Consider the following 57064-nt stretch of genomic DNA (forward strand, 5'->3'; position numbering starts at 1 on the left):
AATTGTAAAAAGTAAATCCCGTACTGGCCTTGGCCCAACCCCCTGCAATTCCGATTTTCAGGATGCGGTCAGAATTTCCTTTTGAAAAATCAAAACATGTCATGGGAATATTGCCCTGTTCAGTATCCAAAATTTTATAATCGCCAGCATTTAAATTTTTCAAATACGTTTTGATGGCCGTTTCATACTCCTCTTTTGCCAATACAGTTTCAGAGAACAGAGTGTATTCGACTAGGGCTTCGGTTTCAGAAAAGGGCAACACATACATGAACCGGGTATTTCTTTTTTGGGGAATGGAAAAATCCATAAACGTAGCGGTTTTTGTATCAAAAACAGGCTGTTCCGTTTTGACGAACCACCCCAGAAAATGTTGTTGCAAAACGGGAAATTTTGATTGTTTCTTGAGCTCACGATAATCAAAACGACTGTCAAAAACCTGTCTTCCTGAGTAGACATTATTTTTTCCTTGGACAGTAGCTGAACCATCATTTTCTTGAATGGCGAGGATTTCATCTTGCAAATGGGTAATATTTTGGTGTGAAGCTATCCTCTCAAAATAGTGTGTGTAAAAATCTATCCCCCGGAGCATTTTGTAAATGTAGGGAGCGATGGTCTGGTTGAGGCTTATTTCTTGACTCACAAAATGGATGTAGGGCCATGTTTGGTGGAGTATATCCTCAAACTGTCCTTCCCCTTTTTCCCAAAAGCACCAGGTACGGTCGTTTTGATTCTTTAGATTTTTGTCGATAAGCAGAATGGATTTATCCCCAAAGAAACCATCGTTGCCCATGGCATCTGCCAATAGCAATCCGGAAGCCCCGGCACCGATGATGATATAGTCGTAGGTGGGCATTGTGTAAAAATAAGTAAAGCCCACCAAAGGCTGGGTTTCGGATGCCGATTCTTGGCACAAGCCTGACAGGTCTTCTCACTGTAAAACTCCTTCCCTTGGCCAAGGGAAGGTGGATTTTGACAAAGTCAAAAGACGGAAGGGATTGTTTTCAAACCTTTCCGCCCTCATTTCATTCGGACACCTTTTCTTGACCAGGGAAAGCAGCCTTTCGTTTGTTAAAACACCGTATACCGCAACCCAAAGAACCCACGAATGCCCTGATTGGGTCCATAGACGTAGCTTGGATCAAAAGTCAATGCAAAGGGATTATCATCCGTAGCTACTACATTGCCCTGATTGTCAAACTGCACGTTTTGGTCAAAGGGGTCATTGGCACGGGCAATGATAAAAGGGTTGCCGCGATTGGGTGTCCAGTTCAACAGATTTTTGATTCCTGTATAAAATTCAAAGTTCTCAATGCCCTTGTAGGTAAACTGAATGTTTTGAATGCTCCACGTAGGTGAAAACTCGCTTCTTGGATCAAGCTCACCCAATAGTGGCAATCGCATGGGACCGTAAAGATTTCCTGTATAATCAACGGTCAAATCTAAGTTTCTAAAAGTGTAGGAAACATTCCAAGTACCGGTAAAGCTTTCGGTGAGGATTTGACGTTGGCTGATGCCATTTTCTGTTTGGCGCACATCTTGAAAGGTAGCTCCCACTAGAAATTTCAAGCCGTTGGGGAAAACCAAATCGAGATTGGCAGAAATACCCTGTGAAACCGATTTTCCATCCAGATTATCATAAATAATTTGGTTGGCGTTGGTATCGTAATCGGGCAAAATCTGGTTTGAAAATTGGGTGTAAAAGGCTGAAGCATCAATACCGACAAAGGTGCCGTCATCAGCATAGATTTTCTTGAGATAGTTGAGATTGACATTTACAGAACGTTCCGGATTCAGCTCCTCGGCGATTACCACTTCTCGAGAACCCGTGAGCGCGGCATGGTCTTCGGTAAAAAGGTTGACCACGCGAAAGCCCGTACCAAAATTCACCCGAAAAATGTCGTTATCTGAAATTCTCCATCGGTAGGCCGCACGTGGGGTAAAAATATTTCCATGACGGCTATCGTAATCGTATCGTAATCCCCCCAGCAGGGAATGCTTGTCGGAAAACTTGTATTCATCCTGAACAAATAGACTGGGAATCAAGACTTCATCAGCTTCATTTCCACGAAGATTTGCCGTAGCGGGCGTATCATCATCATAATAGTTATAACGGAGGGCACTCCCAAAGAGCAAATCATGCTTCCCGATGGTTTTGTCCCAAGTCAATTGACCAAAACCGATGCGTTGGTCGGCCAAGTAGGGCACATCGCCATACACAGAATTTTGGTGGTGGTCATTGTAGGAAACCGAAAGCATCATTTTTTCTTTGAAAGGCAGTTGGTATTTGCCGATGACCTCCCAGCGGCGGGTGTAGATGCTTTCGCCATAAATTTCATCACCACCCCGAAACGCTGGTGTCCACTGCATTTCACCACCCCAACGGTCTTCATAAAAGAACCGCCCGGCAACGGAGAAGATACGGGAAGCATCCCGCTTAAAATTCCATTTTTGAAAAACCGAAATACGGTCTTGTAGTGTCAAATCGGTAAAATTATCACCATTGTTGTCGATGGGGTTATCATACTTAAAATAATTCACACCGGTCAGCACATCTGCTTTTTCCCCCAGGCTGAATTTGGCACCAATATCCAAATTGAATTCCCCCCAACCCGTACCAAAAGATTCCGCAAAGAAATTCGGTGCTTCGGGGGCGTGTTTGGTGATGATATTGATGAGCCCACCAACCGCTTCGCTGCCATAAAGGGTGGAAGCCGGGCCTTTGACAATTTCGATTTGGTCGATCAGGGAATTGGGAATTCCGGAGAGCCCATATACGGTACCCAATCCACTTACGATGGGCATGCCGTCAATCAATACCAAGGTGTACGGGCCTTCGAGGCCGTTGATGTGAATATCGCCCGTGTTGCAGACGTTGCAGTTGATTTGGGGGCGAACCCCGTTGACATTTTGCAATGCCTCAAAAACACTTGGGGTCGGATTTTGCTTTAAAAAAGTGGGGGAGTACACCTCAACGGGAACCGGGCTTTCCATACGGTTGACCGCTTTTAACGTTCCGGTGACCACTGTTTCATCCAAGGCTTCCGCAGAAGGCAATAATTCAATATTCAAGGTCAAATCATCGGCTTTCCCAATCAAAAATGACTGTCGATACGGCTCAAAACCGATGACCGAAGCTAGAAGCACATATTTTCCAGGGGCTAAGTCATCGATTTTGTAGAAACCGTTTTCATCGGATGCCGTACCCATTGCAGTGCCTTTTAGTATGATATTGGCAAAGGGAACGGGTGCTCCATTTTCAGTTACAGTTCCTAAAACGGAAGCTGATTGCCCAATGACAATTTGGGCAAAAAACAAGGAAAATAAAACCAAAAGGTTTTTAATCATCAAAATTAAAATTTAGACAAATCTAAAAATTTGTTTTTACAAATAAAAATGTATTTTTGGGAAAATCTTTTTTAGTGACCCGTTCGGAGGAAAATTATTTGAAGGCCATATTTCATCTGGGGGGCAGTGAAGCCTCATCCATTGCCACCAATGCCATTGCCGAAGAGATGCAGACCAAGCCCTCATCGGTCACCGATATGGCCAAAAAGTTGGCAGAAAAAGGGCTGGTTGATTATGTGCGGTACCAAGGGGTTTCACTGACCGAAAAGGGCATAAAAACAGCATTGGCCATCATTCGAAAACATCGTCTGTGGGAGGTTTTTCTCGTCAAAAAATTGGATTTTACATGGGATGAAGTGCATGAGGTGGCCGAACAGTTGGAGCATATCAAGAGTGAAAAATTGATTGACAAGATTGATGAGCTGTTGGATTTTCCGAAGTATGATCCCCATGGTGACCCCATTCCCACAAAGAATGGCGAGTTTCAAGAGCGGGACAAACAATTGTTAAGTGAGCTTCCGCTCCACTCCAAAGGAATTTGTGTGGGCGTCAAGGATACCTCTACAGCCTTTTTGCGTTTTTTGGATAAAAACGAAATCGCTTTGGGCGATTCCATCAAGGTGTTGGAGAGGGAAGATTTTGATGACTCCATGCACATTCAGATTGCTGAAAGGCAACTGCACATATCAAATCAGATTGCAACGAACCTTTACGTAAAAAAGGAATAGACCATGCAACAAATCATCAACTATTTTGAGAGTATCGACCCCATTTTGGCAGCACTGTACGCCACCTTGTTCACTTGGGGGCTGACCGCCGCAGGGGCGGGACTCGTCTTTTTGTTCAAAAACCCGAAACGGGCCTTGATGGATGGCATGTTGGGATTCACGGGCGGGGTGATGGTCGCGGCCAGTTTTTGGAGTTTGCTTGCACCCGGCATCGAGATGAGTGAGGGCGAGGGTTTTGTCAAGGTGATTCCAGCTGCGGTCGGATTTTTATTGGGAGCGGCCTTTATTTTTGGATTGGACAAAATTCTGCCCCACGTACACATCAATTTCAAGACGGAAGATGCCGAAGGGGTCAAGACGCCTTGGCACCGTACCACCCTTTTGGTTCTCGCGATTACACTGCACAACATTCCGGAAGGCCTGGCCGTGGGCGTGCTCTTTGGTGGCGTGGCCTCAGGTTTTGAAGGCGCCACTATTGGGGGAGCGGTCGCTTTGGCCTTGGGTATAGGCCTACAAAATTTTCCCGAAGGTTTTGCCGTGGCCGTGCCCATGCGGCGACAGGGCCTAAGCCGCAGAAAAAGCTGGATGTACGGTCAGGCCTCAGCGATTGTGGAACCCATTGCAGGGGTACTGGGCGCATGGGCGGTGTTGACCTTTGAGCCCATTCTGCCCTATGCCTTGGCCTTTGCCGCTGGTGCGATGATTTTTGTGGTGGTTGAAGAGGTAATCCCCGAAACGCAACAAGACAAATACACCGACATCGCCACCATGGGCTTTATCGGCGGATTTATCATCATGATGATTTTGGATGTTGGGTTGGGGTAGTTGTCGAGTTAATACCGCAAGCCTGAGGTATCATCCCAGCGGGCTACCAGTCCCCAACCAAAAAAATAACTGGTCAATCCTATCAATATTTCGTTTTCACCTTCCACCAAGGGTATTCTTAAAGAAGTGTTGTCTGTGGTGCACCTGCCCCTGGGTTCTTTCATGCCGGGAGAACCGTAATAGTTTTTGTCTTGATACAAGGGTTGTCCGTTGATAAAAACCCAGACCTCATCACTGAAGCCCAACTTCAACAATTTTTCTAGCTCTTTATCAGAAGTGATACTGGTCTTGAGCCAGGTCAATCTTCTTGAGTTCCTTTCGGTGCCTCCAAACGCTTTCGTTAGGTTGACCATGGCCCTATGTTCCGCTGTGATGGGTTTCCATTCTTTGGAATCATCAAAATAGGCTTCATTGATGACCACTCCTGAGCTAGTGTTTATTTGCTGCATGATATCTTTGCCCGTGGGGAAATCTATTGGTTCTAAGACTTTCCAGTTTCTGAGGTAATTGGGGTCGTTATAGGTAGGGTCATAGCCCGCGACATCAGGTAACTCACCAATGGTATCAGGGGTGATTTTCATATTGGCGTAAATGACATTACCGCTTAGGCTAATTTTACCTGATTTTGTGAGTCCCTCCAGAACAGGAACGTGTAAAGCTGCTCTCTGCATATCATTGACATACACCTTCATTTGATTTTTTGAGATGACCATTTTGATATGGTTCCATTGGTTTTCAAATACGGTTGCCGCTGCCTGATAATCATCGGTTAGGTCCCAAAGATTCACTCCGTCGATTACCGCGGCATATTGGGTGGTATTTCTCGAAATGGGATTCAATGTGCCGAAATACCTGAGATAAAACGTTTCAGAATTGCCCGTGGTTTCATCTACATGAAATTTGATGCCAGGAAAGCCACGACCTTTCAATTCGACATCAAACTCGATGGTGCCCACGGAGAAATCGAAATCCTTCAATAAAATCTCAAACCCTTCATCATTGGAGCTTTTTACCGCCATTGTCGATTTATGGTCAACGAATGCGACATTATCGGTTTTGGCCGACCAGTGTTTTTCAGTGAATGGAAATGAAATGGGCACCGCTTTCTTGCCCTTATTTTGACCAAAAAGGGCGGTAGCGATGAATAAGGCCAGATGGATGGATACCAGTGTTTTTAATGAACCGTTCATTTTTTATTGATTTTGAATTTTACGAGTAAATTTGATTGTACCAAAAATAGGCGGCACAAATGCTTTGATGCTTGCCAAGGCCTGTTCAATCTCGATTAATTCTATTCAAAGTAGATAACCCATTGCGCTATTTTTAGTTTTATGGAAAAACAGAAACTTCGAATGATTCAAACGTTGGTCGACCAAATCGAGGCCCAACTGGGTTGGGGCAATGGCAAGCATTGGAGCAACAGGGATTTTGAGATGCTAAGTGAGGAAATTTTCAAGACGACCAAAAAACGATTGAGCGTCACCACGCTGAAAAGAATATGGGGGCGCGCAGAGATGGTCGCCAAACCAAGCTTGGCCACGTTGGATATTCTTTCAGAGTTCGGTGGTCATCACAATTGGAGGACATTTGTCAATCAGGCCGAACCGAAAGCAAGGGCCACGACGATAAATGGAAAAAAGCGGTACGCGAGGGCATTGGTGCTTATCGGACTTATTGTACTGACAATAGGTATTTTGGCCTTCTTTTTTTGGCCCAAAACCATTGAGGAAAGAAGATCTATAACCTCAATTGACAAATCAGACTTTGCCTTTGCAAGCAGGGTGGTAAGTACTGGTATGCCCAACTCTGTAGTTTTTGAATACGATGCCTCAAAAGCGGATGGTATTTCTAAAATAGAAATACAGCAAGACTGGGATAAGCAAAAACGAATCATGGTCAACAAAAATGATAGTGTTGCAACATGTATTTATTACAAGCCAGGGTTCTTTAAATCAAAATTGGTGGTAAACGGATTGATTGTCAAAGAAAATGACGTGTTCATCGAGACAGAAGATTGGTTGGGCATCATTGAGCGAGATACAATACCCATATATCTTACAACCAGCAAAATAACTCGAGATGGAGGTTTGTCAGTTGATTTAGAAACCCTTTCCCAATACCATATCGACCCGAAAATTTCTGAAGTTACTACAAGCCTGTTTTATGTCAAGGATTTTGGTGAGCTATATACCAATGGTTTTGAAATGACATTGCAGTTAAAAAATAATTTAAAGGAAGGGTATGGGGGTTGTCAAGAGGTTGAGGTCTATATTCTTTATGACGGCGGTGCAATTGGCATCCCCTTGGCCAAGAGCGGATGTATTTCAAATTTGAACTTGATGGCATTTGGTCACTACATTGATGGTAAAAAGAATGATTTGTCAGCTTTTGGAGTCAATTTTGAGGATTTTGTGGAGTTGGCCTGTTCTGCCGATGGGGAGAAACTCAAAATCCACATTAATGGTGCTTTGGCCTATGAGTTGCCAATAGGTGATGAGGCATATTCCATTAAAGGAGTTTCTATTCATTTTAAAGGCACGGGAATCGTAAAGAATGTTGTGTTCAAGAATTCCAGAAATCTTGTCTATTCATTTAAGTAAGCCTAAGAAACAATGTTGGCATGCCTGCACTAACATAATGGGCTTCATTGGTAGATTTGCCATCAAGGCGACTCTTGCCTTACGTTGGTTAAAAATTAGCATCACAAAGCTCAAATTGACTAAAAAATTCCCAAATCACGGTACTGGCATCAATATCCTCATTGGTTTCGCCAGCAATTTCTTCATACGATATGTTTTCTACCCCTGCCCACGTATGGCCCGCACCGTTCAAGCGCAAGTGTTTGACATTCGCATCACAGTCACAGTCGGTGAATTCAAATTGGGTGACCGTAGAATTGTCCGAAGTGTTGGAGTCTGGTAAATCAATACTATTCAATTCGGTTTCACAGCCATTATTGATTGCCCAAAACTGAAAAAGTTCGGGCGATGACAAGATTTCCACGTTTACGGCGGTGTTCATTTCTCCCCCATCGTAGGGAATAAATGGGTCTTCGGTACCGGTAATCAATAAGGTTGGGATGGGTCTACCTGGATTGCATTCCGCAGATTGTGCCACATCGTACGTGCTTCCCAAACTGGCGACGGCAGCGATTTTTGAATTGGAGGTACATGCGATTTTCTGGGTCAGAAAAGAACCGTTCGAAAATCCCGTCAGGTAAATACGGTTTTCATCAACAGCATATTCGGAAACAAGTATATCAATAAGCGTATTGATAAAGCCCACATCATCAATGGCTGCATCATCGGCAGTGGTGCCACGGCCATCGGCCCAGCTGAATCCACCGTCGCCAGCCGGCCCTGCCCCTTGCGGATAAACAGCTAAAAAACCATTCGCTTCTGCAACTGGGGTCATTTGGGTAAAGCCCTGTACACTTTCAGCGTTGCCGCTACCCCCATGCAACACAATCACCAAGGGTAATGGAGTGTCGCCGTCATAATTTGATGGAAAATAGAGGTTATAGATTCGGTCGAGTCCATCATGTTCCAACGTGGCATTTATAGTGGTGGCTCGGGGCACCACGGTTTCTTCTGTTTGGTCGGTCATTTCCCCACTATCATCAGTGCATGATGATAGTATAAGAAAAAAGAGAATGAGGAGATATCCAAAAAATTGTTTTGTCATGACTTTTTATAATGGGACTTTTTTGATAACCAAAGGTTTAATCAATAAAGGAAGTCATGGCCCAAACGTTGATTACTATAAGGTTATTTTGTAAAGACAATGAATTTTGTGCTGTGAAACATTGTCATTCTTCCCCAAAAAAATCACTCGGATCAAACGGAATGTCATCATCGGGATCATGGTCATCATAGTTCACCCCTGGCGGATTGAACAACCCCCAACGGTCGATGATGTAGTTCCACGGGTCAAAGGTTTTGACCTATTCGGCAAACAGTACCCGAAACTCTTCCACTTCGTTGCGCAACAGTTCTAAATATTCGGTTTGCTTGAAACCCCACATTTTGAGGCCCGTGCAGCCTGTCATGACCTCACGGGCGGCCTTTCTGATGATAGCGGCATTCTCCATACGAATGCCGTAAAGGTCGCCACCTTCGGCCCCGGCAATCTTTGGGCAGATCAGCATGGCATCTGCGCATAAGAATTCGGTTTGGCTTTTGAGCATGCCCAATTCACTTTCGCCCAGGTCACTGTATTCCTCATCGGTGACCAATTCGGCTATTTTGTCAGCCAGTTCCATAATGTGCCAGCCTTTTTTGTACAGGGGCATTTTTTCAATTTCTTCATGGGATTTTCCCAATTGATCATCGTCATCTTCAAACATGGGTGTGTTTTTTAAGTTCCTCCAACGGTAATCCATAATCGTACTGCAGATCTTCATGAAGAGCATCGATTTTCTTCTCAATGGCGGCCAATTGCCGTTCATAAAGATTGGACAAGGTTCTGTTTTTATGGATGGAAGGATGGAAATTGTTCAGTTTTTGGCAGAAATGCAGCAACAGTTCTACCTCGGTCTCTTTTTTGCCCGAATAGCGAATATACTTTCGCAGCCCCCGCAGGATCTTGCGGATGCTTTTTTTTACATAGTAATAGTTGGAAGCATTGATGGCCTCAAATTGTTCATCAACTTGTGCCTTGACCGTCTTAATGTAGCCCGTTTCATCATCCGCCTCAAAAAGTAGGTAGGTCAGCAGTTCTTTGTTTTCCAATTTAAAGCGGGCCAACCGAAGGCAGAGCTGCAGCAACTCATCGGCATTGCGGTGTTGCAGTTCTTTTTTGAGTTGGGAAACAGTGGCGGCTTTCATATTTCAAAAATAGCAATTAGCTCCCCCTCTTGAGACGAAGAGGGGAAAATTCAATTCGCGGAATTGAATTGGGGAGTTTTGACATTATCAAGACAAAACCCTCTGTCCATCTTTGATGGACAGCTCCCTTTGACTAAAGGGAAGAGCTTATTTGGATCAGCCTCTTAAATAACTCGCCCCGTTCACATCAATGATGGTCCCGGACGAATATTCCGCGCCCTCTGAGGCCAAAAACAAAATGGCATGGGCTACCTCTTCAGGTCGGGCCATACGTTTAAAAGGGGATTCACGCAATAGATTTTCACGCTCTACCGGGGTCAGCGTTTTAGCGGCCATTTCGGTCTCCGTAAACCCGGGTGCAACCACGCCCACATAGATATTATGGGGGGCCAATTTTTTGGCCAATGATTGACTCATGGCATTCAAAGCTGCCTTGCTGGCCCCATAGGCCGGTTTGGTGGGTTCACCCCTAAAAGCACCACGAGAGGACACATTTACAATTCTACCACCACCGGTTTTCATCATCATCTGGGCCGCGCAGTAGGCCATATTGGCAGTGGCAAAGAGGTTGGTTTTAAAGGTCTCCTCCCAAGCATGGGTCCAATGGTCAAAATCAACCTGATCGATTTCATGAAAGATGGAGATGCCCGCATTGTTGATTAAAATATCCAATCGGCCATAATGGGAAACAAATTCATCGACCAACGTTTTACAGTTTTCTTTTTTTGAAATGTCTTTTTGAAAAAGTTGGTGGCCATCTCTTGACAGCTCTGCCAATGTCTTTTGGGCTTCTTCAAGATTGCTGCGAAAATTAACTCCCACCTTGGCTCCCTTTTCAGCAAAGGCCAAGGCCGTGGCTTTTCCAATACCGCGGGAGGCACCAGTTATTAAAACTTTTTTGTCTTCGAAGCCCAAGATTACTGTTTTGTTTTATCAGGATAGGGAGGTGTTTTCATCGTTTTCGTTGGATTTTCCTCCAATTGCTTCAATACAATTTCAATGGCCTTTTCCAATTGCGGGTCTTGGCCTTCGATGACCAGTTCTGGCCATTGTTCTACCTCTACATCTGGTGGAACGCCCTCGTTTTCGATTCGAAATCCGTTTTCATTATAAAAAGCAACATTGGGTGCAGTTACCACGCCGCCATCGATAAATTCTGGATAGCCCAATACACCTACAAGTCCGCCCCAGGTGCGTTTGCCGACCAAGGTGCCCATGTTGAATTTGCGGAACATCCATGGCAGATAATCTCCGCCTGAACCTGCCGTTTCATCGATGAGCATGACTTTTGGACCCTGAATGGAGGCGCTTGGCGATTTCAAATCTTTTCCATACCTGAAATTCCAATACGCCTGAACGGGCCGCTTTAAAATATCAATGTAGTAGTCTGCTAAATAGCCCCCACCATTGTAGCGTTCATCGATGATGATGGCTTTTTTATTGGCCTGTGGAAAAAAATACCGTTTGAAATATTCAAATCCCGCATTGGCCGTATTGGGCACATAGACATAGGCGACCTGACCGTCAGTGGCCTCATGCACTTTTTTCATGTTGCCCTCTACCCAATCCCTATTTCTGATGGCCCATTCGGTTTCTAAAGGGGTCACTTGATAGGTTCTTGAATTGCTTCCGTCAGGGTTTGAGCTGACCTTGAGATTGACCAATGTATTGGCGGTATTCTCAAAAAACTGGTACAGGTTGTCCGCACCCGAGACATTTTTGCCATTGACCGAAATAATGTAATCGCCAACAGCAACGGCTACTCCTGGTTCTGTCAACGGTGATTTTAAATCGGGTGTCCAGTTCAGTCCGCCATATATTTTAGTGATTTGATAGCGGTCGTTGCTCACTTTGTAATCAGCGCCCAATAGCCCCCCTGGTATGCTCTTTGGATCGTTGAGCTCATCGCCATCACTGCCAAAACGATGGTGGCCCACGGCCAATTCACTGAACATCCATCGCATCACTCGATACACGTCGGCTTTACTTGAAGCGTGTGCGATTAAGGGCTCATACTTGGCTTTCATGGCATTCCAGTCTACCCCGTGCATGCCCGGGTCATAAAAATAATCGCGGTTCACGCGCCAAGCTTCATTGAAAATATTGCTCCATTCCGCTCTGGGGTCAATTTTGATGGAAATACTTCCCAATTTAAGTGGACCGTCCTCAGACTTTTTTCCTAAATCTGAGACAAACCAAGAGCCATCACTGTTATAGAACATTTTCTTGCCGCCGCTTGCCACTTCGTAATAGTTTAGTGGCAGCAACTCTTCAGCTTTCCTGTCCTCAAAAGTAAACTTGTAGAGGGTTGACTCAGACCCATCTTGCGAAGAGGAAAGATAATGGAGCTCGCCCTCGTTGACCGCATTCAGATTACTGTATAGACCAGCTTCGATGGGCAGGGCCTGCATTCTGTTCTGTAGGCCTGACCAGTCGATTTTTAACGTTTTTGTCGCTGGTTTGTCATTTTTAGTGGATGCATCATTATCGCTATCCTCCTTTTTTTCTTCGCCTTTCTCTTCGTCATTTTCTCTTTTGAGTGGCGAAACCACATCTTTCTGCAAGGTGATAACGTAGACGGAGTTTGATAAAGGTTTATCGATGGATGATTGGTCAAACCAGTTGACCAACGGGCCTGCATCGGTAGAGGCCGTCAAATAAAGATGTTTGCCACTCGGGTCAAAAACAGGGTTGGTAACATTGGATAGGCCATCGGTAAGCTCATACGATTTGTTTTCTGAAAGTGAATACAAAAATGCTTTTTCAAAGTTGGTATCGATGATCTTGGTGTAAGCAACCCAATTGGAATCAAACGACCAATCGCTGAACAAGTCCCTCAAATCACCAGGAACAAACCGTTCATCTTGGTCAATTTTTGTGGTTTTTGAAGTCGTTACATTCGTGACATACAGATTACGGCCATTATCAACATAACCCACTTTTTTACTGTCAGGCGACCAGTGGATGTTGCCATAAAAACCGGTACCATCCAACGTGATTTTTTCGGTATCGCCATTTTTGGTGTTTTGAACATGCAGCGCATATTCACCAGAAGCATCAGAAAAGTAAGCGATTGATTTACCGTCGGGCGACCATGCCGGAAACTTTTCATGGGTGCCCGGTGTTTGGGTGAGGTTATTGACATCTCCCTTTTTAGACGGAATCGTTACAATATCCCCTCTAAAATCCAGAACCACACGTGCTCCCGAAGGAGAGATGTTACCTGAACGCACATATTGTTGGCCCGAGACATAGCGTTCACGCAATTCCAACAAATCAGTGGCGATGTTCAGCGTCAGCTTTTTATCACTACCCGATGCACTATCAAAGATGTGCAATGTGCCTGCCTGCTCATAGATGATGGAGTTGTTGTGTGCTTTCGGATTGATGACTGGAAAGTCGTTGTAATCCGTATGTTTTTCAACTTCTTTACTCTGTATGTCATAACTGAAAAGGTTAAACTCACCATCGCGGTCGCTTCGAAAAAAGACACGGTCGCCTACCCATTGAGGCTGTGTATCGTTACTTCCACCCGAAGGTTTGGAGATTTCTACCACACTGTGGTCATTGGTATTGTACACCCAGATTCGTGAGGCGCGACCGCCGCGATAATGCTTCCACTGGGTAAAAGCGTCGAAAATAGGGGTATAAGCGATGTGTTGCCCATCATCGGAGTAGGAGGCCCAAAAAGCATTCGGAATTTCCAGTTGGGTGGTTGCCCCTCCATCCACAGAAACGGCGTACAATTGAAAATACCGATTGGTATGTGAATTGCGTCTTGAAGCGAAAAGCACATGTTTTCCATCAGGTGAAAAATCGCGAACCAAGTCAGCATACGGATGCCATGTCAGCCTTTTTGGTATGCCACCGGTTGCGGGTACGATAAAAACATCAGAATTTCCATCATACTCGGCATTAAAGGCAATCATACTGCCATCGGGTGAGAACACAGGGCTAGATTCGATACCTTCATCAACCGTCAACCGTTTCGGATTGGATCCGTCTCTGTCGGCAATCCATAAATCCTCTGCGTAAACAAAAGCAATATGGGTATCGCTCAATGCGGGTTGCTGCATGAGTTTGGTTTCCGTTTGTGAAATACATGTAGCAGCGAAAAAAAGTGAAAATACCAGTAAAATAATTTTGTTATCTAGACTAATTGATTTCATGATTTTTGTGTTGGTGATTGTTATCGATTGGGTATGGAAGATACGAGTTTGACATCAATTATTCTAGGCGAAATTTGTGAAGTTGAGACCTGATTTGGTCCTTTTTTTGGCAAAGGGCAACACAATAGGAAATGCTAATTATAAAAATGTTTTTATTATTGAAATACATTGAATTGATTTTTTAAGTTTCATAGCAATCTTGTCACAGCTGGTATTACATTTCAGTAAGTACCGCTATAATTTGGTTGTTGGCCGTTTTTGCCCTTTTCAAGGCCTCTAGTTGGTTGCGCACGAGCCACTGCATACTTTCAAAAGTTGAATAAACTTCTTTTTCTTTAAACAAGTTCATAAAATCTTCCTCTGAAAGCTCAAATTCTTTCGGGTAGTCTTCCTCATTTTTCATAATTATTTTGGCTGAACCAAGCTTTTTTCTGAGGTTTGATACGCTGCCCAAATAAACCATGTTTCCTGAAATGGTCTGATGTAGTTTGAACCAGTCGTAGCTGTCTTTGAATTGTACGTAATGTGCCATTAGGGTGTTGTTGTCCAATAAAGCGATATTCCCAGTTGAAACTGCAGTTTCGTAAGATGACATTGCAGGTCTAAAATTGGCGACTTGAAAAATGAAACTACTGTAGCTTTTTAGTGTATCCTTGGCAATTAAATCACCCTCATTATCAAGCATTGTTAGGAAATGCGTCAGTTTTTGATTGATGCCATTTGCCATTTGTAATCCAAAGTCAAGTCTTTCATCTGTGGTCAAGGCATCGGCATGTAAGGCTTGGATAAGCTTCTTTCTTTGGTTTGAGGTTTTGCGCTGTTCATTCCAGTTGTTTATCTGTAATGCTATTAAAATACCAATGACAACCAAAACGATTTCACCGATGGCGTAGAGCAGGTACTTCGAGAACTTGCTCTCAGAAAGTAGTTTTTGACGAATTCGACGGAAGAATTTAATCATAAATTCAATTTTCTATACTTTCATTGATTTGTTCCAATATAAGATTCATGTGCGTTTTTAATGGAATCGACTGGCCGTTGGCGATATTGACATATAGTGTGATAAAGCCCAATTGATCTTCAAAATCTTCTTCACCGAGAACATTGCTGACATCATTATAAAGTTTTTTGATGCCAACAATAGTGTCTAAATATTGGGTGCCCTCTGGGTAGATCAAATTCCGCATTCCCATATCTTGCTCCACTTGACTATATAGGTTGCGCATTTGAATATGCTTGGATAAGAACGGAATGTAGTTATTGTCTCTGTAATTTACCAATATCAACTCTTCTTCATTGGTTTCATCAACCTTGGTGGGCCAGGAAGTGAGTAGATTTTTTAGAGAGTCGTTTTGTAGTAAGTGAATGTCTCTTGAATTGAAAAAACTTTTAGAGTTTACGTTAAAAGTTGGAATATATAAGGTCCTGTGCAAATGAAATACCAATGAATCATTATTCTTTGTAGGTTGCCCATCAATTGCATTGAACAGATATTTGGCAGAATTAATAATATACTCCCTTACCTGAATTTTATTGTTCAACTGTTTAATGTTGTCTTGAAATTCATTTTTTAGCTGGTTTAAAAGAACCTGTTCCTGTTTTTGTGTTTTGCGGTTTTCATTCCAATTGTTCACTTGTAAGGCCAGTAGAATTCCGATCATTACGAGTAATATTTCGCCAATGGCATAGAGAAGATATTTGCTGAACTTATTTTCAGAAAGCAGTTTTTGACGGATTTTACGGAAGAACTTAATCATTCAAAATAGGCTTTAAATGATTCTTTTCCCCAGTCATTTGCCAGTGTCCCAAGGTGATAGGAATATTGCCCATACTGTTCAGCGTATCGAAGAATTCCTTCGTTTGAAAAGGTTTGCCTTCCAATTCTTGAATTCGGGCATAATCGGCCATGGCTGCTTCCAACAAATATTTTCCTGTGATGTAGCTTGTGCCATAACCGGGTTGGCGCAGATACAGATGCTGTTCAAAAATGAGCAGTTCTTTTTCGGTTTTCATCCATCCCCTTGGAGTATATTCTGAATGGATGCTCCCAGCTTCTTCCATGGTCATTTCATTGGCATGGGCATAAAGGGAGCCTAATCCCCTTGCCGCGCGTTGTGCAATCATGATGTAAACAATTTCCCGGGTTCTTGGGGAGTCATCATACAATCCTGCATCCATAAACATTTCCTCAACTGCAGTCGCTGTTCCTTCATTTCGTGAATCAAAAATATTATAGAGCAGAGGCCCTTTTCGTATTTCACTTGGGTGCGGTTCGTTTTCCATTCGCGCCAGTTCGAACCAATGGTAAAAATGCGAGTATAATGGTCTAGGGTCGTAGTGCTCCCCAATCAAAAAGAAATTGCGTTTCTCCTCAGGAACATAGGTTCCTAAATGTTCTCGAAGAGCCGGTTCAAAATAAGGCTTTACCGTAACGATTTCTTGCTGGTCAAGAAAATCTATAAGGCTACGGGCGGCAGCATTGGCCATGGTGTCATAAGCTTCTGGAGAATCTGCAGCAACCAGTTCTGGAAGGTCTCGATTTCGGTGCTCCTCTAGTTTTAAGGAGGTCCACGCCCGTGCCAATTCGCGTTTTAAGAGCATGACCTCATCTTCCCATGTCAATGGGACCAAATGTACATTTTGCAGATACCACGTATAATTTTCCTTGCCAATACCCGATGGCCCGGTTTTGGTTTTGGCTTCCTCTTCCAACCAAATAACAAATTTATCAGTGGATGCGATGGCTTCCTCAAGGGCCTTGACAAGCCCAGCGTTTTCTTTCACTCCTGATTTTTCAAGAACTCCTTGCAAAACGACACTTTGGTTTTTGATATCTCGAATTCCCGTAATCCAAAGATCTTTGGCATTGCCTGTAAGGTTACGTTGGGCTTGTTCATTTAGTGAAGGAATCACTTGTAAATCGTTGATAAGACGATTGCCTTCACTTTCTGAAAGTGGAAATTTATAGGTCCACAATTCTGTAGTGGCATGGTTTGTTGGCCCTTCATGGGCGGGCACATCGCTTTTGTACGTCCAAACCGTTTTATAAAAAGCGGGATCACGCTCCCATGGTTTCAAAATACGTTGGTTAAAATCATACCCGTTCATTTCTGCCCAGACAACCATCCAATCCACTTGGTGCTCAATCGGCCAAGTTGTGGTGTCGATTTGATGTAACTTGTTTTGCAATGCTTTGAATGAAGGCTGACGACTTTCAAAAGCATTTTTAGTGTAATCTGGAGCGCCATCAACTTTTGGGGGAGCTTCAAAAGAGCGCCATTCATGAAAAAGTTGCACCAAATCGTCATAGCTATGGCTGGTAAAAGTACTGTTGCTTCCTTCTCTTTTTTTACTTCCTTCTGTTTTACAATTGGTAAAAAAGGCAATACAAAGAAGAAGTAGAAAACTGGTTTTTTTCATGTGCTTGTCTGATTAAGAAGTTTGATCTAGATAAATGCATCAGTTTTTCAACACCGATTTAGGCATGTGCATGGTCACCAACATATTCGGTAGGTCAACTACTTCGGCAATCTGCAAATCGCCTTGTAATGAACAGAGAGCATAGGCTTCCTCGGTGGATAACCCTTGTTCTTCTTTCAAATAATTGACCATATAAAGCGTAGCTTTTTTGGCGGCTTCATCGATTGTCGGTGCAAAACCGGTGGTGGCATAGTAATCTTCAGTTTCGTACTGAGGTTCTGAAATTGACCTATTCTTTAAAACCTCAATCTGGTATACAATGCGTAGTGGGCATTCAATGGCAGTACCGCAGACCTCGCCCAAACCTTGCACTGCATGTCCATCACCGATAGAGAACAGTCCTCCTTCAACAAACACAGGAAAGTAGAGGGTAGTGCCCTCGGTCATGTTGGGATCGTCCATATTGCCACCATTGGCACGCGGCGGTATGGTGTTCAGCAATGCTGTGGTATCAGGTGCTACGCCCATCACCCCGGGAAAGGGATTCAGTTCAATGGCAATATCGTCATTGAACATCACCTTTTCGCAGTCTGCCCCTAATTTATAGAGCTTGAGATATTTGGCATTTAATGTATCGGCCAAAAATCCAAAGCTCGGTACAATGGCATTCCAGCCCCAATCACCGAGTTCAATTTTGTGCAGGGTTACCATTAGCACATCGCCTGGCTGTGCGTTTTCTACAAAAACAGGGCCAGTCAAGGGATGAATGGGTTCAAAATCCAGTGAATCCAATGCCCCCATTGTTGAATTCATGCTGAATTGCCCATCGCTGGCCTCTTCGGTAAAAGCTTCGATGATTGCGCCAGAGCTTACAGAAAGAATCGGTTCAATGGTGCTACTGAACTTGTTGTGCGTGTTTTCGGTTGTCAGTGTGTGATCAATTTGAAACGTATCTTTCTTAACAAGGGTTTCCTCTTTTGGGGAAGCGGTTTTTTCATTGCACGATGTAATTGAAACAAGAAGGCATACTGAACAAACAAGGTATAAATTTTTCATTTTCAGAAGGTTTTGGTTGATTTGTTCAAATTACAAATTCTTTCTCTTTTGGTTTATCTTTAGAACCTTACAAATATTTCAACCATGCAAAAAATATTGATAGCATTCTTTCTTTGTTTCTGTTTTTCCTATACCGCAGCCCAAAAGCCCAATTTCTCGTATCTCGATGTTTTCGATTTACAATACACATCTGACCCCCAAATTGCTCCAAATGGAGATTGGGTAGTGTATCGACGAATGGGCTTTGATGTCATGAAAGACAATTCGTGGGGCAACCTCTGGATGGTAAAAACCGATGGCAGCCAACACCAAAAACTCACCTCTAGAGAAGTCTCTGAAAGCAACCCAAGGTGGTCGCCATCAGGCGATAGAATTGCCTTTACCAGCACTACGGATGAAGGCTCCGAGATTTATGTATACTGGACAGGCTCTGGAAAAATGGCCAGACTTTCGCAACTGCCCTTCTCACCCAGTTCATTGACTTGGTCACCTGACGGTAGTCAAATCGCTTTTTCAATGAATGTGGAAGCCAAGGCCCCGGTCATTGCCAAAATGCCCCCAAAACCCAAAGGGGCCAAATGGGCCGAAGCACCAAGAATTACGGATAGGGTATATCACGAGGCCGATGGTCGAGGTTATATCAAACCAGGGTTTAACCATATTTTTGTGATGCCTGCCGATGGGGGTGCACCCCGTCAGATTACCTCAGGCGATTGGCACCATCGTGGCAACTTATCATGGTCACCTAACGGTAACAAGATTTATTTCTCGGCCAATCGGGTTGACGATTGGGAATACCGCTTCCGCAACAGTGAAATCTATTCGGTGGATGTGGATTCGGGTGAAATCGTTGCCTTGACCGACCGTGATGGCCCAGATTATAGTCCGCAAGTATCCCCTGATGGAAAATACATTGCCTACATCGGTAATGAAGATAAAAGACAGGCTTTTCAAACCCGAAAACTGCATCTCATGAACATCGACGGCAGTAATAAGCATAGTATTTCAGACGAACTCGATAGAAGCGTTTCCGATATTTCATGGGATGCAAAAAGCGACGGATTGTATTTCAACTATGACGACAAGGGAAACGGTAAGATTGGCCATATTACCCTTTCGGGAAAGGTGACCAAGCTCGCCGATAACCGTGGCGGCACCACTTTGGGCAGGCCCTACGGAAGCGGCTCGTTCAGTGTTTCAAACAACGGTACGATAGCCTATACTTTATCGACACCTGAATTTCCTGCAGAGTTGGCCATTTTAAGCACAAAAGCCAAGAATCCAAGAAAAATCACGGATTTGAACGCAGCACTCCTCGACTATCGTGAATTGGGCAAGGTGGAGGAAGTTTGGTATAAGTCCTCATTTGATGGCCGTGATTTGCAAGGATGGATTGTCTATCCGCCCAACTACGATGCCAATAAAAAATATCCTTTTATGGTTGAAAACCACGGCGGGCCAATCTTGAATTACGGCGATCGCTTTTCCATTGAGATGCAGTTGTATGCCTCAGAGGGCTATATCGTCTTTTACCCGAATGCACGTGGTAGCACCAGTTATGGTGAGGAGTTCGCCAATCTATTGTACCGCAACTATCCAGGACAAGATTATGACGATACTATGGATGGGGTGGATTTTTGCATTGAAAAAGGCATCGCCCACGAAGACCAACTGTTCGTCACCGGCGGAAGCGCCGGAGGCATCATGACGGCCTGGATGATTGGCAAGAACAACCGTTTTGAAGCCGCTGTGGTAGCCAAACCCGTGATGAACTGGATCAGTAAGACCTTGGTAGCGGATAATTATTTTGGTTATGCCAATACCCGCTATGACGGACAGCCTTGGGAAAATTTTGAGCAGTATTGGAAATTTTCGCCCATTTCGCTCGTTGGCAATATAGAGACCCCTACCATGGTGATGGTGGGCATGAACGATTTACGTACCCCGCCCAGCGAAGCCAAACAGCTGTACCATGCGTTAAAACTTAGAAAAAAGGAAACCGTGTTGGTGGAAATTCCGGGGGCTAGCCATGGCATTGCCAGCCGCCCCAGCAACCTGATTACAAAGATTGCAAATACGGTGGCCTGGTTTGATAAATACCGTACCGACAAAAAAGAGAATGGCGAGGACTAAACGCAACTGGTTTTGGAACATCTTGATCATCATTACGTTGATTGCGTGCCTTCTCGCATTTGTGGTACACTACAAAAATTGGAGCAAAATAGAGGAAAGCCAGTTTAAGATTACCTCTGGAATCTATAGACAGACCATTCCCCTTTCAGAATTCGACAGCATATCGTTCGTGCAAAAGCTTCCTGAAATGGAGCGGAGACACGGATTTTCATGGCTCGCCAAAGAAAAAGGGATTTTCAATGACTCGCTTACCAACACAAAAGTATATGTGTTTGTAGATGATCTGCGACAACCTAAAATTCGCCTGGTGCACCATGATTCATTAAAATTGTTTTTGAATTATTCCGACAGTCTGAAGACGCAAGAAATGCATGAATTTTTAGAAGGAATAATAATTGCTGAAAAGGAAAATCCAAATTGATTACGGCCTACGTATACTATTTGTAGCAAAAATTAGTTTAGCATAATTGTTGCAGACAACCTAGACATGAGAAAACTGGTCCTATTTTTTTTGTTGATTTCTTCGTACACTTTTTCACAAAACGAAATTGCCGTTGATATACATGGCGTACCCGAATCTGAAGGAAAAATTAGTGTTGCGGTCTACAACACCGAAGAAGACTTTTTAAAGTTTGACAAGGTCTTCAAGTGTGATAGTATTGCTGCTCAAAAGGGGGTGACACGTCTTTCAATCAAAAACCTCCCTGAAGGCGAATATGCGCTTGCGGTTTTCTACGATAAAAATGGCAATGATAAATTGGATACCAATTGGTTGGGCATTCCGAAAGAAAAAGTGGCCTTTTCAAAAGGAAAAATGAAAGCCTTTGGTCCGCCTGCTTTTAAGGAGTGCGCTTTTCTATTATCATCAGATACTAAAATTGCCATTTCACTCTGAACTTTCTTCTTTTCACAACTTTGTAGCGTTAAATCAAGATATTATTACCAATAAATAGGGGTTAGATTGCGTTGTAAGATTTAGGACACACCCAAATTGACCAAATCTTAACCGATGAAAACCTACATCTTTTGGCTGTTTCTATTGTCTTGCCCATTGGTTTCTTTCTCTCAACAAACTGTCGATATTGACGGAAGACTTCAACCGCTGCTCACTGAATTTTTTGCCGAATGTGACAAATATGGTATTGAATACCATGAAAAGCTCTTTCAACTGAAGAACATTGATATCACAAACAGCCTGCCATTGGAAGAGGGCAATGTCGTCATGGGCATGGTGACCCGTGATGCCAATGGTGAAATTGAAAATATTCTAATCAACTGGGTCACCCTTATTGATCCCGAAATATTAAAAATTGTGGCCTTTCATGAGTTTGCCCACCATTTTCTGGATTACAAGCATACTTGCCAAGATTGTAACGAAATCATGGCCGTGAACAATGCCAGCTATTTTAACGTTGCTAAAGATTGGGAAAACCAAGTCGAATACCTGTTTACCACATCACCGGTATATCTTGCCAAAGATGCAAAGGTTTCAGTTGCTGATGTTACGGCATCTGACAAGTAATTTCCACTGAACTTACATTCTCAGATACATATTGCCATTAATGGTATTGAGTTCCAGCCTATTTTTCGAATTGGCAATATTGCTCGTAACCTTTTGCCCCACGTGTTTATCATGCGATTTTAGATTTAGCTTTTCATCGGCATAGATATTACCGTGTATGGTCTCTGCCACAAAACTGGCATTGCTGACCTTCAAATCGATTTCGCCATTAATGGTGCGCAGGTCAAGGTTGCCGCGATATTGCTTGATATCAATATCGCCATTGATGAGGTCTGCTTCAAAATCACCTTCGATGATTTCAGATTTCATGCTTCCATTGATGCTCGTGAGCTTGAATGTTGCATTTTTTGGCACATACAGCACATAGTTAAAATCGTACATGTCAATTGTATAGCCATACATTTTCTTGTTTAGTTTCTGTTTTTTCCAATCCTCCTCAAAAGCCTTAAAAACTGCTTTTGTATCTGATGCGATATCAATGGACGTATCACTTTGACTTACCTCAAGTTTATACAGGTCAAGGTATTTGGCTTCAATGGCTTGGATGTTAGCCTTGAAATATACTGTGGATTTATCCCAAGTTTTCACTTCAATGGAAGACGCAAAGGGAAGTTCAACATCAATATACTGGCCATTGAACTCAATGTTTTTTTCAATGACTTTTTGGGCAGATACACCGAAGCTGATGAAACTTACCAATAGTAGTGTAGTTGCTTTTTTCATGACTGTTCGTTTTTGATTATTGTTTTCTTAGATAGATGTTTCCATTGGTGGTTTTCAGCTTGATATCAACTCCACCATTGTTGATTGAACCCCTGATGTTCTTGCTTGAAATGGATTTCATACCATCTTTATCGGGCCGTTTTAAATCAAAATTGCTGTAGATATCCCCGTTCCATGAACTCATATAGATGTCTGCGGAAGTGCTTTCGGGAATCGTCACATCAATTGCCCCGTTTGTCGTATTGATATAGATAGGGGCATCTTTATTGATGCTTTGGAATTCAACTTCAACATTTTCATTCAGGGAGTACGCGGTCAATGGCCCAGAAATGTTGACCAAGGTCAGCCCACCATTGAGGTTGGCATTGGCTTCGATCTCACCGGAGAAACCGTCAATGTAGATGTCTCCGTTCCAACTGCTGGTCACGGATACGTTTTGTGATTTTGGAAGAAACACTTCGGCCCCATCATTCTTTCTGAGGCTTTTTACGATGAGGGTGTTGCCATCTTGCACGACGTTAAATCCAACATCGGTGTTGTCTGGCCCACCGGCACCCATCAGTTTGAGTCCCTTCGCTTTCTCTGGTATAGAGTACCCTCTCGCCACTTTGATCAACAGCTCGTTTTTGTCGTGGGTTTTAAGGGTAAGGTCTGCTTTTGATTCAATTTTGACCCATTCAACACCATTTAGTGATTTGGTAAAATCTTTTTGCGCCATTGCTATGGTGGCACAGGTAATTGATAGTAGTGTAAGTACTGCTTTTTTCATGATTTTCGTTTTTTGATATTTATATTATTTTAGGCAATGCCTGATTGATTTCATCTTTTATAAATGGTTGTGTGTCTTCTTGTTCCAACAATTTTTTCATGGGTGCGACCGCTTTCTTTTCACCCATTTTCACCAAGTTTTGTATCAAGGCGATCTGGACACTCGGATTTTTTTCCACCTCAAGGGTCTCAAGAAAAACCGTTTTTACGAGCTCTGAGCTAGAAAATCTGGCCAGGGCATCCAAGGCTGCCATGCGAACGTTGGTATTCTCATCATTTCGTAATCGTTCAGCCAAAGCTGCAACGATATCTTGGTCGGGTTCATCGATTTCCTCAATAAATTGAACTCCTTGTATACGTTTGTTTGCCGATTGGTTTTCCATCATCGCCAAAACGGTCATCTGTTTGGCTTCAAGGCTTTCTTTTTGCGCCATTTGTATGCGCTCTTGTGATTCTTGTTGTTTAGAGTATCTGCCCAAATAGAAGATTGCTATCAAAATGGCTATACCGGCTGCTATTTTCATCAGAGCGAACATCCAATTTTTCTGTTCAGGAGCGATGGATACCATTTTGGCTTGATTGTTCTTTTCTTCTTCAAGCATAGCAAGAAAACCAGCCTCTAAGTTCTTTGAAGGCAGTTGCCTCTCTTCTTTTTCAAAAGCTTGTAGCAATATTCGGTGTTCTTCAACCTCTTTTGCAAAAGTGGCCGAGCTTTTCAAATGCGCTTCAAATGCTCTTTTTTGGGCATCGGTCAACGCGCCATCAAAATAATCTACTATCATACCGATCATTTCATCCCTTTTCATATCAAATACTTTCTAAATAGATTTTTTTTAATTTTTTGAGCGCCCTGCTTGCCTTGGTTTTAACTGCTCCTTCGGTACTTCCTGTGATTTTTGCAATCTCACTGTACCGAATATCTTGAAAACGGTTCATGATGATGATTTCGCGATCAGACATCTCGAGCTTGTTCAGCGCACATTGTAAGTGTGAATAATCTTCGTCATTTTGCTTTTCACCAGTTTTATAGGCTACTTTTTGTAAGTCAACATGATGCGCTGTATTTTTTGTAAAATGGGTTTTTAGATTGTTTCTCGCAATGGTAAAGACCCATGATAAAAATTTGCCATTGTTGTATGAAGAGCGGTATTTGATGACTTTATAAAAGACATCTTGGGTCAAATCTTCACTCAACATTCGATTGCCACTCATTTTGTACAGAAAATTGAAAATGTGCACATGGTGCCTGTCAAAAAGAATCCGTAGCACATCAAGATTTCCCTGGGCGACCTCAGCCATCAACAATTCATCTGACTTATTATTCTTCAATGGTTGTATTTAGTGATTCTTTGTTACTATATAGTCAGAAAAGTAAAAAAGGTTACAGGAAAGAGGAAAAATTTCTTTTTGGAAGGAAGAACTACCGTATTGACGACCTAAAGATGTCAATGACAACCACAATCATCACTGCCACAACCTTTATCAATATCGTGCTTGGTGCTGGAAAAAATGGATTTTGGCAAGACATATCTCTTTGCCAAATAGCCTATCGCCATTGCTAGAATCGAATATGCCAAAATGGTCTGTATCATGGTTATTTTAAACTTTGATAGGCTACGAAAGCGATAATGTACGCAATCGTACTCATAAAAACCAATTGAAGTATGGGCCATTTCCAAGAATTGGTCTCTTTTTTTACTATGGCCAAGGTGCTCATGCACTGCATCGCAAAAGCATAGAAGAGCATTAACGAGATACCCGAGGCGAAATCAAAGAGGGGCTCTCCTTGATCATCAAGTTCTGCTGCCATCCTATTTTTGATAGTTTCCTCTTCATCGCTTCCAACACTGTAAATGGTGGCCAAAGTACCCACAAACACTTCGCGTGCTGCGAATGAAGTCAAAACGGCAATGCCGATTTTCCAGTCGTAGCCGAGCGGTTTGACCAAGGGCTCGATGGCTTTTCCGGCGTAGCCGATATACGAATGTTCCAACTTATGGCTGGCGATTTCTTGTTTTCGTGCCCGTTCTCGCAATACATCGCGCACTGTAAGCAATGAGTCTTTGGTCATCTGCAATAACTCTGGGTCAGGAGACTTTCTGTAGGCAACAAGGTTGTTGTTGATATAGTTTTGGCTGTAAGCATTAAGACCGTTTTCTTCAATTCTTTGGTTGACGATGGTTTCTGCGTTTCTGAAATCCTCAGAAAATCCATTGGAACCCAAAAACCATAAGATGATCGAGATTGCCAAAATGATTTTTCCGGCCCCGAACACAAAGCTCTTTGTTTTCTCAACCACAGTGTAGGCTACATTTTTTAGGAGCGGCAGTCGGTAGGTTGGCATTTCAACCATAAAGAGCGACCTGCTTTTTATCTTGAGGATTTTGTTGAGCACCATGGCAGACAGTATGGCCATGCCAAAACCGATAAGATATAACAGCATCAAGGTCAGTGCCTGATAGCTCAACCCAAGAAATCTTCCTTTGGGTATGACCAAAGCAATCAATATCAAGTAGACTGGAAGCCTGGCAGAACAGGTTGTAAAGGGTACCACAAGAATGGTGATCAAGCGTTCTTTCCAGTTTTCGATGGTTCTGGTGGCCATGACAGCGGGAATGGCACAAGCGGTACCCGAAATCAAGGGCACCACACTTTTTCCGCTTAATCCAAAGGGGCGCATGAGACGGTCCATCAAGAAAACGACCCGACTCATATAGCCCGATTCTTCCAACAAGGCGATGAACAAAAACAGAAAGGCAATCTGGGGGATAAAAATCACAATACCCCCAATACCTGCCAAGATACCCTCGGCCAACAAATCCGTGAGCAATCCGGGGGGCAATGTGGTCTTTAACCAATCGCTTGCCGATGCAAATTGGGCATCGATAAAATCCATGGGGTAGGTGCTCCAATCAAAGATGGCCTGAAAAATGGTAAGCAGGATGATGAAGAAAATGAGATAGCCGAATATTTTGTGGGTCAAGATTTTATCCAAAGTGGCCCTGAATCCCTTGGCCGATTTAAAGTCGACCTTGTAGGTCTCTTTAAGCACACCGTTGATGTATTGATAGCGAAGCACGGTCTCGCGATGTTGCAATCTTTTTAGCTCGGCCTTTGATTTGGTGTCAAAAGAAGACTGGTCTTCAATACGCTTTTTTTCAATGGGCATGAAATTGACATCTTGGGTAATGACCAGCCAGAGTTTGTAGAGATCTTCTTTGGGAAAAGCCTTTTTAAGCCGTTCGAAGTACTGGGGTGAGATGATAGTGGTATCGGTACAAGGTCTGGAAGAGATTTGCCTGTGGTCAGCTATCAATTCTTTGAGCCTTTCAATTCCGAGCTTTTTTCTGGTGCTGACCAAGGCGATTTTGGTATCCAATCGCTCTTCCATGAGGTCAATATCAATGGCAATGCCTTTTCTATCCATCCTATCGGCCATGTTGATGACCAAAATGGTGGGTATTTTAAGGTCTTTGATCTGTGTGAACAATAACAGATTGCGCTTCAGATTCTCAACATCGCTGATGACCACCGCCACATCAGGATAATCCTTGTTGTTTTTGTTCAGCAACAGTTCGACCACCACGCTTTCATCCAAAGAAGTGGTGTTAAGGCTATAGGTGCCGGGCAGGTCGAGTATATGGGCCTTGACCCCGCGGGGCAGTTTGCAGATGCCCTCTTTTTTTTCGACAGTGATGCCAGGGTAATTGCCCACTTTTTGGTTCAGCCCCGTGAGCTGGTTGAAAACAGAAGTCTTGCCCGTGTTGGGATTGCCGATGAGGGCAACGTTGATACTTTTGCTCATAGTACAAAAGTGTCTTCAATAATGTCGAGCTCTATTTCTTTGGCCAAAGAACGCCTGATGGCAATATGGCTGCCATTGACATTGATGTAAATAGGATCGTTTAAGGGCGCTATCTGAACGAGTTCAACGCTATTGCCGGGCAGACAGCCCAGCTCCATCAACTTTATGGGTAAAAGCCGTTCAGAAAATTCTTTGATGATGCCCTTTTGTCCATACTTTAAATCCGCAACCGTGGCCACAATTTTTATTTAGATTGATTTTAAGTAAGGCAAAAATAGTTGAAAAAATGCACTTAAATAAATTTTGAGGATGCGAACCTTGGTAATCAGTTCAATTAAAAGGTTTTATTCAGTGTACGATGCTCTTAAAACCTCAAGGTCTGTCAGTAATTTTTCAATGTCTTCGGCATCGGTGCCGTCATAAAATCCGCGAATACGGCGTTCTTTATCGACTAGAATGAAGTTTTCAGTGTGAATCATATCAAAGGGGCCGCCATCACCATCGTTTTTCACCGCCAAATATGACTTTCGAGCCAGTTCATAGATTTGGCGCTTATCGCCAGTGACCAAATTCCATTTGCTATCTACCACGCCCTTTTCTTCTGCATATTTTTTTAATCGGGCCACGGAGTCAATTTGCGGTGTGACCGAATGTGACAAAAGCAAGACATCTTCATCTGCCAAAATATTGTGCTGAATTTCGGCCATGTTTTTGGTCATGATGGGGCAAATGGTGGGGCAGGTCGTGAAAAAGAAATCGGCAACGTAAATTTTATTCTTGTAATTGTTTTCGGTAATGGTATCGCCGTTTTGGTTAATGAGGCTGAAATCGGCAATGGTGTGGTATTTTTTTGTGTCGTGCAATGTACTATCGACCAATTCTGGGTTCACCATTGAAGGTTGGTAAACAGGCAGTCTTTTTTTTGGGGTCAGGGCCTGGTACATCAGATAGATGATAATGGCCGAAAGCACAACCATCACAAGCCCGAAAAACTTATATTTCGAAAAAAATTGTAGCATTACTATTGCAAAAGTACTTTCACATTCTTGCTTTTTCAAATGAAGCGTCAGCTTTTGTCACTAAAAGTTTCTTAAAATGATAGCGTGCTTTGGCCATTGTTTTTTTAAGACAGCCCAATATCTTACTTTTGTGGGCTTGATGATAATGTGAGTTAGATGAGCCCCATTGCTGTAAAAGTGATTCAGTTTTTTCTGAGTCTTTCCCTATTGATAATTCTTCACGAACTTGGTCATTTTATTCCTGCCAAATTGTTTAAGACCCGGGTCGAGAAATTCTATTTGTTTTTTGATGTCAAGTTCTCTCTTTTCAAGAAGAAAATTGGCGAGACCGTATATGGTATTGGCTGGCTACCCTTGGGAGGCTATGTGAAAATTGCGGGCATGATCGATGAGAGTATGGATACCGAGGCCATGAAAGAAGAACCCAAACCATGGGAGTTTCGCAGCAAACCGGCTTGGCAGCGATTGATCATCATGTTGGGTGGTGTCACCGTCAACTTTGTTCTGGCCGTGATCATCTATATCGGTATGGCCTACTCGTACGGAGATCAATATATTCCTATGGACAGTCTCAAGGACGGTGTCTGGGTGATGGATGATAGAATCGGTGAAAAAGCGGGCATTCAAACCGGAGATAAGATTTTGGCCATTGATGGGGATAAAGTGGAGACCTTCAACAGCGTGTTCATTGATTTGATAAATGGAAACAGCATCACCATTGAAAGAGATGGCCAGGTGATTGAAAAGGAAATCCCTGTCGATTTCATTGCCACCTTGTTGGAAGATGAGGACAAGGTTCGGTTTTTAAACTACAGAGTTCCCTTTGTTATAGGGGAAGTTTCTGATGAATCTGCAAACAAAAATGTTGGGTTAATGCCCGAAGATGAGGTTGTATCCATCGGCGGCGAGGGTATTGAGTATTTTGACCAAGCCAAGCCAGTATTGGAAAAATATAAAGGTGAAGGTGTTAAGCTTGGGATACGCAGAGATAATCAAACCCTAGAATATCCGGTGCAAATAAGTGATACAGCCACTTTAGGGGTGAGGCCTGCATTTCTTCCTTTCGAAGATTTACAATCTAGGGGCATTCTAAAACTGGAGACCAAAAAATACACTTTCCTTGAATCCATCCCAGCTGGAATCGATAAAGGGGTCGACATTCTGACCAGCTATGTCAAGCAATTAAAAAAGATATTCAACCCTTCAACTGGGGCTTACAAAGGCGTGGGCGGTTTTGCGGCTATCGGAAATATGTTTCCTGATACATGGAACTGGGCCGCATTCTGGTCAACCACAGCGTTGATATCCATTATCCTGGCCTTTATGAACATTCTTCCCATTCCTGCTTTGGATGGCGGTCATGTCATGTTCTTGCTCTATGAAATGGTATCGGGCAGAAAGCCCAGCGACAAATTTTTAGAGTATGCCCAAATGGTCGGTTTCTTCTTATTGATAGCGTTATTGCTTTTTGCCAACGGCAATGACATTTACAAGGCGGTTTTCAAATAAAATCGTCGATTTTTGCTTGTAGCGTTTTAAAGAAGTCGCTATATTTGCACCCGCTAAAAGTATTCCTCCATAGCTCAGTTGGTTAGAGCACCTGACTGTTAATCAGGGTGTCGCTGGTTCGAGCCCAGCTGGAGGAGCAACATTGGAAGAAAGAGCCCTTCGGGAAACCGTAGGGCTTTTTTGTTTCTAAGCGTTTTGGGGCGAGAAGTTTATCCTGAGCAAAAGCGACGACAGACCCCACGAAAACCATGGGGCTTTTTTCTTTAAAAACTGGGCAAAGAAGCCTGTGCCGAGCCCACTGAAGTGATAATGCCCATAAAACCATCAGCTTTTGGCGATGATTTTCTTAAAGCCTAGAGGCCCATATTTATTGCGACGGCCTTCGTCTTTCTACAAAGGTTTTCTACCCGAAATGATGTTGTACAAGACGGCAATTACGGCAAGAACCAAAAGAATATGAATCAAATACCCAGTGCCCATCCCTGGAATTATACCCAAAATGCCCAAAAGCCATACCGCTATACAGATGACGGCAACGAGCCAAAGTAAACCTCTCATAATTTCAAAATTTTAAATGGTTGCCTGAATATACATTAGGAACGTCGACCGCTCCAAAGCATTTGGCTCGTAGAAATCGATACCGTTAAATAAAGGTTGAAATGGGTCAAATATCAAGCCCTTTCAAGGGCATTTGCCGAAATCAGTCCTTTGTTTGCTGCTTCTCACGAATCTGCCTCAACACCATTTTTTTGGGTAGGAGAGGAAGGAGTTTCATCATCACCTTTTGCGAAAAGCCCAAACCGGATACCACATTCAATTTTCCTTTGAGCATGGCCTCATAACCATCTTGGGCAACGCTTTTTGCACTGGCAGTACTCTTGAAAAGCTCCGTTTTGTCCATGCCCGAAACCTTACCAAAATCGGTATCGGTGGCACCGGGCATCAAGGCAGTAACAGTGATATCGGTATCATACAGTTCTTCAGCAATGGCATTGCTGAACGAGGTCACGTAGGCTTTTGTGGCGTAGTATACCGCCTGTAACGGGCCGGGCACCAACGCCGCCGTTGAGGAAACATTTAGGATCCTTCCCTCATTGCGGGCCACAAAATCAGGGAGAAAGTGGCGGGTAAGCGCGGTCAGGGCGATAATGTTGAGTCGAATCATGCTCAAGTCTTGTTCCCATTTACGTTCGTGAAATTTGCCCACGCCGCCAAATCCGGCATTGTTGATGAGGTAGTCGACCTGGATTCCGTTTGAGCGTACCGTATCATACACTTCTTTCGATGCGCCTGCATCCGTCAGGTCTTTGGTGATGGTGGTCACGTTGATGCCGTGCTGGTGTTCAAGGTCGGTCTTAAGTGATTGTAGGGTATCGGTGCTTCGCGCAACCACGACAAGATTTCCGCCTTTTTGGGCGTGTATCTTGGCCAATTCCATCCCAATACCGCTCGAGGCTCCTGTAATCAATGCTGTCTTTTTCATGATGTTCTTTTTTTGAGACTGTTTTGAAATATGTCGTTAGAATTGTTATGAGCTATTTTTGAGGCAGTACGAGGCAAAATTTTTAAGCATAGCCTTAGCTACGGTTCAAAATTTAAACAAAGTAATGCACAAAAAGAGACTGTAAGAAAATAATCGAGATATTTCAAAACAGTCTCATAGTAGGTGTTTGAATTTTTTTATCAGTGTTTCAGCCATGTTGTAGGGCGGATAACGAAAGGGCAAATCGAGCCAATTGGCTTTTTTGACGATGGATTTTTTATGGGAAAACAGCTCGAAGGAATGTTTACCGTGATAGCCACCAAAACCAGAATTTCCGACCCCGCCAAAGGGCATGTTCTTATTGGTAATGTGTATCACCGTATCGTTGATTGCCCCTCCACCGAAAGAAAACCGGGTCAATATTCTTTTCAGAAAAGATTTTCTGTTTGAGAATACATAAAGTGCCAACGGCCGCCCATAATTTTCAATGTAGCGTTCAATATCACTTTCTTTTTCGTAAGAAAAAATAGGAAGCACCGGGCCAAATATTTCACCCTGCATGGCCTCGGAATCCATTGATGGATTTTCCAATAAGGTAGGGGAAATGTAACGGTCGTCATCGTCAAATTTTCCGCCGAAGCGCAACGTACCATCATTCAGCATGGCCTTGAGCCGTTTGTACTGCCCTTCGGTCGCTATTCGTGCAAAATCGTTGGATGCTTGCACATCCTCCCCATAAAACTCAATGATATGATGCTGTAAGGCCGCAACCAATTTATCCTTTACAGCTTCGTGCACCAACAGATAATCAGGGGCCAGACAGGTCTGCCCTGCATTGATGAACTTGCCCCAGACAATGCGCTTGGCAGCCAGTTTTACCGGGGCACTGGCATCGATGATACACGGATTCTTTCCTCCCAGTTCCAAGGTCACCGGGGTGAGGTGCGCAGCGGCACTCTTGTAGACAATTTTGCCCACTCGGGTGCTTCCCGTGAAAAAAATATAGTTCCATTTCTGTGCCAAAAGTTCCTGCGAAGTCTCCACACCGCCTTCAACAACGGCCACATGCTTGGCATCGAAGACTTCTGAAATGATGTCATCAAGAATTTTCGAAGTAGCAGGACTTAATTCCGAAGGTTTTAAAACCACAGTATTTCCAGCGGCTACGGCACCGATCAATGGTGACATGGCCAACATAAAGGGGTAATTCCATGGTGAAATCACCAGTACCTGCCCGAATGGTTCATATTGTATCCAATCCCTCGATGGAAAATTGGACAAGCTTAGGGGAACCCGTTTGGGTCTTGCCCAAAAGGCAACGTTATTGATGATATGGTTCAGTTCGGCCAAGACCATCTGTGTTTCTGTGGCCAAACTCTCAAACTTGGGTTTTTTAAAGTCGCTGTAGAGTGCATCACAAATTGCATCTTCCCTTTCAACAATGGCCTTTTTTAGTCTTTTGAGGGCTTGTTTTCTAGAGGTCAGCGGTTTGGTGCTGCCACTGGAAAAAAAATCATGTTGTTCTACAAGCAATGATGGTATAGAGGTCATTGAAAAGAAATCTTTGGGATTATCCCTTAAAGATAACGGTTACCATTGATTTTGCTTTCTTGTAACCACGGTTGCCGATTCTACTGCAAGTATTGTGTAATTTCGCGGTGTGATACAAGAGTTGACATCCAGTTTCGGAAGCACTTTTGAGCCGTCTTTATTGCATGAGATTGCCCAAGTCGGAACTTTTAAGGAAGTTCCCGAGGGCTTTAAACTGATGGAAATTGGCGAATACATCCGTTTTATGCCACTTTTGGTAGAGGGGGTCATAAAAATCCTTCGAGAAGATGATGAAGGCGACGAACTATTGCTCTATTATTTGGAGAGAGGGGATACGTGCAGTATGACCATGGCCTGCTGCATGGGGGATGCCCAAAGCCAGATCAGGGCCATTGCCGAGACCGATTCAAAGTTGGTCATGGTGCCCATTGGAAAGATGGAAGAGTGGACGGCCAAATACCGCTCATGGCGAAATTTCGTCTTTGAAAGTTACCACAACCGTTTGAATGAACTCCTCGCCACGGTAGATAGCATTGCTTTTATGAATATGGATGAACGGCTGATTGAATATTTGCAGAAAAAAGCCAAGGTGAACCAAGACAGCACCATCACCAACACCCATCAAGAAATTGCTTATGACCTGCACAGCTCGAGGGTGGTCATTTCTCGATTGTTGAAAAAACTGGAGAAGATGGGGAAGCTGAAAATACACCGAAACCGTATCGAATTATTGAACTTATAAATAGCCTGTTTGAAGAAGTACCTTCCCATACTTGATTGGTTGCCCAACTATGAAAGGGCATATCTATCTGGCGACATAGCAGCAGGATTTACCGTAGGGGTTATGCTCATTCCCCAAGGTATGGCCTATGCCATGATAGCTGGTTTGCCCCCTGTTCATGGGCTGTATGCAGCTTTGGTGCCCAATCTGGTCTATGCGGTGACCGGCTCCAGCAGAAAATTGGCCGTGGGTCCCGTTGCCCTAGACTCGCTGATTGTGGCTTCGGGCTTGGCCGCCATGAAGCTGTCCGGTTTACAAGAACACATCGCCATGGCTTTGTTTCTGGCCTTGTTTGTCGGCTTGCTGCAAGTGTTGATGGGCTTTTTGAAGATGGGTTTTTTGGCGAATTTTCTGTCGAGGCCCGTTGTTAGTGGATTTACTTCGGCAGCGGCACTGGTCATCGCCGTTAGCCAATTAAAATATCTTTTGGGAATTGAACTTGATGCTGTGCGAACATTGGCAACCCTGCAAGAACTTTTTGGTAAGATCGACACCCTGAACGTTTGGGATTTGGCAATCGGAGTAACGGCAATCGTCGCTATTTTCCTTCTGAAAAAACTGAACAGAAAGCTTCCCGCGGCCATGGTGGTCGTGGTATTGTCCATCTTGGGGGTCTACTTTTTTTCCAACCAGAACACCGTGGTGACTTTGCTGGGGTTCATCCCCCAAGGACTCCCATCCTTTCAACTGCACACGATTGCCAGCGATGATTGGGTAAGGGCCTTTCCCTTGGCCTTGGTACTGGCGTTTATCGCTTTTGCTGAAGCCATGACCATGGCAAAGGCCGTTGAAGATAAAAGCCAAGAATACCATACCGATCCCAATCAAGAGTTGCGGGCATTGGGGGTATCGAACATCATGGGGTCATTCTTTCAATCGTACCCTGCCAATTCTGGATTCTCTCGCACCGCTGTCAATGTCAACGAAGGGGCAAAAACAGGACTGGCCTCGATAATCAGCGCAGCCGTTGTTGGCCTGACCCTACTTTTTTTGACGCCCTACTTTCAGTACTTGCCCAAAACAGTTTTGGGGGCCATTATTTTGGTGGCTGTTTATGGCCTTGTCGACATCAAGTACCCGATACAATTGGCAAAACAGCAACGCGATGAGTTTATGCTGTATGCCATCACGTTTTTGACCACACTTTTTATCGGTGTATCAGAGGGTATCATTTTTGGGGTGTTGTTTTCATTGGTGCTTTTGGTGTACCGTAGCTCAAAACCGCATGTTGCCGTTTTGGGAAAGATTAGGGGGATGGAGTATTTTAAAAACGTGAACCGTTTTGCCGAGGATGTTGAGATTCACGATGAAATTTTGATGATTCGGTTTGATGCCCAACTTTTCTTTGCCAATGTGCAGTATTTCAAAAAGGCATTGCTGCAAGAGGTTGACAAAAAGGGAGCTGCATTAAAATATGTAATTCTGAATGCAGAACCAGTGAATTATATCGACAACACGGCCATGAACCAATTGGAAAATGTAGTGGAACAATTAAGGGATAAAGGTATCGCGTTCAAACTGGCGGGGGCCATAGGGCCCATACGCGATACCCTTCAAAAGAACGGCTTGGTCAAGAAAATAGGGCAAGAGAATATTTACGTCCGTACCGCGGAAGCCTATGCCGATTGCTTGGCAAAAGTGGAAAAAACCGCGATTCAAGAAAAGGTTTCGCTACAGCATAAATGACATTGACGCAATGTGACCAATGTTACTTTTTTTGACGGGTACATCGTTTACCTTTGCACTGAACTACTGTCGCCTTCAGGCGATAGATTTGGAATCAATAGTAAGTCAGCTAAAGAACAAAAAAGATAGGGCACCTATCAACCAATAACGAATAACCAATCAATCGGGAACACTAAAGTATTCACATTAAGGGGAGGAATTTTCTCCCCGATTGAGATAGTAAGATGATGAACATAGAACAGATATATACCGGATGTTTGGCCCAAGGGGCCTATTACATTGAAAGTGAAGGCGAGGTCGCCATTGTTGACCCCTTACGTGAGGTAAAACCCTACTTGGAAAGGGCGATTCGTGATAATGCCAAGATCAAGTACATATTTGAAACGCATTTTCATGCTGACTTTGTGAGTGGCCACGTGACACTTTCAAAAGAGACTGGCGCACCGATTGTTTTTGGGCCCAATGCCAATCCCTCTTTTGATGCCATTATTGCTGAAGATGGCCAAGAGTTCAAATTGGGAAAAGCGACCATTGTGGCCCTGCACACCCCCGGACATACTATGGAAAGCACCACCTATTTGCTTCGGGATGAAAACGGAAAAGACCACGCCATTTTTAGTGGCGACACTTTATTCTTGGGCGATGTGGGGCGACCCGATTTGGCTCAAAAAGCGGCCAATATGACCCAAGAAGAATTGGCGGAAACACTATACGATAGCCTACGCAACAAAATAATGCCCTTAGCCGATGACGTGGTTGTGTATCCCGCCCACGGTGCGGGCTCTGCCTGTGGAAAGAACATGATGAAAGAGACCGTTGATACCCTTGGCAACCAGAAGAAAATGAACTATGCGCTTCGAGAAGACATGACCAAAGACGATTTTGTGAAAGAGGTCACAGATGGACTCTTGCCTCCCCCACAATACTTTCCGCTCAACGTTAAAATGAACAAAGAAGGCTACGAAGATATTGACGACATTTTGGAGCGTGGCACACAAGCCCTTGCCCCAGATGCTTTTGAGGCCGCTGCCAATGAAACCGGTGCGGTGGTACTAGATGTAAGGCATCAAGATGATTTTGCCAAAGGGCACATTCCCCGGTCGATATTTATTGGTATTGATGGAAGTTTTGCCCCATGGGTCGGCGCATTGATCGGTGATGTGGAGCAGACCATTTTATTGGTTGCTGACAAGGGCCGTGAAGAAGAGGTGGTCACCCGACTCTCCCGTGTTGGTTTTGACAAGACTTTGGGGTATTTAGAAGGCGGATTTGAAGCCTGGAAATCCGCCGCCAAGGAATACGACACCGTGAGTTCTGTGGATGCCAATACCTTTAAAAAGGCAGTGGAAGATGAAAAAGCTCCGGTTTTTGATGTGCGAAAGCCCGATGAGTTCAGTGCTGAACATGTAGAAGATGCCCATAGCACCCCGCTTGACTTTTTGAACGACCATCTATCTGAATTTCCATCTGAAGAAAATTTTTATGTGCACTGTGCGGGTGGCTATCGTAGTATGATAGCGGCTTCAATCCTTAAAAGTAGGGGCATTCATAATTTGGTCGATGTGGCTGGGGGTTTTGCCGCCATGAAAAAGGCAGGGGTCGAAAGCACCGATTTTGTTTGCCCGACCACTCAAAAGTGATTTGTGTCGGTTTTCTTTTCCGGAAACTGTTTTTGGTTAGCCATCGCTGAGTGTGATGCTTTCATAATGGGTAACGGAGCACTCTCCCACATACCTTTCCATTCCCTTTGGAATATGTGCCTGGTTCCAATTTTCTCCAGCAAATGCAATCAAATCCTTTTCACTTTCCCACTGTGAGACCATAACAAATTCTTCCGGATTCCATTGGGTAGGGCGTCCAATCTCAAGGGAAATCAATCCCTTATAATTTTTGACCACAGGAACGGAAACTTCCTTGAACTTAATTTCAAATTCTTCGTGCAATGCTGTGGGTATGGTGGCTTTGAATATTCTGATAATCATAATGTTCGATTTTTATGAAGGGGTTTGACAAGACAATTTTATGCTTCTTTCTTGAAAGAGCATGCACTCGTTGTCCTCAATTATCCTGAGGCACTTTCTTGGCCCTATCAATCGGCAAATTGTACCCTGATCAAAGGGCTGCCAAGAAGACTGAAAAGCGCCTTAACATTCATGTGAAAGCTGGAGGCAATAGCTTTTGTAAAGTTTTTTAACTCCTCTATTTTCTCCGAATCATAATAGGTGCCATTTATGATAACAGCATAAATTGTACTTGAGTTGGCTATGTTTTCCAATGGATTCTCGTTCAAAATAACCAAATCGGCGGTTTTGCCAATTTCTATACTTCCATAATCCATATCCATTTTAGCAAACTTTGCAGGAATAATGGTTGCACTTTGCAGTGCTTCTAAGTTTGACAAACCGCTATTGGTTAGCTCTTTCAATTCGGCATGCAAACTAAATCCAGCGAAAACATAGGAATCTGTTACATCCGTCCCTGTCATAATGGGTACGCCAATAGCCTTGGCCATTTTAATTTGCTCTTTGGATTTTTTATAAAAAGCAACACTTACCCCTTTACTGTCCCCAGATACATTTCGCTTTGTATTGTTTTTCACATCCATATCCCACCATAGTTTTTTTCTAATGGTCGTGATGTAATTTAGGTTTTGATTTTCTAGAAAAGAAGGATTATGTGCGTATGCTTCAAATTTCAAAGTTTGCAACGTAGGTACCCAGTGCGCATTATGTCTTTGCATTAGCTCCATCAAGCTACTTGCAATTTTAGGATTAAACTCTTCAACCATTGATTTCTTTGATTCGGTATAAAAACTTTTCCAATTTTTTACAGTACGTAGGCTGTCAGCATTTGGAAAGGATTCGAACATAAAGATGCGTCCATGTTCAAAGCTTCTTTGGCCCAACAAAATGGCATCTTCAAGACTCGTGAACATGGGTTTATGACCTGCAAGGTGGAGCCCATACCCCGGTGCTTTTATGGCAAGTTGTTCATAGATTTTAGGGGGTATTTGCTGGTATATTTTAATGAAGTCTACTTTTTCATTTTTGTAAAACCCCAAGAGAGAATCGACGTCCTCGGGCTCTTGTAGTTTAAAAAAATCAGGAAAACCGCCCGGAACGGATGAAGCCCCATCTATTTGGTAACTGCTTTGCAATACATAACGGGGCATCACCCTTTTGTTTTCATTCAACTCGGCATTCCATGTCAAGCGCTCTTTACTGCCCACCCAATAACTGTCTCTACGGTTGAGCTGACCTGACATATCTCTAACTCCGGTCACCCCATTGGCAATAAAAATGGGGTGATGGAGCCAGGGAGAATGCTGTGTTGAATGCGTATGCATATCCCAAAGACCGGGAATCAGATATTGGTTTGAGCCATTGATTACCAATGAATTGGGGTAATCTCCCAAATCTGGAACACTATCAATTTGACTTATGATATTATGTTCTATCAAAACATCGCGGTTCTCTAAAATGCTGCCCGATTCAACATCAACAATGTTGATTGATCTAATGATGATAGTATCATGTTTTATGGGCGGTTCCAAGTCTGGCATCGGCCAGAAATAAGCTGAGATTACGACCAGTACCAACAGGGTAAAGAATACCGCTAAGCCTTTTAAAAACTTCAATACCCGCTTTTTCATAGTAATGTACCGATTTGAATAAAGACGCTTTAGAACAAAAAATGTAACCAAACCCTTCGCAATCGACTATCTAGTCTACGTGGGTAAAAATCTTATTTACAATTTTCCATTCCCCATTCAATTTAGATAATGACAAGTAATCGTAATAATTATAACCCAACATGGGAACATGCAATTTTACCATGGCAATTTTCCCCATGATATCTACTCCGACAATTTCCATTTTTGGGGTTTCGTTCAAATCATTGGGACTTTGTCTTTCTTTTACACCAATGAGATATTCTTCGACGCTTTTTAGGTAGTCAACACCCTTTATGTCTCCATAAATAAACATGTTTTCATGAAAACAAGACTTAAGTTTAGAGGTGTCCCCAAAGAATATTCCATCAAAATAATTGACAATTAAACTCTCGATTTCTTTTATATTTTCGCTGTACATAGTTTTAGATTTTAAAGCGCATGGCCAACCGTATGGCCACCTGCTACGTTGATTGTTTCTCCTGTAATAAAATCAGCCGTTGCCAAATAGTAGGCTGCTTCCGCTATTTCTTCTGCCTCTCCAATTCGATTGAGCAGGTGCAGACCAGCAAGGCTATCGGCATCCTCAACACCTATTTTACCCTGTAAAGGACTTCTAATGATACCAGGTGCAATGGTATTGAATTTGATATTGTTCTTGCCAAACTCCGCGGCCAATTGACGCGAAAGGGCATGAATGGCTCCTTTACTGGTAATTGGGGCAGTGGCCGGAAAGCCGGCAATAGCATGATCCACCAGTACAGTCCCTATGTTGATGACTGCTCCACTGTTTTGTTTTATCATTTGCGGAACTGCAGCCTGAGTCGTGAAAAAAGTTCCTTTCAAGTTAACGTTCCAAAAAAGATCAAGGTCATCTTCGGCCACCTCAAGAAAGGGTTTGGGTTGAAAAACCCCGGCGTTGTTGATAAGGATATCTATGCTGCCGAATTTTTCAAGGGCCAGATTTACGAGCTTTTGTCCTGTTTCTTTTTTGCTGATATCACCTACCATAAGGATGGCATTGGTTGGTGATCCCATGGAATGAAATGCTGCTTTGAGATTCTCTTCGTTGGAGGAATTCATGACTACATTACTACCTTTTGTAATAAAGTAGGCCGCTATGGCTTCTCCCAGTCCTGATGAGGCTCCTGTAATAATTACCGTTTTGTCTTTCATGATTTGAATTTTTTAGAATTTGAATATTGTTTGGCATCAACTCCCCAATTATCAATGGGGATTTCATCAATAACCACATGGGTGGTCTGAGGGTTCTTGTCCAATACGTCAACCAACAGTTGGGTGGCCCCTAAAATCAATTGACGCTTTTGCTCTTTGGTTACGTTTTCATCGGTAACCTTAATGTTGATATATGGCATCTTCTAAAATGTTGAATTATGCCACAAAGTTGAAGTGAAAATTGCCTGTGGGTAAGGACGTATGTCACCATTTTAGAGTGAGGTATATCACAATCGTTGAGGTAAGGGATATCGATTCACGAGTCTAGTCTGCTCAGGGTTTCCCTGGAGACACCCAAATAGGAAGCGATGAGCTTTTTTGGAACCCTTTGAAAAAGTTTGGGGTACTGTTCCAGAAGCAGGTCGTAACGTTCCTTGGCCGAATTTTTTAAAAGGGAAAGAATCCTGTTTTGGAGCGCGATGCGACCGAATTTACTTTTTTTGGACCAAAACCGCTCCATTTTATGCATTTGTGCAGTAAGCTTATCTCGATTTTCAAAAGATATGTAGAGCAACTCGCAATTTTCCAAACAGTCGATATAAATTTTTGAGGGAGTCTGTTTTACGAATGATTCGTAATCTGTGATCCACCAATGCTCCATGGCAAAACGAAGAATGTGTTCTTTGCCATTGTCATCTAAAAAATAACTTTTGACACATCCTTTAAGTATCCAATATTCCTTTTTGACGAACTCGCCCTCCTGCACAAGATATTGATGCTTGCGCTTTTTGATTGGTTCAAAATGGCTTAAAACAAATTCGAATTCGTCATCCGTAAGATCAATGATTTCTTCTATATGTTGCCGCAGAGGATGTATCATTCCTAAGTACAGAAAACCTGTTATCAGTAGCAATTTAATTATTTCCTTCTGGAAAACCCATACACCAATTGCCTCCAAAAGGTTTTGGGCATTTTATCATCCCCGGGATACCCCAATGTGATTTTGCCTCCATCTTCAGGAATGTAATTGGTCCTAAAAAGATAGTCCCAAAGGCTGAGGCTAAGTCCAAAGTTCACCGCATATTTTCCTTCCGGAAGCACATAAGAATGATGGTACAGATGCATCACGGGATTGTTAAAGATATATTTCAACGGCCCATAAGTGAGCTTGATGTTGGCATGGTTTAGATGCCCAATGGCGATTGCGGCAAAATGCACAACATAGGCCTGTTCGGGCTCAAAGCCGCCCAAAAGCATGATTCCAAGGGTCTTCAAGGGTTTGTATAGAATGTTTTCCATCCAGTGGTAACGCAAATGGGCGGCAAACCCCATTTCTTTGACACTATGGTGTACTTGGTGAAACCGCCAAAAAAGTGGCACTCTGTGCAAGGCGATATGAGTGAGCCACTGCACAAAATCCAACAGTACAAAGAAGACCAACAGTTGTGCCCATAAGGGCCATGGGGAAAAATCGATAATGGCCAAACTTTGTTGGGTGATGCTAAGGTCAGAAAAGAACACTTCAAAAATGTTGTACACTCCTTGGATGATGATGGCGAAAATGAAGAAGTTGAAAAACATGTAGAAGGCGTCCAACCAAAAATCTTTTCTGAAAACGGACTGCTCTTTACGCCACGGAAAAACGATTTCCAACAACCAAACCAGCAATGAAATAGCAATCAACCCCCAAAAATAATTGGTGTACCAAGGCACTTCAAACACAACGGATTTATAGGTGTAATTCACCGTGCCTGTAAATCCTTTGATAAATGCATCTAAATACGTTTCCATTAAACCGTGTTGTCATTTCTGTATGTCACCCTAAGCGCACCTTGCCTACCGGCAGGATCGGCAGGTAGAAATGAAAAAGTTCGCTACTGTTCCAATTCATACCACTCGACATCAGTCAGGTTTTGCCGCCGCCCCTTTTTTCCTGGGCCATAGTTTTTTGCCAAATAGGCAACAATCAGTTCACGGTTCTTGCCCAAATCCCACAGGTTTTGGGTCTCTTGCATCCAAGTGATAGTGGCATCCCACCCCTTGGCGCTCAATTTATTTTGGGTCACCAAATTTGCAGAATGGCAACTGGTACAGTTTTGAATGACCAACTGCATGCCGTTATCATCGACAAAACCTGTAGCTACATGAATACCATTTTCAACTTTGTCGAAATCATCAGGTGTAACTTCCAAAACTTCGATTGTTTTTGGTTTTTTCCTTAGGATTTCTGGGTGGGAGTTGAAGTAAAATAGTCCACCAAAAAATACCAAGAGCAATAAAATGAAACCCCAGAGGGCCTTGTAAACCATCGAAACCTGCTTTTCAAAAGGTGTTTTCATGTTACACCACTTTTACTGCGATTCGATGACAGGCATTGTTCAAATATCCTTTGGGATTCCAACCGGGCAACACCATGGGCTGGCTTTTTCTTCGGCTATCTGTGGCCCGAGCCCATACCTCGTAATACCCCTTTTTTGGGAAGATTACTTGTGCCTTGAAATGCTGCCACGCTAAGCGATTGGTAGGTTTTGACAAGGTGCATGAACGCCACGTGCTTCCAAAATCAATGGAATACTCCACTTTGGAAACTTCCAGCTCCCCGGCCCAAGCATGGCCGTTGATGTTCAACGATTTTTTATTGGTCAGCATAGCACCAGATTTCGGATGGGTGATCAATGATTTCACGGGCATCGATTCAATGATGCACATGTTTTCGTCGTCAACCTTGCTGCCAGGGGCAACCGTTTCGCAAGGCACCCTATACGAGGTGCCTCCCATTTTGGAACCATCGTGCACTTTGTTGCGTACACTGATCCGGTTCACCCATTTTCCTGAAGCCGATGCCGGCCAGCCACCGCAGACCAAACGTAACGGAAAACCGTGTGCCAAGGGAATAGCATCTCCATTCATTTTAAAAGCCAAAAGGGTCTCGTCTTGCAGTGCCTTTGCCATCGGAACCCCCCTTGAAATGGGTTCTTTGTTGGGGTCACCGCTTAAATGGGTATCGACAGCGTGATAGCCAATATAGACCGCACCAGACGTAATGCCGACGTCCTCTAAAACATCGAGTAGGCGAATGCCTGTCCATTCAGCACAAGAGACTGCACCGACCGTCCATTGGTTGCCCTTCGCTGGTGGATTAAACTCTGCTCTGCCGTTACCGCCGCATTCCAACGTCAGTTGATAGGTATGGGTTTTAAATTTCGATTTCAATTCTTGAAGTGTGTATGTTTTTGACCGATTTACTGCTTCTCCATCAATAGTCAATGACCATGTATTAGCGTCAATATTGGTTGGAATTTTTCCGTTATTGCGAATGAACATGTATTTGTTGGGGGTTACCGCATCGTTTAATAAGTGGGCCTTGGCCTCAATGTTCCATGGGCGGTCGTTGAGCACGGTCATTTCAGAATCCTTCTTGAACATTTTGAAAGGGTCAGGGTCTTGCAAGGCAAGGGGAATATAGGTTTCTGGAATTTTCTTGCCAAAAACAATGGGTGCGCCAAGCATACTGCCCATGGCCGTTAAAGAAAGAGTGCCCGTAAATTTTCTTCTATCCATATACGAAACCAGTCAGGTTAAATATAAGGGTTATTGGCAAACATGTCATGTAACTGATGTTACACAAATTCGATTACATTTAGTGTTACTTTGAAAAACGGATGTATGGAAGTATTTATGAAACCATGGCCGTGGTACGTGGGTGGGCCATTGATAGCCCTCACCATGGCGGTACTCATTTTGTTGGGAAAACGATTCGGGATGTCATCCAACCTCAGAACACTTTGCACCATAGCTGGGGGGAATAAGGCTGCTGCCTTTTTTCAATTTGATTGGAAGGCCCAGCGTTGGAACTTGATGGTCGCCTTGGGGGTGTTGCTGGGCGGATTTATCGCCAAAAACTATCTCACAGCAGACGAAGCCGTACTCATTAACCCAAAATCACAAGAAAAGTTACAACAACTCGGTTTTTCAAGTGCTGGGGAAGCCTATATGCCGGAAGAATTTTTTGCCATTGAAGCGTTGGCAGAGCCCAAGGTATGGGCGATATTATTGATTGGAGGTTTTTTGGTGGGTTTTGGGGCACGCTATGCAGGTGGTTGCACCTCTGGGCATGCCATTTCGGGCTTGAGCAACCTGCAGTTGCCCTCGTTGATTGCGGTAATCGGCTTTTTTGTCGGCGGTTTGGTGATGGTGCATTTTTTGTTTCCCTTGATATTTTAAACGAATGAAGCGTATTATCTATTTGGTGGTCGGCGTGTTTTTTGGCATTGTACTTTTTAAATCGGAAGCGGCATCGTGGTTCCGAATTTATGAAATGTTCCAGTTCGACAGTTTTCACATGTACGGTATAATGGGCTCCGCTTTGGTCTTGGGGGTGGTGTTTACCCAAATGGTGAAGCGCACGAGGGCAAAATCAATTTTTGGTGAGCAAATCGTTATTACGGATAAGGATAAATCCTTTTGGCGTTATGCCATTGGGGGAACGTTGTTCGGCCTGGGGTGGGCCTTGGCCGGGGCATGCCCCGGCCCCATGTATGTTTTGGCGGGAGCGGGATTTTGGCCCATATTGATTGTCATTTTCGCCGCCCTCTTGGGTACATTCGTTTATGGGCTTCTAAAACCAAAATTGCCGCATTAGGCATGAAGCATAAAATTGCATCACACACTGTTTTTGTTGCAAAACAACGATAATCATTTTTCAGTCTGATGAAAGATGTTAGATTTGCGGAGTTCTCCGAGTCTTAAACTTCAACTCATGAAGCTTAACATTTGTATCATCGACGACGATTTGGTTTCGCAATTTGCCACTCAATATTGCATCGAGCAATATGACGGTGATTTCAATATTACATCGTGCGGCAGTGCCGAAGAAGGATTGATGTATTGTGCCAAGCTTATTGAAAACAAAGATGAATTGCCCAACATCATCTTTCTGGATTTGGTCATGGGTGATATGGATGGATGGGCCTTTTTGGAAAACCTCAAGCTCATTGCCGAAGGGCATCGACAACCTGAAGTTTATGTGCTCTCAGCCTTCACCAATTCAAAAGACCGGGCCATCGCCAAAGAAAACCCTTTAATTGCAGGCTATTTTGACAAGCCTTTGACCAATACCAGCCTGAATAAGGTTTTTGAGAAGAAACTGAGCAAATAGACTGTCGGTCGTTAAGGCAGAATCCATAAATAACATATTTTTGCTATTTCTTTGGCCCCGTAGTTCAATGGATAGAATAGAAGTTTCCTAAACTTTAGATGCAAGTTCGATTCTTGCCGGGGCTACTTTTCTTATTTTAGAGGTAAAATCCTGCCATGCAAGCTAAAATCAAAAACGTTTTTATCCAAGGGGCTATTTCTCCTGAATTCATCGCAAACTCCATTGCCAAGCACCAGTCAAAGACACAGATTGGCGCCCATGATATTTTTTTGGGGCAGGTACGTGCCGATGAGATAGATGGCAAAACAATTTCGGCGATTGAATACACGGCCTATGAAGAAATGGCCAACCAGAAATTCCATGAGGTTCGAGAAGCCACTTTTGAAAAGTTTGACCTGACCTGTATGCACATCTACCATAGTCTTGGCAAAGTGGCCGTAGGTGAAATCTGTTTGTTCGTTTTTGTTTCCTCTCCACATAGAAAGGAAGTTTTTGAAGCCTTGCACCATGTGGTGGAGGAAATCAAAAAAGAAGTTCCCGTTTTTGGAAAAGAGTTGTTCGAAGATGATTCGTTCCAGTGGAAAGTAAACACATAGCCTGATAAAATTTTTATGATTGCTCTTTTGTATAGACTATTTTTGATGCAGCATCAGGTAGAACTGACGATAGTAGCCGTAGCTACTTGAGGAAATTCTCAACGCAATGATGCGCAAAGAGACATAGAAAAATAATTGATAAAGATAACAACAGGCTCTTCTCATGGTCGATATCACCCAAAAAGAGAATACCCATCGAACGGCAATCGCCCAAGCGATGGTCAAAGTAGGTTCCTCAGATACCATTAGGGCTATTGAAAACAAGACCGTTCCCAAGGGTGATGTGTTTGCCATGAGCAAAGCAGCGGGATTTTTGGGCATCAAAAAGACCCCCGAACTATTGCCTGATTGCCATCCACTGCCGATTGAGTATGCCGGTATCGAGTACGAAATTGACGGATTGAACATCATTATCAAGGTCACTGTGAAGACGTTTTATAAAACCGGGGTAGAGGTTGAGGCCATGCACGGTGCCAGTGTGGTGGCATTGAATATGTACGACATGCTGAAACCTATTGACAAAACTATTGAAATACAGCAGGTTAAGTTGTTGAAAAAAACTGGAGGAAAGTCTGATGTTGGCTTATAATTCGTTTTCTTCGCTGAACTATTGGGCGTATCTCCCATAGCCATAATTATTTTTCACTTTTTGTTGCACGTATTGTTTTTTTGATTTCTTTTGCGGCGTTTTTTAGCTGAACAATTGAAATTGGTTTCTTTGTTCGGGTCTTCGGCAGTGAGGAAGTCAATCGCCAAGACAGCCCTCAGATGGGGCAACCGAAAATTAAAGCTAGCTTCCGCTGTTTTATCTACGATTTTGGGTAGCCAACACCCCTATTTTTTTGTTCCCACAACAGAAAGACAGATTATTATTTGAGATGGAATAAACTTCATGTTGCCATCACATTTACATAATAATCAAACTGCATTTTTACTTTAATGAACACAAAATATAGCGACCTAATTGGTCAAACCTATGAATTTCCGCAAGAAGAATTCTCATTGAGCGACGATTCACTGGAGTTTCACGGCGTTCCACTGCAACAGTTGGTTCAAGAATATGGAACACCCTTAAAATTCACGTATCTACCCAAGATTTCTGAAAACATCAATCGGGCAAAAAAATGGTTTTCAAAAGCGATTCAAGAGCTCGATTACAAAGCGACCTATAACTATTGCTACTGTACCAAAAGCTCCCATTTCAACCATGTGCTGAACGAAGCGCTAAAGAACGATATCCATATTGAGACCTCATCGGCCTTTGATATTGAAATTGTAGAAAATCTAAAACAACAGGGCCGAATCACTGGTGAGACTTTTGTGGTCTGTAATGGCTTTAAGCGAGAGCGGTACATAGAAAACATAGCACGGCTCATCAACAAAGGGCATCAAAACTGCCTTCCCGTCATTGATAATTACGAGGAACTGAATCTGCTTACAGAGGCCATTGACAAATCGTTTCAAATTGGTATTCGCATTGCTTCTGAGGAGGAACCAAAATTTGAGTTCTACACCTCACGATTGGGCATTGGCTACAAGAATATTGTTCCGTTTTACGAAAAGCAAATAAAGAACAATGAACAGGTAGAGCTCAAAATGCTCCATTTCTTTATCAATACGGGTATTCGAGACAATGCGTATTACTGGAACGAGTTGATGAAATGTTTAAAGGTATATGTACGCCTGAAAAAGATATGCCCTTCACTGGATAGTCTCAACATTGGCGGTGGTTTCCCCACCAAAAACTCCTTGGCTTTTGAGTTCGATTATGAATATTTGGTCTACGAAATCGTCAACCAGATAAAACTGGCCTGTGATGAGGCCGAAGTGCCCGTACCCCATATTTTTACCGAGTTTGGCAGTTTTACCGTTGGCGAAAGTGGCGGGGCCATTTACAAGGTGCTCTATCAGAAACAGCAGAACGATCGAGAAAAATGGAATATGATCGATTCATCTTTCATTACCACACTGCCCGATTCTTGGGCCATAAACAAGCGCTTTATCATGTTGCCCATCAACCGATGGAACGAGGAATATGAGCGTGTGCTTTTGGGAGGTCTCACTTGCGATAGCGATGATTATTACAATAGCGAACAGCACATGAATGCCATTTATTTGCCCAAGTTCAAAAAGGACAAGCCCCTTTATATCGGATTTTTCAATACCGGGGCCTACCAAGAGACCATTGGCGGATTTGGAGGGTTGCAGCATTGCCTGATTCCACACCCAAAACATTTGTTGTTGCAACGTGATGCCGAAGGAAAGCTTGAAATATCACTTTTCAGGGCGCAGCAGACCGCCGCTCAGATGCTCGATATCTTGGGTTACGAAAAGCAATACGAAAACAAAGAAATAAATGCTACTGCCGAAAAGGTAGCTATGCAATGATTCGAATTTAGCTATTGCCCCCTCGAGGGGGATTTTAGAGATGTCAGCAATTTAAAATATCCACTCATTTATTAAAAACATAGTGAAAACAACAAAAAATTATGCGGGCATACCTGATGGGTTTGCCCAAATTGACAAATCAAGAATTGTATTGATTCCGGTGCCCTATGATGGCACCAGTACATGGGGCAAAGGGGCAGATAAAGGTCCCCAAGCCTTTTTGGAAGCTTCAGAAAACATGGAGCTGTATGATATTGAAACCGATTCAGAAGTCTATCAAAAAGGCATTTTTCTGTCGGAGCCTGTTCTAGAGAACAGCAGCCCTGAAGCCATGGTGAACAAGGTACACGAAACCACCAAAAAATACATCAAACGGAATAAATTCGTGACCATTTTTGGTGGTGAACATTCCATCTCCATCGGAACCATCAGGGCCTTCAACGAATGTTTTGAAGACCTTACCGTGCTTCACATTGATGCCCATGCCGATTTGCGCGATTCGTATGATGGCACGAAGTACAATCATGCCTGTGCCGTGCACGAAGCCAGCAAGACCACCAATTTGGTTCAGGTGGGCATCCGCAGTATGGATGCCATTGAAAAAACCTTCATGGATAAGGAGAAAACGTTTTTTGCCCAAGAGATGGCCAATGATGAATTTTGGATGGACAATGTTTTGGAATTATTGGGAAAGAACGTATTCATCACTTTTGACCTTGATGCTTTTGACCCTTCCATCTGTCCGTCAACGGGTACTCCTGAACCGGGCGGCTTGCTTTGGTACGAAACCTTGGAATTCTTGAAAAGGGTTTTTGAGGAAACCAATGTGGTTGGGTTTGATATTGTTGAATTATGTCCAAATCCAAATGATAAATCGTCAGACTTTTTGGCCGCCAAACTGTACTATAAAATGTTGGCCTACAAATTCAATGACGCAATGGAAGAGACGGAAGCCGAAGGAATGTATGCAAAAGGCCTTGACACCTTTACCAACGCTCAAAAATTTGAATACGATGATGACTAAGGGGCCTATTTCACAATTTTTGGAGCACCATTTTTTGCACTTTAATGCAGCTGCGCTGGTCGATGCTGCCAAAGGGTATGAAACACAGCTTGAACATGGGGCAAAAATGCTGGTGTCTTTGGCAGGGGCCATGAGCACGGCCGAGTTGGGCAAGAGCTTTGCAGAAATCATCCGCCAGAACAAAGTAAACATTATATCATGTACGGGGGCCAATTTAGAGGAAGATGTCATGAACTTGGTGGCACATTCGCATTATAAGCGGGTGCCGAACTACCGCGATTTGACCCCCGAGGATGAATGGAATTTGCTGGAAAAAGGATTGAACCGGGTGACCGACACCTGTATTCCAGAAGAAGAGGCATTCCGAAGAATTCAAGAACATATCGTAAAAATTTGGAAAGATGCCGAAGCCAAGGGCGAACGGTATTTTCCACATGAGTTTATGTATAAATTGCTGCTTTCAGGAGTATTGAAAACGTACTATGAAATAGACCCCAAAGATTCTTGGATGTTCGCAGCTGCCGAGAAAAACCTTCCAATGGTGGTGCCCGGATGGGAAGACAGCACCTTGGGCAACATTTTTGCTTCCTATGTATTGAAAGGTGAACTGAAGGCGAGTACCATGAAATCGGGTATCGAATACATGGCCTTTTTGGCCGATTGGTACAGTGACAATTCAGGTAAAGGGATCGGCTTCTTTCAAATCGGTGGGGGCATCGCCGGTGACTTTCCCATCTGTGTGGTGCCCATGCTCTATCAAGATATGGAGCGTACCAATACGCCCTTTTGGAGCTATTTCTGTCAAATTAGTGACTCTACGACAAGTTATGGTTCGTATTCAGGTGCCGTGCCCAACGAAAAGATAACATGGGGCAAGTTAGGTATTGACACTCCAAAATTTATTATAGAAAGTGATGCGACCATTGTTGCGCCATTGATTTTTGCGTATCTTTTAGGTATCTAATTATGGACAGAAATTCGCATCTAAAAAGAGTAATTGTCGATTTCAAAAAATTGACTCCAGAAGTATTGAAGTTGACCGTACAACGCTACCCTGACGGCTATGACGATAGGGATATCATCTCATTTCGCAATGCCAGGGGTGAGCGTATTGAAGCGGTTGAGGTGTTGACCGAAGACACAAAATATTTGGTCAAGATCAGTGAAAAATTGGTATATACCATGGAGCATTACGACAAGAACGATTACGTTGATTTTGAGGAAGATGATCCAGATGCCGTGGTCGACCCCTTTGAAGCGGCAAAAGATGAAGAAGAGTAGCGACTGATGTATTCCGTTGTGGCCTATCAGTTTGCCGTTTCAATCGATTTGAAGCGTTGCAGGCAATCCATTGGTTTTGAAGTGGTTTTTAATGATAGCGACGAACTTTTTGTACGTCTATCCGATAAGAAATATGCCTATGTGTTTCAGTATGGCATGGTCTCTTTTTTTAATCTATCAAAGCAAGAGATTGATGACTTTTTTGTTTCATTGAGGCAGGTCTCGAAGGGTGTTTTTGGAGACCCATTTTCTGATGCCATTTCGGTGACCGTCGCAAACGGTAAAGATCTTGTCGGTTTCGGCCAGGTGCAGCTGAACGATTTTGATTCGGAAGCCATTCGTTTGGTAATGCTCAATGCATCACAGTCGGTAGCTCTGGACCGGTATGGCGAACTTACCGAAGATTTACTGTTGGACACCAATGCCCATACCAAGTATTTGGAACAAAAAGGGCGGTTGGATATCAAGGGCAACAAGCTCAAACGCTATATCGGTAAAACGCTCAACATCAAAAACCAGATTGCAGAGAACCTGTACATTTTTGATTCGCCAGAGGTCACTTGGGACAATGAACGGTTGAACAGACTGAACAGCAGTTTAAAGCAGACATTTGATCTCAAGGACCGCTATCGGCACATTCATGACCGTTTAGAAATCATCAATGAGAACCTACAACTTTTCAAGGATATCATGGACCATCGCGAAAGCAGCCGATTGGAGTGGATCATCATTATTTTGATTTTCGTTGAAGTGCTCGACCACTTTATCATTAGACTATTTTGAAAATGGATTTAGAAAACTTGCAGTTGATTGGCGCCGAAGAATGGTGCCATTTTGAGAGCTTGGGCATACCGGCCATCAAAGCACGCATTGATTCTGGGGCGAAGACATCCTCCATTCAAGCGCAACAAATCAAGATCATTAATAAGGGAGGCCATGAATGGGTCAGTTTTGAAGTGTTTCCGTTACAAGACAACCGAAGTATCAAACTGAACTGTGAGGCAAAACTTATTGACCGCCGTACTGTCAAAAGTTCACTGGGAATTTCTGAAGAACGTTTCGTCGTAAAAACCCCGGTGACCATTGGCGGACAGCAATTTGAAATTGAATTGACGCTTGCCGGTCGCGAAACTATGGAATACCGTATGCTTTTGGGGAGGGAGGCCTTAAAAGATCGATATGTGGTGAATCCAGCTTCCAGTTTTTTGCATGAAGCCATTTCAGATGTTGAGATCGAAGAACGTTATAGCGAACATATCAAGGAAAAAACCGGGCTCAAAATCGCTGTTTTGGCCAGCAATCCCGAATTGTACAGCAATAAGAGATTGATGGATGCCGGAAGGGCCCGTGGTCATGATATGGTGTTCTTGAACGTTGAGCATGTTTACATGAAGCTCGATGCCAATTCGCCAGAGGTACATTATCGCGGCGGTGACATTCTTAATGAATTCGATGCCATCATTCCGCGTATCAAGCCAGCCGTGACCTTTTATGGCTGTGCGCTCATACGTCAATTCGACAATTTAGGGGTGTTCTGTTTGAACAGTGCCGATGCCATTACCAAATCACGCGACAAACTTTATGCCTCACAGCTTTTTTCAAAAAATGATCTGCACATTCCCATCACCGGATTTGCCAAATCTCCGTTGGATACCAAAGACCTGATCAAAATGGTCAACGGGGCGCCATTGATCATTAAGTTGTTAGAGAGTACCCAGGGCAAGGGCGTCGTCTTGGCAGAGACCAACAAGGCTGCCGAGAGTGTCATCAATGCCTTTAAGAGTGTACAGGCCAATATTCTGGTTCAAGAGTTCATCAAAGAGGCCAATGGGCAAGACATCCGTTGTTTTGTGGTGGATGGAAAAGTAGTGGCCTCGATGCAGCGACAAGCACAAAGAGGTGAGTTTCGTGCCAACATCCACCAAGGTGGAAAAGCGTCGATCATCAAAATCACTTCAGAAGAACGAAAGTTGGCGGTCAAAGCAGCAAAGGCGATGAACCTTTTGGTTGCGGGGGTCGACATTATCCGTTCCAACAAGGGGCCATTGCTTTTAGAGGTCAACTCATCACCGGGATTGGAAGGCATTGAAAACTCTACCGGAAAAGATATCGCCGACATCATGATCCGATCAATCGAGAACAAGCTCAAGTTTCAGACTGCTGCTTCGTCTTGAGGTTTTTGAGCATTTCAGAAGTGGTTTTTTCCAAATCAAACTCGGGCTGCCATCCCCAGTCCTCTTGAGCTTTTGAATCATCGATTGATGAAGGCCAAGAATCCGCTATTTGCTGCCTAAAATCTGGAGCATAGCTGATTTCAAAATTAGGGACAGTACTTTTAATGCTTTGTGCTACCTCTTCAGGAGAAAAACTCATTGCCGAAAGATTGTACGAAGAACGGATGGTCAATTTCTTAGAATCGGCTTCCATAAGGGTCATAGTGCCCCGAATGGCATCGTCCATATACATCATGGGAAGCTTGGTGCCTTTGGAAAGAAAACAGGTGTATTGGCCTTCTTCCAGTGCTTTATGGTAGATTTCAACGGCATAGTCAGTAGTACCGCCTCCAGGCAGGGTTTTCCAACTGATCAACCCCGGATAGCGAACACTTCTCACATCGACCCCATATTTTTTGTGATAGTATTCGCACCATCTTTCACCTGACTGCTTGCTGATTCCGTATACAGTGCTTGGTTCCATTAAGGCGTTCTGGGGCGTGTTATCTTTTGGTGTGTTAGGGCCAAAAACGGCAATGCTCGAAGGCCAAAATACCTTGCTTATTTTTCCTTCCTTGGCCAAATTGAGCACATTGAACAAAGAATTCATGTTGAGGTTCCACGCCCGCATCGGAAACTTCTCTGCGGTGGCACTGAGCATGGCCGCCATCAAGTATATCTCATCAATTTCATAATGCATCACCGTGTCTTCGATGGCATCGTAGTCGGTGGCATCGAGCAGTTCAAAAGGGCCAGATTGCATGAGGGTGTCACTGCCGTTTCGAATATCGCTTGCTATGACGGTGGTGCCCCCAAAACGGTTTCGAAGTTCGAGGGTAAGCTCAGTGCCGATTTGACCGCAGGCACCAAGAATCAGAATGGGTTTTTGCATATAGAAAGGGCTTAATTCGCTCTTGGATAAACCACCTCGGGGCAGGCCCGCAAGGCATTAAAAGGAAATCAAGTTTAGTTTTCGACCTAAGCTCCGGAGCGCTAAAAATCTCGATTATCGAGTAAAGATAGCCTTTATTAAAATTTGTACATTGGCCCATGCAAAAAATCGTATCGTTAATGTGGATTATTTCGGCACTATTGTTAGGCTGCAATGGTGAAAAAAAAAATAAAGATGGAGGCGAAACAAAGACCGTTTCTTATGACTATAGAAAACTGCCCAAACGCATAGTTATCAACGAAAAAGCAAGTTCGATTCTCGATGATTGGGATGCTTTTGCGAATTTTTCAAGAAGCGTTGAGATTCTTTATCAGGCCAGAAACGACGAGGACCTAAAGCTTGCAGTAGATGATTTGATTGAAAAGGAGAAAGCATTGGCAGAATCAGAATACCCAGAAATCTTTGATAAATTACAGCTGAAGAGCCGGCAACGGGTCATCAAAACCTTTTTGTTGAAAACCCAGGCAGATTTATTGGGCAATAGAGACGCTACCGATTCCGCTGTAAGAATGATAGACGCCTACAATGCTTTTCGCAGCCAGTTCAATATGATCACCAACAATCCTTTGGATGTAAAAACCATTCTTGATGAAAACTAAGATTTTTGCTTTTTTGTTGATAGCCATCACTTTTTTTGCGAAGGGTCAAGAAATTGAAAAACAGCAGATTGACAAAGTACTTGATTCATGGCACAAAGCTGCCGCTGATGCGGATTTTGAAACTTATTTTGGCTTGATGGCCAAAGATGCCGTGTTTTTGGGTACCGATGCCACCGAGAATTGGCAAAATGAAGAATTCAAGAATTTTTCAAAACCTTATTTCGATAAGGATAAAGCATGGAGTTTTACTGCCGTTGAGCGTAATATTTATGTGGATGCCGAAGCCGGATACGCTTGGTTTGACGAGCTGCTCGATACCCAAATGAAGCTATGTCGGGGATCAGGAGTGCTTCATAAACTGAACGGGGAATGGAAAATCAAACACTACGTACTGTCGATTGCCGTGCCCAATGAAAACGTGGAAGCATTGGTGGCCATGAAGAAAGCCACAGATAGTATTCTGATCCAGAAATTAAAGGAACGAAACTAGTTAGAAACCATGCCTGATGCAGAGAATTTTGGTGGAGATTGCCACAGCACATTGACAATCATCCATTTGCCATTTTCTTTCATCAGACTAAGGTAATCGATGCCCCAAACTGCCCTGACCTTAGCATTTGCTGTTTTGTCAGAAACCTCAAACACAGTAATCTCCTTGGGAGAATCAGGACCGGTCCTACTTCCATCGGCGTTCCATTTCTTGGCCAATGCGATCAAATCGTCAAAGGGCATTTCAAGTTGTTGCGAATACGATTGCTTTTCGTCGTTGAAGTAAAACCCTGTTTTGCGAACGCTTTTGTGCACACTTCTGTACGCCAAAGTGGTGTCAGCCTCATAAAAAGTGTTGATATAATCAAGACATGCCGCCTTGACTTCGGCTATTTCAGTTTCAGTGTTTTGGGCAACCGCTACGGTGCCCACGAGCAAAAAGAAAAAATAATACAATGGCCGTTTCATTGGAGTGGTATTAATGGATTTCACCAAAAATAGCACATCCACCAAAAGGTTGGCAAAAAAGAACGTTAATCTTTTGATTGTCTGAGTACTATACCCCTTGCAGTTTAGAGGTGGCCCAGTTTAATCTTGAGTGGTTTCTGGGGCTTCTTTTCTCGACTCCAACGCCTGTTTGCTCAAACTTGCCAGATTAAAATTGGGATCCAGCTTCAAAGCTTCACCGATTGATGCAATGGCGGCATCAATGTCGTCTTTGTTCACGTTGTACTGCATTAATCCCTTTAAGTGATAAAACGCGGCCTTGAGGGGTACCTCATAGGGTTGTTGGCGTTCAAAAAAGGCATATTTCATGTCATCTTTTGAATTGGTGATGCCGTATTCAATGTTTTCTGCCGCCCCCGCGTTATCGCCCGTCTGTATTTTTAAATCAGCCAGCTCGTAGGCCAAATAGGCACTCGGGGTTCTTTTGAAAAGGGTTTCAAATTGTTCCAACGCCCTTTTTTGTTGCCCCAATGCCTTTAACGAGACCGCCTTTACCCGAATGGCGAGGTCAGAATCATTGGGATCGTTTTCAATGCCAATGGTATTCAGGGCCTGCAGGTGCTGATTGTTGTTCATATACACATAGGCCAAGGTGTCTTGTCGCTGTTTTGATGGTGCAATGACGTTCAAATGGGTCAATGCATTGATGACACCGTTGACATCGGCCTGCTTTCGCATTTCTTTATAAAATGCTTCATAATGTGTGAGAAGGGCATCGTTTGATTGCGCGTTCGCCAAAAAGCCAACCAAGAACAGCCCCAAAACCAATATTTTTTTCATCGACCTCAATATTTAGGTGCGCAAAACTAAAAAAATAATTGGTATTGTGCTGTTAAAGAGGTGAGTTCTAAAACAAAAAGGGATGTATTTCAGCACCCCCGATATTTGCTTTGTTCAATTTTTGGTTCAAACAGAAACCATGACATTCTGATTGTTGTATTTGAGCAACAAGCGTGAATAAAAAGCAAGACTTTTAACGTCTTTCTCAAGGCATGATTTCAAAAATCCGAAGAGATTTTTAAAGAAGATATTGACCGGCATGGTCTGCAAGGCGACATTTACGGTTGAAGGATCGTAATCATCGTCACTGACAATGACATCCATTTTTACGCGTTGCCGATCATAATCAATGTCCACACTGGCAGCATTGTAATGTTTTCGCAGCAGCACTTTGTGCAAATCTTGAAACTCATTTGGTATTTCTCCGCCAGCACAACTTCGGGCAATTAATTTTTCAATTTCCATCAAGATTCTCGTTGTCAATCTTGAAGTTTCCATAGCTATACCTTTTAATCGTATTTACATAAAGATAACAGCAAAATGTATAACTTGTTGAAATTCAACATCGTAATTAACAGGTTTTAAGGCAAAATGTTGTGAACAAGAGTATTTCTGTGGTGTATCAAGAGACAATTGAGGTATAGAACATATAATTTTTATTCAGAAAATTCTTACTAATTATACATTTTTTTCCATTTTTAACCTCAGAAGTAGTGTATTTTATATTTGGGAGATTTCTCTTTTTTGCCTCTTTTATGTAATACGCTCTTTTCGTGGGGTGGTATGGATAGACCCCATTAAAGATCTCTTCCCAATAGTTGTTTTCGATTATGGCGACAATCATGTGTATGCAATCATCAAGATGTATCAGATTGACCAATT

The 57064-nt window shown here is 43.3% G+C and carries 61 protein-coding genes and 2 tRNA genes (2 of these 63 running past the window's edge); 26 read left to right on the top strand and 37 right to left on the bottom strand.

The window, feature by feature from the left end; genetic code table 11:
• Nucleotides 1-853, bottom strand: the 5' portion of a protein-coding gene (locus tag AAAH86_RS08300) for a lycopene cyclase family protein (RefSeq protein ID WP_343487103.1). 290 nt of this gene lie to the left of the window's left edge; only the first 853 of its 1143 coding nucleotides appear in the window; its start codon is at nt 851-853; its stop codon lies beyond the left edge, outside the window.
• 215 nt (nt 854-1068) lie between these two features.
• On the bottom strand, nt 1069-3345 hold the full coding sequence (locus AAAH86_RS08305) for a TonB-dependent receptor (protein WP_343487104.1): 2277 nt from the start codon (nt 3343-3345) through the stop codon (nt 1069-1071).
• A gap of 74 nt (nt 3346-3419) precedes the next feature.
• On the opposite strand from AAAH86_RS08305, the gene AAAH86_RS08310 reads away from it, so the two are divergent.
• Nucleotides 3420-4073: a metal-dependent transcriptional regulator gene (locus AAAH86_RS08310; RefSeq protein WP_343487105.1), complete on the top strand. Its 654-nt coding sequence runs from the start codon at nt 3420-3422 to the stop codon at nt 4071-4073.
• A 3-nt stretch (nt 4074-4076) separates the two neighbouring features.
• On the top strand, nt 4077-4898 hold the full coding sequence (locus tag AAAH86_RS08315) for a ZIP family metal transporter (protein WP_343487106.1): 822 nt from the start codon (nt 4077-4079) through the stop codon (nt 4896-4898).
• A gap of 8 nt (nt 4899-4906) precedes the next feature.
• On the opposite strand, the gene AAAH86_RS08320 is transcribed toward AAAH86_RS08315, so the two are convergent.
• Nucleotides 4907-6088, bottom strand: a complete 1182-nt coding sequence (locus AAAH86_RS08320) for a hypothetical protein (protein ID WP_343487107.1) — start codon at nt 6086-6088, stop codon at nt 4907-4909.
• A 141-nt stretch (nt 6089-6229) separates the two neighbouring features.
• Here AAAH86_RS08320 and AAAH86_RS08325 point away from each other — a divergent pair, with 141 nt between their 5' ends.
• Nucleotides 6230-7498: a hypothetical protein gene (locus AAAH86_RS08325; protein WP_343487108.1), complete on the top strand. Its 1269-nt coding sequence runs from the start codon at nt 6230-6232 to the stop codon at nt 7496-7498.
• An 88-nt stretch (nt 7499-7586) separates the two neighbouring features.
• Here the strand turns inward: AAAH86_RS08325 and AAAH86_RS08330 are convergent, their stop codons facing one another.
• The 9 genes from AAAH86_RS08330 to AAAH86_RS08370 form a co-directional block, all read right to left on the bottom strand.
• Nucleotides 7587-8582, bottom strand: coding sequence for a PHB depolymerase family esterase (locus AAAH86_RS08330; protein ID WP_343487109.1), 996 nt, complete (start codon nt 8580-8582; stop codon nt 7587-7589).
• A gap of 259 nt (nt 8583-8841) precedes the next feature.
• Entirely contained in the window at nt 8842-9243 is a 402-nt protein-coding gene (locus tag AAAH86_RS08335) for a hypothetical protein (protein WP_343487110.1), read from the bottom strand.
• Nucleotides 9236-9724, bottom strand: a complete 489-nt coding sequence (locus AAAH86_RS08340) for a hypothetical protein (RefSeq protein WP_343487111.1) — start codon at nt 9722-9724, stop codon at nt 9236-9238. The genes AAAH86_RS08335 and AAAH86_RS08340 overlap by 8 nt, the downstream gene beginning before the upstream one ends.
• Nucleotides 9725-9880: 156 nt before the next feature.
• Nucleotides 9881-10639 carry an SDR family oxidoreductase gene (locus AAAH86_RS08345; RefSeq protein WP_343487112.1) on the bottom strand — a complete coding sequence of 253 codons (759 nt, stop codon included), beginning with the start codon at nt 10637-10639 and terminating at the stop codon, nt 9881-9883.
• Nucleotides 10640-10641: 2 nt separating this feature from the next.
• On the bottom strand, nt 10642-13800 hold the full coding sequence (locus tag AAAH86_RS08350) for a PDZ domain-containing protein (RefSeq protein ID WP_343487113.1): 3159 nt from the start codon (nt 13798-13800) through the stop codon (nt 10642-10644).
• Nucleotides 13801-14107: 307 nt separating this feature from the next.
• Entirely contained in the window at nt 14108-14854 is a 747-nt protein-coding gene (locus tag AAAH86_RS08355) for a DUF6090 family protein (protein WP_343487114.1), read from the bottom strand.
• 4 nt (nt 14855-14858) lie between these two features.
• Nucleotides 14859-15650: a DUF6090 family protein gene (locus tag AAAH86_RS08360; protein ID WP_343487115.1), complete on the bottom strand. Its 792-nt coding sequence runs from the start codon at nt 15648-15650 to the stop codon at nt 14859-14861.
• Entirely contained in the window at nt 15643-17313 is a 1671-nt protein-coding gene (locus AAAH86_RS08365) for a hypothetical protein (protein WP_343487116.1), read from the bottom strand. The genes AAAH86_RS08360 and AAAH86_RS08365 overlap by 8 nt, the downstream gene beginning before the upstream one ends.
• Nucleotides 17314-17352: 39 nt before the next feature.
• The gene (locus AAAH86_RS08370) at nt 17353-18369 is read right to left on the bottom strand and encodes an acetamidase/formamidase family protein (protein WP_343487117.1); all 1017 of its coding nucleotides are present in this window, start codon (nt 18367-18369) and stop codon (nt 17353-17355) included.
• Nucleotides 18370-18453: 84 nt separating this feature from the next.
• Here AAAH86_RS08370 and AAAH86_RS08375 point away from each other — a divergent pair, with 84 nt between their 5' ends.
• The 4 genes from AAAH86_RS08375 (at nt 18454) to AAAH86_RS08390 (ending at nt 22024) form a co-directional block, all read left to right on the top strand.
• Nucleotides 18454-20502: a S9 family peptidase gene (locus AAAH86_RS08375; RefSeq protein ID WP_343487118.1), complete on the top strand. Its 2049-nt coding sequence runs from the start codon at nt 18454-18456 to the stop codon at nt 20500-20502.
• Complete coding sequence (locus AAAH86_RS08380; RefSeq protein WP_343487119.1) at nt 20489-20923, top strand: hypothetical protein; 435 nt, start codon at nt 20489-20491, stop codon at nt 20921-20923. Before AAAH86_RS08375 ends, AAAH86_RS08380 begins: the two co-directional genes overlap by 14 nt.
• Nucleotides 20924-20989: 66 nt before the next feature.
• A complete protein-coding gene (locus tag AAAH86_RS08385) occupies nt 20990-21397 on the top strand; it encodes a DUF2141 domain-containing protein (protein ID WP_343487120.1) in 408 nt (135 codons plus the stop codon).
• 114 nt (nt 21398-21511) lie between these two features.
• Complete coding sequence (locus AAAH86_RS08390) at nt 21512-22024, top strand: hypothetical protein (protein ID WP_343487121.1); 513 nt, start codon at nt 21512-21514, stop codon at nt 22022-22024.
• A gap of 12 nt (nt 22025-22036) precedes the next feature.
• Here AAAH86_RS08390 and AAAH86_RS08395 read toward each other — a convergent pair whose 3' ends face one another.
• The 8 genes from AAAH86_RS08395 to AAAH86_RS08430 form a co-directional block, all read right to left on the bottom strand.
• Nucleotides 22037-22747, bottom strand: coding sequence for a hypothetical protein (locus tag AAAH86_RS08395; RefSeq protein ID WP_343487122.1), 711 nt, complete (start codon nt 22745-22747; stop codon nt 22037-22039).
• A 16-nt stretch (nt 22748-22763) separates the two neighbouring features.
• Nucleotides 22764-23516: a DUF4097 family beta strand repeat-containing protein gene (locus tag AAAH86_RS08400; protein WP_343487124.1), complete on the bottom strand. Its 753-nt coding sequence runs from the start codon at nt 23514-23516 to the stop codon at nt 22764-22766.
• A 19-nt stretch (nt 23517-23535) separates the two neighbouring features.
• A complete protein-coding gene (locus AAAH86_RS08405; protein WP_343487125.1) occupies nt 23536-24321 on the bottom strand; it encodes a hypothetical protein in 786 nt (261 codons plus the stop codon).
• A gap of 1 nt (nt 24322) precedes the next feature.
• A complete protein-coding gene (locus AAAH86_RS08410; RefSeq protein WP_343487126.1) occupies nt 24323-24844 on the bottom strand; it encodes an RNA polymerase sigma factor in 522 nt (173 codons plus the stop codon).
• A gap of 116 nt (nt 24845-24960) precedes the next feature.
• The gene (locus AAAH86_RS08415; protein ID WP_343487127.1) at nt 24961-25107 is read right to left on the bottom strand and encodes a hypothetical protein; all 147 of its coding nucleotides are present in this window, start codon (nt 25105-25107) and stop codon (nt 24961-24963) included.
• Nucleotides 25108-25109: 2 nt separating this feature from the next.
• Nucleotides 25110-27320, bottom strand: a complete 2211-nt coding sequence (gene feoB, locus AAAH86_RS08420; RefSeq protein ID WP_343487128.1) for a ferrous iron transport protein B — start codon at nt 27318-27320, stop codon at nt 25110-25112.
• Nucleotides 27317-27562 (bottom strand): FeoA family protein, encoded by a 246-nt coding sequence (locus AAAH86_RS08425; RefSeq protein WP_343487849.1) that lies wholly within the window; start codon nt 27560-27562, stop codon nt 27317-27319. The genes feoB and AAAH86_RS08425 overlap by 4 nt, the downstream gene beginning before the upstream one ends.
• Nucleotides 27563-27664: 102 nt before the next feature.
• Nucleotides 27665-28339, bottom strand: coding sequence for an SCO family protein (locus AAAH86_RS08430; protein ID WP_343487130.1), 675 nt, complete (start codon nt 28337-28339; stop codon nt 27665-27667).
• A 156-nt stretch (nt 28340-28495) separates the two neighbouring features.
• Here AAAH86_RS08430 and rseP point away from each other — a divergent pair, with 156 nt between their 5' ends.
• The gene (rseP, locus tag AAAH86_RS08435; protein WP_343487131.1) at nt 28496-29848 is read left to right on the top strand and encodes an RIP metalloprotease RseP; all 1353 of its coding nucleotides are present in this window, start codon (nt 28496-28498) and stop codon (nt 29846-29848) included.
• A 63-nt stretch (nt 29849-29911) separates the two neighbouring features.
• A tRNA-Asn gene (locus AAAH86_RS08440) sits at nt 29912-29985 on the top strand.
• A gap of 253 nt (nt 29986-30238) precedes the next feature.
• Here the strand turns inward: AAAH86_RS08440 and AAAH86_RS08445 are convergent.
• From AAAH86_RS08445 to AAAH86_RS08455, 3 genes are all read right to left on the bottom strand, one after another.
• Nucleotides 30239-30406: a lmo0937 family membrane protein gene (locus tag AAAH86_RS08445; RefSeq protein ID WP_343487132.1), complete on the bottom strand. Its 168-nt coding sequence runs from the start codon at nt 30404-30406 to the stop codon at nt 30239-30241.
• Between the two features lie 142 nt (nt 30407-30548).
• Nucleotides 30549-31331, bottom strand: a complete 783-nt coding sequence (locus AAAH86_RS08450; RefSeq protein ID WP_343487133.1) for an SDR family oxidoreductase — start codon at nt 31329-31331, stop codon at nt 30549-30551.
• Nucleotides 31332-31505: 174 nt separating this feature from the next.
• Nucleotides 31506-32882 carry an aldehyde dehydrogenase gene (locus tag AAAH86_RS08455; RefSeq protein ID WP_343487134.1) on the bottom strand — a complete coding sequence of 459 codons (1377 nt, stop codon included), beginning with the start codon at nt 32880-32882 and terminating at the stop codon, nt 31506-31508.
• A gap of 109 nt (nt 32883-32991) precedes the next feature.
• Between AAAH86_RS08455 and AAAH86_RS08460 the strand changes: the two genes are divergently transcribed.
• From AAAH86_RS08460 to AAAH86_RS08470, 3 genes are all read left to right on the top strand, one after another.
• Nucleotides 32992-33624 carry a Crp/Fnr family transcriptional regulator gene (locus AAAH86_RS08460; protein WP_343487135.1) on the top strand — a complete coding sequence of 211 codons (633 nt, stop codon included), beginning with the start codon at nt 32992-32994 and terminating at the stop codon, nt 33622-33624.
• Between the two features lie 9 nt (nt 33625-33633).
• On the top strand, nt 33634-35349 hold the full coding sequence (locus AAAH86_RS08465) for a solute carrier family 26 protein (protein ID WP_343487136.1): 1716 nt from the start codon (nt 33634-33636) through the stop codon (nt 35347-35349).
• A 227-nt stretch (nt 35350-35576) separates the two neighbouring features.
• Entirely contained in the window at nt 35577-36989 is a 1413-nt protein-coding gene (locus AAAH86_RS08470; RefSeq protein WP_343487850.1) for an MBL fold metallo-hydrolase, read from the top strand.
• A gap of 36 nt (nt 36990-37025) precedes the next feature.
• Here AAAH86_RS08470 and AAAH86_RS08475 read toward each other — a convergent pair whose 3' ends face one another.
• The 9 genes from AAAH86_RS08475 to AAAH86_RS08515 all read right to left on the bottom strand — a co-directional run bounded on the left by AAAH86_RS08475 (nt 37026) and on the right by AAAH86_RS08515 (nt 43756).
• Nucleotides 37026-37331, bottom strand: a complete 306-nt coding sequence (locus AAAH86_RS08475) for an antibiotic biosynthesis monooxygenase (protein WP_343487137.1) — start codon at nt 37329-37331, stop codon at nt 37026-37028.
• A 107-nt stretch (nt 37332-37438) separates the two neighbouring features.
• A complete protein-coding gene (locus AAAH86_RS08480; protein ID WP_343487138.1) occupies nt 37439-39001 on the bottom strand; it encodes an amidohydrolase family protein in 1563 nt (520 codons plus the stop codon).
• 70 nt (nt 39002-39071) lie between these two features.
• Entirely contained in the window at nt 39072-39440 is a 369-nt protein-coding gene (locus AAAH86_RS08485) for a nuclear transport factor 2 family protein (protein ID WP_343487139.1), read from the bottom strand.
• An 11-nt stretch (nt 39441-39451) separates the two neighbouring features.
• A complete protein-coding gene (locus AAAH86_RS08490; protein WP_343487140.1) occupies nt 39452-40195 on the bottom strand; it encodes an SDR family oxidoreductase in 744 nt (247 codons plus the stop codon).
• Complete coding sequence (locus tag AAAH86_RS08495; protein ID WP_343487141.1) at nt 40192-40395, bottom strand: 4-oxalocrotonate tautomerase family protein; 204 nt, start codon at nt 40393-40395, stop codon at nt 40192-40194. The genes AAAH86_RS08490 and AAAH86_RS08495 overlap by 4 nt, the downstream gene beginning before the upstream one ends.
• Nucleotides 40396-40511: 116 nt before the next feature.
• Nucleotides 40512-41108 carry a Crp/Fnr family transcriptional regulator gene (locus AAAH86_RS08500; protein WP_343487142.1) on the bottom strand — a complete coding sequence of 199 codons (597 nt, stop codon included), beginning with the start codon at nt 41106-41108 and terminating at the stop codon, nt 40512-40514.
• 5 nt (nt 41109-41113) lie between these two features.
• Nucleotides 41114-41986: a sterol desaturase family protein gene (locus AAAH86_RS08505; RefSeq protein WP_343487143.1), complete on the bottom strand. Its 873-nt coding sequence runs from the start codon at nt 41984-41986 to the stop codon at nt 41114-41116.
• Between the two features lie 83 nt (nt 41987-42069).
• On the bottom strand, nt 42070-42534 hold the full coding sequence (locus AAAH86_RS08510; RefSeq protein WP_343487144.1) for a monoheme cytochrome C: 465 nt from the start codon (nt 42532-42534) through the stop codon (nt 42070-42072).
• Between the two features lies 1 nt (nt 42535).
• Nucleotides 42536-43756: a sulfite oxidase gene (locus AAAH86_RS08515; RefSeq protein ID WP_343487145.1), complete on the bottom strand. Its 1221-nt coding sequence runs from the start codon at nt 43754-43756 to the stop codon at nt 42536-42538.
• 105 nt (nt 43757-43861) lie between these two features.
• Between AAAH86_RS08515 and AAAH86_RS08520 the strand changes: the two genes are divergently transcribed.
• The 12 genes from AAAH86_RS08520 (at nt 43862) to rimK (ending at nt 52816) form a co-directional block, all read left to right on the top strand.
• Nucleotides 43862-44419, top strand: coding sequence for a YeeE/YedE thiosulfate transporter family protein (locus AAAH86_RS08520; protein WP_343487146.1), 558 nt, complete (start codon nt 43862-43864; stop codon nt 44417-44419).
• A 4-nt stretch (nt 44420-44423) separates the two neighbouring features.
• Nucleotides 44424-44837 carry a DUF6691 family protein gene (locus tag AAAH86_RS08525; RefSeq protein WP_343487147.1) on the top strand — a complete coding sequence of 138 codons (414 nt, stop codon included), beginning with the start codon at nt 44424-44426 and terminating at the stop codon, nt 44835-44837.
• A gap of 117 nt (nt 44838-44954) precedes the next feature.
• On the top strand, nt 44955-45353 hold the full coding sequence (locus tag AAAH86_RS08530; RefSeq protein WP_343487148.1) for a response regulator: 399 nt from the start codon (nt 44955-44957) through the stop codon (nt 45351-45353).
• Between the two features lie 53 nt (nt 45354-45406).
• Nucleotides 45407-45478: transfer RNA gene (locus AAAH86_RS08535), tRNA-Arg, on the top strand.
• Between the two features lie 30 nt (nt 45479-45508).
• The gene (locus tag AAAH86_RS08540) at nt 45509-45949 is read left to right on the top strand and encodes a molybdenum cofactor biosynthesis protein MoaE (protein ID WP_343487149.1); all 441 of its coding nucleotides are present in this window, start codon (nt 45509-45511) and stop codon (nt 45947-45949) included.
• A gap of 163 nt (nt 45950-46112) precedes the next feature.
• Complete coding sequence (gene moaC / locus AAAH86_RS08545; RefSeq protein WP_343487150.1) at nt 46113-46538, top strand: cyclic pyranopterin monophosphate synthase MoaC; 426 nt, start codon at nt 46113-46115, stop codon at nt 46536-46538.
• 350 nt (nt 46539-46888) lie between these two features.
• A complete protein-coding gene (locus AAAH86_RS08550; RefSeq protein WP_343487151.1) occupies nt 46889-48337 on the top strand; it encodes an arginine decarboxylase in 1449 nt (482 codons plus the stop codon).
• Nucleotides 48338-48419: 82 nt separating this feature from the next.
• Nucleotides 48420-49361, top strand: a complete 942-nt coding sequence (gene speB / locus AAAH86_RS08555; protein WP_343487152.1) for an agmatinase — start codon at nt 48420-48422, stop codon at nt 49359-49361.
• Complete coding sequence (locus AAAH86_RS08560; RefSeq protein WP_343487153.1) at nt 49351-50325, top strand: deoxyhypusine synthase family protein; 975 nt, start codon at nt 49351-49353, stop codon at nt 50323-50325. Before speB ends, AAAH86_RS08560 begins: the two co-directional genes overlap by 11 nt.
• Before the next feature lie 2 nt (nt 50326-50327).
• Nucleotides 50328-50642 carry a hypothetical protein gene (locus tag AAAH86_RS08565; RefSeq protein ID WP_343487154.1) on the top strand — a complete coding sequence of 105 codons (315 nt, stop codon included), beginning with the start codon at nt 50328-50330 and terminating at the stop codon, nt 50640-50642.
• A gap of 6 nt (nt 50643-50648) precedes the next feature.
• Nucleotides 50649-51425, top strand: coding sequence for an RMD1 family protein (locus AAAH86_RS08570; protein WP_343487155.1), 777 nt, complete (start codon nt 50649-50651; stop codon nt 51423-51425).
• Between the two features lie 2 nt (nt 51426-51427).
• Nucleotides 51428-52816, top strand: coding sequence for a 30S ribosomal protein S6--L-glutamate ligase (gene rimK, locus AAAH86_RS08575; RefSeq protein WP_343487156.1), 1389 nt, complete (start codon nt 51428-51430; stop codon nt 52814-52816).
• On the opposite strand, the gene AAAH86_RS08580 is transcribed toward rimK, so the two are convergent.
• A complete protein-coding gene (locus AAAH86_RS08580) occupies nt 52788-53747 on the bottom strand; it encodes an NAD-dependent epimerase/dehydratase family protein (protein ID WP_343487157.1) in 960 nt (319 codons plus the stop codon). The two genes, rimK and AAAH86_RS08580, sit on opposite strands and share 29 nt — an antisense overlap.
• A 158-nt stretch (nt 53748-53905) precedes the next feature.
• Between AAAH86_RS08580 and AAAH86_RS08585 the strand changes: the two genes are divergently transcribed.
• Complete coding sequence (locus AAAH86_RS08585; protein ID WP_343487158.1) at nt 53906-54406, top strand: hypothetical protein; 501 nt, start codon at nt 53906-53908, stop codon at nt 54404-54406.
• Entirely contained in the window at nt 54396-54896 is a 501-nt protein-coding gene (locus AAAH86_RS08590; protein ID WP_343487159.1) for a nuclear transport factor 2 family protein, read from the top strand. The genes AAAH86_RS08585 and AAAH86_RS08590 overlap by 11 nt, the downstream gene beginning before the upstream one ends.
• Here AAAH86_RS08590 and AAAH86_RS08595 read toward each other — a convergent pair.
• From AAAH86_RS08595 to AAAH86_RS08610, 4 genes are all read right to left on the bottom strand, one after another.
• Nucleotides 54893-55363, bottom strand: a complete 471-nt coding sequence (locus tag AAAH86_RS08595) for a nuclear transport factor 2 family protein (RefSeq protein ID WP_343487160.1) — start codon at nt 55361-55363, stop codon at nt 54893-54895. The genes AAAH86_RS08590 and AAAH86_RS08595 overlap by 4 nt on opposite strands.
• Before the next feature lie 120 nt (nt 55364-55483).
• A complete protein-coding gene (locus tag AAAH86_RS08600; RefSeq protein ID WP_343487161.1) occupies nt 55484-56182 on the bottom strand; it encodes a hypothetical protein in 699 nt (232 codons plus the stop codon).
• 126 nt (nt 56183-56308) lie between these two features.
• A complete protein-coding gene (locus AAAH86_RS08605; protein ID WP_343487162.1) occupies nt 56309-56680 on the bottom strand; it encodes a hypothetical protein in 372 nt (123 codons plus the stop codon).
• Between the two features lie 124 nt (nt 56681-56804).
• Nucleotides 56805-57064: the 3' end of an NAD-dependent epimerase/dehydratase family protein gene (locus tag AAAH86_RS08610; protein WP_343487163.1), read on the bottom strand. 550 nt of this gene lie beyond the right edge of the window; 260 of the gene's 810 nt are visible here — the last part of the coding sequence; its start codon lies off the right edge, out of view — the gene reads right to left on this strand; its stop codon occupies nt 56805-56807.

It is taken from the genome of Allomuricauda sp. d1, from assembly GCF_039592695.1.
GTDB lineage: Bacteria > Bacteroidota > Bacteroidia > Flavobacteriales > Flavobacteriaceae > Flagellimonas_A.

Coding starts and splice junctions, on each gene's coding strand:
- AAAH86_RS08305 (WP_343487104.1), bottom strand. CDS start 3,345: ATGATTAAAAACCTTTTGGTTTTATTTTCCTTGTTTTTTGCCCAAATT.
- AAAH86_RS08315 (WP_343487106.1), top strand. CDS start 4,077: ATGCAACAAATCATCAACTATTTTGAGAGTATCGACCCCATTTTGGCA.
- AAAH86_RS08320 (WP_343487107.1), bottom strand. CDS start 6,088: ATGAACGGTTCATTAAAAACACTGGTATCCATCCATCTGGCCTTATTC.
- AAAH86_RS08325 (WP_343487108.1), top strand. CDS start 6,230: ATGGAAAAACAGAAACTTCGAATGATTCAAACGTTGGTCGACCAAATC.
- AAAH86_RS08330 (WP_343487109.1), bottom strand. CDS start 8,582: ATGACAAAACAATTTTTTGGATATCTCCTCATTCTCTTTTTTCTTATA.
- AAAH86_RS08335 (WP_343487110.1), bottom strand. CDS start 9,243: ATGTTTGAAGATGACGATGATCAATTGGGAAAATCCCATGAAGAAATT.
- AAAH86_RS08340 (WP_343487111.1), bottom strand. CDS start 9,724: ATGAAAGCCGCCACTGTTTCCCAACTCAAAAAAGAACTGCAACACCGC.
- AAAH86_RS08350 (WP_343487113.1), bottom strand. CDS start 13,800: ATGCAGCAACCCGCATTGAGCGATACCCATATTGCTTTTGTTTACGCA.
- AAAH86_RS08355 (WP_343487114.1), bottom strand. CDS start 14,854: ATGATTAAATTCTTCCGTCGAATTCGTCAAAAACTACTTTCTGAGAGC.
- AAAH86_RS08360 (WP_343487115.1), bottom strand. CDS start 15,650: ATGATTAAGTTCTTCCGTAAAATCCGTCAAAAACTGCTTTCTGAAAAT.
- AAAH86_RS08365 (WP_343487116.1), bottom strand. CDS start 17,313: ATGAAAAAAACCAGTTTTCTACTTCTTCTTTGTATTGCCTTTTTTACC.
- AAAH86_RS08370 (WP_343487117.1), bottom strand. CDS start 18,369: ATGAAAAATTTATACCTTGTTTGTTCAGTATGCCTTCTTGTTTCAATT.
- AAAH86_RS08375 (WP_343487118.1), top strand. CDS start 18,454: ATGCAAAAAATATTGATAGCATTCTTTCTTTGTTTCTGTTTTTCCTAT.
- AAAH86_RS08380 (WP_343487119.1), top strand. CDS start 20,489: ATGGCGAGGACTAAACGCAACTGGTTTTGGAACATCTTGATCATCATT.
- AAAH86_RS08385 (WP_343487120.1), top strand. CDS start 20,990: ATGAGAAAACTGGTCCTATTTTTTTTGTTGATTTCTTCGTACACTTTT.
- AAAH86_RS08390 (WP_343487121.1), top strand. CDS start 21,512: ATGAAAACCTACATCTTTTGGCTGTTTCTATTGTCTTGCCCATTGGTT.
- AAAH86_RS08395 (WP_343487122.1), bottom strand. CDS start 22,747: ATGAAAAAAGCAACTACACTACTATTGGTAAGTTTCATCAGCTTCGGT.
- AAAH86_RS08400 (WP_343487124.1), bottom strand. CDS start 23,516: ATGAAAAAAGCAGTACTTACACTACTATCAATTACCTGTGCCACCATA.
- AAAH86_RS08405 (WP_343487125.1), bottom strand. CDS start 24,321: ATGAAAAGGGATGAAATGATCGGTATGATAGTAGATTATTTTGATGGC.
- AAAH86_RS08415 (WP_343487127.1), bottom strand. CDS start 25,107: ATGATACAGACCATTTTGGCATATTCGATTCTAGCAATGGCGATAGGC.
- feoB (WP_343487128.1), bottom strand. CDS start 27,320: ATGAGCAAAAGTATCAACGTTGCCCTCATCGGCAATCCCAACACGGGC.
- AAAH86_RS08430 (WP_343487130.1), bottom strand. CDS start 28,339: ATGCTACAATTTTTTTCGAAATATAAGTTTTTCGGGCTTGTGATGGTT.
- rseP (WP_343487131.1), top strand. CDS start 28,496: ATGAGCCCCATTGCTGTAAAAGTGATTCAGTTTTTTCTGAGTCTTTCC.
- AAAH86_RS08445 (WP_343487132.1), bottom strand. CDS start 30,406: ATGAGAGGTTTACTTTGGCTCGTTGCCGTCATCTGTATAGCGGTATGG.
- AAAH86_RS08450 (WP_343487133.1), bottom strand. CDS start 31,331: ATGAAAAAGACAGCATTGATTACAGGAGCCTCGAGCGGTATTGGGATG.
- AAAH86_RS08455 (WP_343487134.1), bottom strand. CDS start 32,882: ATGACCTCTATACCATCATTGCTTGTAGAACAACATGATTTTTTTTCC.
- AAAH86_RS08470 (WP_343487850.1), top strand. CDS start 35,577: ATGAACATAGAACAGATATATACCGGATGTTTGGCCCAAGGGGCCTAT.
- AAAH86_RS08475 (WP_343487137.1), bottom strand. CDS start 37,331: ATGATTATCAGAATATTCAAAGCCACCATACCCACAGCATTGCACGAA.
- AAAH86_RS08480 (WP_343487138.1), bottom strand. CDS start 39,001: ATGAAAAAGCGGGTATTGAAGTTTTTAAAAGGCTTAGCGGTATTCTTT.
- AAAH86_RS08485 (WP_343487139.1), bottom strand. CDS start 39,440: ATGTACAGCGAAAATATAAAAGAAATCGAGAGTTTAATTGTCAATTAT.
- AAAH86_RS08490 (WP_343487140.1), bottom strand. CDS start 40,195: ATGAAAGACAAAACGGTAATTATTACAGGAGCCTCATCAGGACTGGGA.
- AAAH86_RS08495 (WP_343487141.1), bottom strand. CDS start 40,395: ATGCCATATATCAACATTAAGGTTACCGATGAAAACGTAACCAAAGAG.
- AAAH86_RS08505 (WP_343487143.1), bottom strand. CDS start 41,986: ATGGAAACGTATTTAGATGCATTTATCAAAGGATTTACAGGCACGGTG.
- AAAH86_RS08510 (WP_343487144.1), bottom strand. CDS start 42,534: ATGAAAACACCTTTTGAAAAGCAGGTTTCGATGGTTTACAAGGCCCTC.
- AAAH86_RS08515 (WP_343487145.1), bottom strand. CDS start 43,756: ATGGATAGAAGAAAATTTACGGGCACTCTTTCTTTAACGGCCATGGGC.
- AAAH86_RS08520 (WP_343487146.1), top strand. CDS start 43,862: ATGGAAGTATTTATGAAACCATGGCCGTGGTACGTGGGTGGGCCATTG.
- AAAH86_RS08525 (WP_343487147.1), top strand. CDS start 44,424: ATGAAGCGTATTATCTATTTGGTGGTCGGCGTGTTTTTTGGCATTGTA.
- AAAH86_RS08530 (WP_343487148.1), top strand. CDS start 44,955: ATGAAGCTTAACATTTGTATCATCGACGACGATTTGGTTTCGCAATTT.
- AAAH86_RS08540 (WP_343487149.1), top strand. CDS start 45,509: ATGCAAGCTAAAATCAAAAACGTTTTTATCCAAGGGGCTATTTCTCCT.
- moaC (WP_343487150.1), top strand. CDS start 46,113: ATGGTCGATATCACCCAAAAAGAGAATACCCATCGAACGGCAATCGCC.
- AAAH86_RS08550 (WP_343487151.1), top strand. CDS start 46,889: ATGAACACAAAATATAGCGACCTAATTGGTCAAACCTATGAATTTCCG.
- AAAH86_RS08560 (WP_343487153.1), top strand. CDS start 49,351: ATGATGACTAAGGGGCCTATTTCACAATTTTTGGAGCACCATTTTTTG.
- AAAH86_RS08565 (WP_343487154.1), top strand. CDS start 50,328: ATGGACAGAAATTCGCATCTAAAAAGAGTAATTGTCGATTTCAAAAAA.
- AAAH86_RS08570 (WP_343487155.1), top strand. CDS start 50,649: ATGTATTCCGTTGTGGCCTATCAGTTTGCCGTTTCAATCGATTTGAAG.
- rimK (WP_343487156.1), top strand. CDS start 51,428: ATGGATTTAGAAAACTTGCAGTTGATTGGCGCCGAAGAATGGTGCCAT.
- AAAH86_RS08580 (WP_343487157.1), bottom strand. CDS start 53,747: ATGCAAAAACCCATTCTGATTCTTGGTGCCTGCGGTCAAATCGGCACT.
- AAAH86_RS08585 (WP_343487158.1), top strand. CDS start 53,906: ATGCAAAAAATCGTATCGTTAATGTGGATTATTTCGGCACTATTGTTA.
- AAAH86_RS08590 (WP_343487159.1), top strand. CDS start 54,396: ATGAAAACTAAGATTTTTGCTTTTTTGTTGATAGCCATCACTTTTTTT.
- AAAH86_RS08595 (WP_343487160.1), bottom strand. CDS start 55,363: ATGAAACGGCCATTGTATTATTTTTTCTTTTTGCTCGTGGGCACCGTA.
- AAAH86_RS08600 (WP_343487161.1), bottom strand. CDS start 56,182: ATGAAAAAAATATTGGTTTTGGGGCTGTTCTTGGTTGGCTTTTTGGCG.
- AAAH86_RS08605 (WP_343487162.1), bottom strand. CDS start 56,680: ATGGAAACTTCAAGATTGACAACGAGAATCTTGATGGAAATTGAAAAA.